The sequence below is a fragment of the Streptomyces sp. NPDC002520 genome (assembly GCF_053595235.1).
The window spans coordinates 170,126-211,961 of record NZ_JBSFXG010000014.1; the positions used below are offsets into that span (position 1 = coordinate 170,126).

37 protein-coding genes, 5 tRNA genes and 1 pseudogene (1 of these 43 only partly in view) are annotated in these 41,836 nt (G+C 70.4%); 16 read left to right on the forward strand and 27 right to left on the reverse strand.

Annotated elements, in window-relative coordinates; translation table 11 throughout:
- Positions 1-7, forward strand: the 3' portion of a protein-coding gene (locus ACWD5D_RS21410; RefSeq protein ID WP_451374310.1) for a DUF3515 domain-containing protein. It extends 512 nt beyond the left edge of the window; the window shows 7 of its 519 coding nt (coding positions 513-519); its start codon lies off the left edge, out of view; its stop codon occupies positions 5-7.
- A 15-nt stretch (positions 8-22) separates the two neighbouring features.
- Here ACWD5D_RS21410 and ACWD5D_RS21415 read toward each other — a convergent pair whose 3' ends face one another.
- From ACWD5D_RS21415 to ACWD5D_RS21425, 3 genes are all read right to left on the reverse strand, one after another.
- Positions 23-1,180: a D-alanine--D-alanine ligase family protein gene (locus ACWD5D_RS21415; protein WP_451374311.1), complete on the reverse strand. Its 1,158-nt coding sequence runs from the start codon at positions 1,178-1,180 to the stop codon at positions 23-25.
- A gap of 70 nt (positions 1,181-1,250) precedes the next feature.
- Positions 1,251-2,261: an NAD(P)H-dependent glycerol-3-phosphate dehydrogenase gene (locus tag ACWD5D_RS21420; RefSeq protein WP_451374312.1), complete on the reverse strand. Its 1,011-nt coding sequence runs from the start codon at positions 2,259-2,261 to the stop codon at positions 1,251-1,253.
- Positions 2,258-3,085 carry a lysophospholipid acyltransferase family protein gene (locus ACWD5D_RS21425; protein WP_451374313.1) on the reverse strand — a complete coding sequence of 276 codons (828 nt, stop codon included), beginning with the start codon at positions 3,083-3,085 and terminating at the stop codon, positions 2,258-2,260. The genes ACWD5D_RS21420 and ACWD5D_RS21425 overlap by 4 nt, the downstream gene beginning before the upstream one ends.
- A gap of 155 nt (positions 3,086-3,240) precedes the next feature.
- Here ACWD5D_RS21425 and cofC point away from each other — a divergent pair, with 155 nt between their 5' ends.
- Together cofC and ACWD5D_RS21435 are read left to right on the forward strand one after the other, a co-directional pair.
- Positions 3,241-3,879 (forward strand): 2-phospho-L-lactate guanylyltransferase, encoded by a 639-nt coding sequence (gene cofC, locus ACWD5D_RS21430; RefSeq protein WP_451374314.1) that lies wholly within the window; start codon positions 3,241-3,243, stop codon positions 3,877-3,879.
- Between the two features lie 86 nt (positions 3,880-3,965).
- Positions 3,966-4,169, forward strand: coding sequence for a hypothetical protein (locus ACWD5D_RS21435; protein ID WP_451374315.1), 204 nt, complete (start codon positions 3,966-3,968; stop codon positions 4,167-4,169).
- 92 nt (positions 4,170-4,261) lie between these two features.
- Here the strand turns inward: ACWD5D_RS21435 and ACWD5D_RS21440 are convergent, their stop codons facing one another.
- From ACWD5D_RS21440 to leuC, 4 genes are all read right to left on the reverse strand, one after another.
- Complete coding sequence (locus ACWD5D_RS21440; protein WP_451374316.1) at positions 4,262-4,903, reverse strand: HU family DNA-binding protein; 642 nt, start codon at positions 4,901-4,903, stop codon at positions 4,262-4,264.
- Between the two features lie 136 nt (positions 4,904-5,039).
- Positions 5,040-5,270: an SCO5555 family protein gene (locus ACWD5D_RS21445; protein ID WP_451374317.1), complete on the reverse strand. Its 231-nt coding sequence runs from the start codon at positions 5,268-5,270 to the stop codon at positions 5,040-5,042.
- A gap of 264 nt (positions 5,271-5,534) precedes the next feature.
- Positions 5,535-6,128, reverse strand: coding sequence for a 3-isopropylmalate dehydratase small subunit (gene leuD, locus ACWD5D_RS21450; protein WP_451374318.1), 594 nt, complete (start codon positions 6,126-6,128; stop codon positions 5,535-5,537).
- Between the two features lie 5 nt (positions 6,129-6,133).
- Complete coding sequence (gene leuC, locus ACWD5D_RS21455; protein WP_451374319.1) at positions 6,134-7,558, reverse strand: 3-isopropylmalate dehydratase large subunit; 1,425 nt, start codon at positions 7,556-7,558, stop codon at positions 6,134-6,136.
- Between the two features lie 200 nt (positions 7,559-7,758).
- Between leuC and ndgR the strand changes: the two genes are divergently transcribed.
- Positions 7,759-8,475 carry an IclR family transcriptional regulator NdgR gene (gene ndgR, locus ACWD5D_RS21460; RefSeq protein ID WP_145883474.1) on the forward strand — a complete coding sequence of 239 codons (717 nt, stop codon included), beginning with the start codon at positions 7,759-7,761 and terminating at the stop codon, positions 8,473-8,475.
- Between the two features lie 115 nt (positions 8,476-8,590).
- Here ndgR and ACWD5D_RS21465 read toward each other — a convergent pair whose 3' ends face one another.
- Complete coding sequence (locus ACWD5D_RS21465; RefSeq protein ID WP_451374320.1) at positions 8,591-9,109, reverse strand: DUF4188 domain-containing protein; 519 nt, start codon at positions 9,107-9,109, stop codon at positions 8,591-8,593.
- 81 nt (positions 9,110-9,190) lie between these two features.
- Here ACWD5D_RS21465 and ACWD5D_RS21470 point away from each other — a divergent pair, with 81 nt between their 5' ends.
- Positions 9,191-9,838: a MerR family transcriptional regulator gene (locus ACWD5D_RS21470; RefSeq protein ID WP_451374321.1), complete on the forward strand. Its 648-nt coding sequence runs from the start codon at positions 9,191-9,193 to the stop codon at positions 9,836-9,838.
- 50 nt (positions 9,839-9,888) lie between these two features.
- On the opposite strand, the gene ACWD5D_RS21475 is transcribed toward ACWD5D_RS21470, so the two are convergent.
- The 10 genes from ACWD5D_RS21475 to ACWD5D_RS21520 form a co-directional block, all read right to left on the reverse strand.
- Positions 9,889-9,964 (reverse strand) — tRNA-Glu (locus ACWD5D_RS21475).
- 28 nt (positions 9,965-9,992) lie between these two features.
- Positions 9,993-10,064 (reverse strand) — tRNA-Gln (locus tag ACWD5D_RS21480).
- 21 nt (positions 10,065-10,085) lie between these two features.
- Positions 10,086-10,158 (reverse strand) — tRNA-Glu (locus ACWD5D_RS21485).
- Between the two features lie 62 nt (positions 10,159-10,220).
- Positions 10,221-10,293 (reverse strand) — tRNA-Glu (locus tag ACWD5D_RS21490).
- Between the two features lie 21 nt (positions 10,294-10,314).
- Positions 10,315-10,386, reverse strand: a tRNA-Gln gene (locus ACWD5D_RS21495).
- Positions 10,387-10,476: 90 nt separating this feature from the next.
- Entirely contained in the window at positions 10,477-11,208 is a 732-nt protein-coding gene (locus ACWD5D_RS21500; protein WP_451374322.1) for an HAD family hydrolase, read from the reverse strand.
- 25 nt (positions 11,209-11,233) lie between these two features.
- Positions 11,234-11,674, reverse strand: coding sequence for a hypothetical protein (locus tag ACWD5D_RS21505; RefSeq protein WP_451374323.1), 441 nt, complete (start codon positions 11,672-11,674; stop codon positions 11,234-11,236).
- A gap of 87 nt (positions 11,675-11,761) precedes the next feature.
- Entirely contained in the window at positions 11,762-13,246 is a 1,485-nt protein-coding gene (gene gltX / locus ACWD5D_RS21510; protein WP_451374324.1) for a glutamate--tRNA ligase, read from the reverse strand.
- Positions 13,239-14,024, reverse strand: coding sequence for a fumarylacetoacetate hydrolase family protein (locus tag ACWD5D_RS21515; RefSeq protein ID WP_451374325.1), 786 nt, complete (start codon positions 14,022-14,024; stop codon positions 13,239-13,241). The genes gltX and ACWD5D_RS21515 overlap by 8 nt, the downstream gene beginning before the upstream one ends.
- 886 nt (positions 14,025-14,910) lie before the next feature.
- Positions 14,911-15,105, reverse strand: coding sequence for a hypothetical protein (locus ACWD5D_RS21520; protein ID WP_451374326.1), 195 nt, complete (start codon positions 15,103-15,105; stop codon positions 14,911-14,913).
- A gap of 564 nt (positions 15,106-15,669) precedes the next feature.
- Between ACWD5D_RS21520 and ACWD5D_RS21525 the strand changes: the two genes are divergently transcribed.
- The 8 genes from ACWD5D_RS21525 (at position 15,670) to ACWD5D_RS21560 (ending at position 26,269) form a co-directional block, all read left to right on the forward strand.
- On the forward strand, positions 15,670-19,449 hold the full coding sequence (locus tag ACWD5D_RS21525) for a nitrate- and nitrite sensing domain-containing protein (protein WP_451374327.1): 3,780 nt from the start codon (positions 15,670-15,672) through the stop codon (positions 19,447-19,449).
- A 9-nt stretch (positions 19,450-19,458) separates the two neighbouring features.
- The gene (locus tag ACWD5D_RS21530) at positions 19,459-19,872 is read left to right on the forward strand and encodes a roadblock/LC7 domain-containing protein (protein ID WP_003973453.1); all 414 of its coding nucleotides are present in this window, start codon (positions 19,459-19,461) and stop codon (positions 19,870-19,872) included.
- A 111-nt stretch (positions 19,873-19,983) separates the two neighbouring features.
- Positions 19,984-20,382 carry a DUF742 domain-containing protein gene (locus tag ACWD5D_RS21535; RefSeq protein ID WP_121890765.1) on the forward strand — a complete coding sequence of 133 codons (399 nt, stop codon included), beginning with the start codon at positions 19,984-19,986 and terminating at the stop codon, positions 20,380-20,382.
- Positions 20,363-20,938 carry a GTP-binding protein gene (locus ACWD5D_RS21540; protein WP_100828422.1) on the forward strand — a complete coding sequence of 192 codons (576 nt, stop codon included), beginning with the start codon at positions 20,363-20,365 and terminating at the stop codon, positions 20,936-20,938. The genes ACWD5D_RS21535 and ACWD5D_RS21540 overlap by 20 nt, the downstream gene beginning before the upstream one ends.
- Before the next feature lie 405 nt (positions 20,939-21,343).
- Positions 21,344-24,619: a nitrate- and nitrite sensing domain-containing protein gene (locus ACWD5D_RS21545; protein ID WP_451374328.1), complete on the forward strand. Its 3,276-nt coding sequence runs from the start codon at positions 21,344-21,346 to the stop codon at positions 24,617-24,619.
- Between the two features lie 10 nt (positions 24,620-24,629).
- Positions 24,630-25,043 carry a roadblock/LC7 domain-containing protein gene (locus tag ACWD5D_RS21550; RefSeq protein WP_451374329.1) on the forward strand — a complete coding sequence of 138 codons (414 nt, stop codon included), beginning with the start codon at positions 24,630-24,632 and terminating at the stop codon, positions 25,041-25,043.
- Positions 25,044-25,137: 94 nt separating this feature from the next.
- Positions 25,138-25,707: a DUF742 domain-containing protein gene (locus ACWD5D_RS21555; RefSeq protein WP_451374330.1), complete on the forward strand. Its 570-nt coding sequence runs from the start codon at positions 25,138-25,140 to the stop codon at positions 25,705-25,707.
- The gene (locus ACWD5D_RS21560; protein ID WP_046729246.1) at positions 25,688-26,269 is read left to right on the forward strand and encodes a GTP-binding protein; all 582 of its coding nucleotides are present in this window, start codon (positions 25,688-25,690) and stop codon (positions 26,267-26,269) included. Before ACWD5D_RS21555 ends, ACWD5D_RS21560 begins: the two co-directional genes overlap by 20 nt.
- A 140-nt stretch (positions 26,270-26,409) precedes the next feature.
- Here the strand turns inward: ACWD5D_RS21560 and ACWD5D_RS21565 are convergent, their stop codons facing one another.
- From ACWD5D_RS21565 to ACWD5D_RS21575, 3 genes are all read right to left on the reverse strand, one after another.
- Complete coding sequence (locus ACWD5D_RS21565; protein ID WP_451374331.1) at positions 26,410-26,598, reverse strand: acyl-CoA carboxylase subunit epsilon; 189 nt, start codon at positions 26,596-26,598, stop codon at positions 26,410-26,412.
- Positions 26,599-26,655: 57 nt separating this feature from the next.
- Entirely contained in the window at positions 26,656-28,251 is a 1,596-nt protein-coding gene (locus tag ACWD5D_RS21570) for an acyl-CoA carboxylase subunit beta (protein ID WP_451374332.1), read from the reverse strand.
- A gap of 373 nt (positions 28,252-28,624) precedes the next feature.
- Positions 28,625-29,122: a hypothetical protein gene (locus tag ACWD5D_RS21575; RefSeq protein ID WP_451374350.1), complete on the reverse strand. Its 498-nt coding sequence runs from the start codon at positions 29,120-29,122 to the stop codon at positions 28,625-28,627.
- A gap of 287 nt (positions 29,123-29,409) precedes the next feature.
- On the opposite strand from ACWD5D_RS21575, the gene ACWD5D_RS21580 reads away from it, so the two are divergent.
- Positions 29,410-30,015, forward strand: a complete 606-nt coding sequence (locus tag ACWD5D_RS21580) for a YceI family protein (protein WP_451374333.1) — start codon at positions 29,410-29,412, stop codon at positions 30,013-30,015.
- A 150-nt stretch (positions 30,016-30,165) separates the two neighbouring features.
- On the opposite strand, the gene ACWD5D_RS21585 is transcribed toward ACWD5D_RS21580, so the two are convergent.
- Entirely contained in the window at positions 30,166-31,530 is a 1,365-nt protein-coding gene (locus ACWD5D_RS21585; RefSeq protein WP_451374334.1) for a hypothetical protein, read from the reverse strand.
- Between the two features lie 33 nt (positions 31,531-31,563).
- Positions 31,564-34,605, reverse strand: a complete 3,042-nt coding sequence (locus ACWD5D_RS21590; RefSeq protein WP_451374335.1) for a glycoside hydrolase family 3 protein — start codon at positions 34,603-34,605, stop codon at positions 31,564-31,566.
- Between the two features lie 300 nt (positions 34,606-34,905).
- On the opposite strand from ACWD5D_RS21590, the gene ACWD5D_RS21595 reads away from it, so the two are divergent.
- On the forward strand, positions 34,906-36,795 hold the full coding sequence (locus ACWD5D_RS21595) for a ricin-type beta-trefoil lectin domain protein (RefSeq protein ID WP_451374336.1): 1,890 nt from the start codon (positions 34,906-34,908) through the stop codon (positions 36,793-36,795).
- A 190-nt stretch (positions 36,796-36,985) separates the two neighbouring features.
- Positions 36,986-37,690, forward strand: a complete 705-nt coding sequence (locus ACWD5D_RS21600; RefSeq protein ID WP_451374337.1) for a GOLPH3/VPS74 family protein — start codon at positions 36,986-36,988, stop codon at positions 37,688-37,690.
- Positions 37,691-37,839: 149 nt separating this feature from the next.
- Here ACWD5D_RS21600 and cimA read toward each other — a convergent pair whose 3' ends face one another.
- The 4 genes and pseudogenes from cimA to ACWD5D_RS21620 form a co-directional block, all read right to left on the reverse strand.
- Entirely contained in the window at positions 37,840-39,444 is a 1,605-nt protein-coding gene (gene cimA, locus ACWD5D_RS21605; RefSeq protein ID WP_451374338.1) for a citramalate synthase, read from the reverse strand.
- A 362-nt stretch (positions 39,445-39,806) separates the two neighbouring features.
- On the reverse strand, positions 39,807-40,418 hold the full coding sequence (locus ACWD5D_RS21610; RefSeq protein ID WP_451374339.1) for a TetR/AcrR family transcriptional regulator: 612 nt from the start codon (positions 40,416-40,418) through the stop codon (positions 39,807-39,809).
- A gap of 18 nt (positions 40,419-40,436) precedes the next feature.
- A complete protein-coding gene (locus ACWD5D_RS21615) occupies positions 40,437-41,477 on the reverse strand; it encodes an agmatine deiminase family protein (protein ID WP_451374340.1) in 1,041 nt (346 codons plus the stop codon).
- 11 nt (positions 41,478-41,488) lie between these two features.
- A pseudogene (locus tag ACWD5D_RS21620) lies at positions 41,489-41,836 on the reverse strand (urease subunit alpha); the annotation flags it as partial.

Here is a 41,836-nt window from a genome sequence, read left to right on the forward strand (position 1 = left end):
GAGATGACGGTGTCGGCGCAGGTCAGCGCAGGCCGGTCGAGCGGCGCAGGGCGGCCTGGACCAGGCGGTCGATGAGCTCCGGGTAGCCGATGCCTGACGCCTCCCACATCTTCGGGTACATCGAGATCGGCGTCATGCCGGGCATCGTGTTGATCTCGTTGATCACGAACTCTCCGTCCTCGGTGAGGAAGAAGTCCGCGCGGACCAGGCCCTCGCAGGAGGCCGCCTCGAAGGCGTCCACGGCGAGCCGCTGGACCTCGGCGGTCTGCTCGTCGGTGAGCGGCGCCGGGACGATGCCGGGCGTGGAGTCGATGTACTTGGCGTCGAAGTCGTAGTACGCGTGCGCCTCGGGCGGCGGGATCTCGGAGGGCACGGACGCCCGGGGGCCGTCCGCGAACTCCAGGACGCCGCACTCGATCTCGCGGCCGCGCAGCGCGGCCTCGACGATGATCTTCGGGTCGTGCCGCTGGGCCTCGGCGATCGCGTCGTTCAGGCCGGAGAGGTTCTCGACCTTGGTGATGCCGATCGAGGAGCCCGCGCGCGCGGGCTTCACGAACACCGGCCAGCCGTGCTCGCCGGCGAGGTCGATGATCTTCTTGCGGGCGGCGGACTCGTCCTGCTCCCACTCGCGGGGCCGGATCACCACGTACGGGCCGACCTTGAGCCCGAAGGAGGTGAACACCCGCTTCATGTACTCCTTGTCCTGGCCGACGGCCGAGGCGAGCACGCCCGAGCCCACGTACGGCACTCCGGACAGCTCCAGCATGCCCTGGAGGGTGCCGTCCTCGCCGTACGGGCCGTGCAGCACCGGGAAGACCACGTCGACCTCGCCGAGGGCCTTGGGCACGGAGCCGGGCTCGCTGTAGACGACCTCGCGGTTGGCGGGGTCGACGGGGAGCACGACACCGCCGTCCACGGACTCCGCCAGGTCCTCGACGGCGGGCACGCGGCGGTCGGTGATGGCCATACGGTCCGGCTCGTCGGCCGTGAGCAACCAGCGGCCTTCCCGGGTGATGCCGATCGGCAGGACGTCGTACTTGGTCCGGTCGATGGCCCGCAGGACGGCGCCGGCGGTGACGGCGGAGATCCCGTGTTCGGAGCTGCGGCCGCCGAACACGACGGCCACGCGCGGCTTGCGGGGCGGCTGCTCGGGGCTCTGGGGGAGGTTCTCGGTGCTCATATCGCGTTGAGCGTACCCGGTGGTAGTGCCCCGAGACAGTGTCGACGGGCCGCCGGAAGAGGGGCGTCGCTCAGCGTCGCTCGGGCTTCGCGCTGCGCGACATCAGTTCCTTGAGGGCGACCACCGGCGGCTTGCCCTCGTGCACGATGTCCACGACCGTCTCGGTGATGGGCATCTCGACGCCGTGTCTGCGGGCCAGATCGGCAACGGACTCGCAGGACTTGACGCCCTCGGCGGTCTGCCTGGTGACCGCGATGGTCTCCTGAAGGGTCATGCCCTTGCCGAGGTTGGTGCCGAAGGTGTGGTTGCGGGACAGCGGCGAGGAGCAGGTGGCCACCAGGTCGCCGAGACCCGCGAGTCCGGAGAAGGTCAGCGGGTCGGCGCCGAGCGCGACGCCGAGACGGGCGGTCTCCGCCAGGCCGCGCGTGATGAGCGAGCCCTTGGCGTTGTCGCCGAGCCCCATGCCGTCCGCGATGCCGACGGCGAGGCCGATGACGTTCTTCACCGCGCCGCCCAGCTCGCAACCGACCACGTCCGTCTCCGTGTACGGCCGGAAGTACGGGGTGTGGCAGGCGGCCTGGAGCCGCTGGGCGACCTGCTCGTCGGTGCAGGCGACGACGGCGGCGGCGGGCATGCGGGCGGCGATCTCGCGGGCCAGGTTGGGTCCGGTGACCACGGCGATGCGGTCGGCGCCGACCTTGGCGACGTCCTCGACGACCTCGCTCATCCGCATGGCGGAGCCGAGTTCGACGCCCTTCATCAGGGAGACGAGCACGGTGTCCGGGGCGAGCAGCGGGGTCCAGCGGGCGAGGTTGTCGCGCAGGGTCTGGGAGGGGACGGCGAGGACGGTGAAGTCCGCGTCGCGCAGGGCCTCGGCGGGGTCCGCGGTGGCGCGCAGGTTCGCCGGGAGTTCGACACCGGGGAGGTAGTCGGGGTTGGTCCGCGTGGAGTTGACCGCCTCGGCCAGCTCCGGGCGGCGGGCCCACAGGGTGACCTCGCAGCCCGCGTCGGCGAGGACCATGCCGAACGCGGTGCCCCACGAGCCGGTGCCCATCACGGCGGCCCGGACAGGCTTGCTCACGTGCCGCTCTCCTCTTCCGTGCCGGCCGGCGCGGCCCCGGCGGCCAGGCGCGGGGCGTCCGTGTCCGTGAGCGCGGCGTCCTGCCCGGTCTGCGTGCGGGTCTTGCGGCGCTGCTCGATCCGCTCGCGGCGCGGGTCGTACGGCGTCGCGGGGGCCTTCTCGCCGCGGATCTCCTCCAGCTGGCGGGTGACGGCCGCCATGATGACCTCGGTGGCCTCCCTCAGGAGGTCGGCGGTCATCTCCTGGTCGTAGAACCGGGAGAGGTCCACGGGCGGGCCCGCGAGGACGTGGTGGGTCTTGCGCGGGAAGAGGTCGGGCTTCTTGGCGTAGGGCGGCAGCAGTTCGTTGCAGCCCCACTGGGCGACCGGGATGACCGGGCACTTGGTCTGCAGCGCCACGCGGGCGGCACCGGTCTTGGCGGTCATCGGCCAGCCGTCGGGGTCGCGGGTGAGGGTGCCCTCGGGGTAGAACGCGACGCACTCGCCGCGCTCCACGGCGTCGATCGCGGCGCGGAAGGCGCTGAGCGCGTCCGTGCTCTCGCGGTAGACGGGGATCTGCCCGGTTCCGCGCATAGCGGCGCCGACGAATCCCTTCTTGAAAAGGCCGCTCTTCGCGAGGAATCGCGGAACCCGTCCGGTGTTGTACTGATAGTGCGCGTATGCGAAGGGGTCCACGTGGGAATTGTGGTTCACCGCGGTGATAAATCCGCCGTCGGCCGGAATGTGCTCCATTCCGCGCCAGTCCCGCTTGAGCAGAACCACCAGCGGCGGTTTGCAGAGGACCGCTGCGAAGCGGTACCAGAACCCGATTCTGCGGCGGGTCACGCGGACACCTTCCTCTAGGACTTGCTCCCGGCCCCGGGGGCCGCACAAGTGTCGCCCCGAGCCGCCGGTCTGTCGAGAACACCGTACGCCCCACCGCCAACTGCGCCGGATCCTCCGGGTGACAATGAGCGCGACAAGAGAGAGACGGTACGCCGGTGCAGTGGACCTTGGTCATCCCCCTGAAGCCCCTGGCGCGGGCCAAGAGCAGGCTCGCGGACACCGCTTCCGACACGGTCCGCCCGGGGCTGGTGCTCGCGTTCGCGCAGGACACGGTGGCCGCCGCGCTGGACTGCCCGGCGGTCGCGGATGTGGTGGTCGTCACGGACGACCCGCTGGCCGGCGCGGAACTGGCGACACTGGGCGCCCGGATCGTCCCGGACACTCCTGGAATCGGGTTGAATGCCGCGCTGGCGCACGGGGAGGCCGCCGTACGGTCCCTGCGCCCCCGCACTCCCGTGGCGGCCCTCAACGCCGATCTGCCGGCTCTGCGCCCGCCGGAATTGCACCGGGTGCTGAACGGGGCCGCCGAATTCCCCCGCGCATTTCTCGCGGATGCGGCCGCACTCGGCACCACATTGCTGACCGCGGCCCCCGGCCACGCTCTGCGTCCGGCTTTCGGCACCGATTCCCGCGCCCGGCACCGCGCCTCGGGCGCGGCGGAACTGGAGATCGCGGGCGTGGATTCGGTACGGCAGGACGTGGACACCGGTGACGACCTGCGGGCGGCGCTGGTGCTCGGCGTGGGCCCGCGCACGGCGGCGGTCTCGGCAGGGCTGCTGATCCCGGAGTCCTGAGGAGCGGCGGCGCCATGCGGCCGACGGCACCGCACCCACCGTCCCCGACGGCGCGCCCCCTCACGGCCGGCATTAGGCTGGCCGTCATGCAGGCGACCGCATACACCTACGACACCGAGACCCGCAGCGGGCAGGTGCTGCTCGACGACGGCACCCCGGTGCCGTTCGAGTCGGCCGCGTTCGACGCGGGCGGGCTCAGACTGCTGCGTCCCGGGCAGCGCGTGCGGATCGAGACCGAGGGCGAGGGAACCGGACTGCGGATCACGCTGGTGACGCTGCAGACGTTCTGAGGACCGCCGTACGCACCCCTTGAACTCCCCCGGACACGCCGCGGGCCGGACTCCCTGGGAGTCCGGCCCTGCGCGTGAGTGCCTTGATGGCCTCAGGAGGCCTTGCGGGCGGTGGCCTTCTTGGCGGTGGTCTTGCGGGCCGTCGACTTCTTCGCCGGGGCCTTCTTGGCGGTGACCTTCTTCGCCGGGGCCTTCTTGGCCGCCGCCTTCTTGGCGGTGGTCTTCGCGGCGGTGGTCTTCGCGGCAGCCGTGGTCTTCTTGGCGGCGGCCTTCTTCACCGTGGCCTTCTTGGCGGCGGCCGTGGTCTTCTTCACCGCCGCCTTCTTCGCGGTGACCTTCTTCGCGGCGGCCTTGGTGGTCTTCTTCGCGGCGGCCTTCTTGACCGTCGCGGCAGCCCCGCCGGTCAGGCTGCCCTTGGGTGCCTTCTTCACGGCGACCTCGCCGCCGCGCGGCAGCTTCTTCGTGCCGCTCACCAGGTCCTTGAAGCCCTGGCCTGCGCGGAAGCGCGGCACGGAGGTCTTCTTGACCCGAACCCGCTCGCCCGTCTGGGGGTTGCGGGCGTAACGGGCCGGGCGGTCCACTTTCTCGAAGGACCCGAAGCCGGTGACCGAAACCCGGTCGCCCCCGACGACGGCGCGGACGATGGCGTCCAGGACCGCGTCGACAGCATCGGCGGCCTGCTGTCGGCCGCCCATCTTGTCGGCAATCGCTTCTACGAGCTGCGCCTTGTTCACGTCTTCCCCTTCGGAGACATCGCCAGAACGAAAGTGTTCAAGCTTTTTCGCACGTTAGGCAGATATATACCGCAAATCAAACACGAAACGGGCTTATCACCCTTGTGCCGCAACGGATTCGGTTGTTCAAGACGGTTCAACGGTCCTCTTCGGGGATCCGACCCTCGTCGAGGTCCGCAGTGAACCGCCCGAGCCGCCTTGCCGCGTCGGCGAGATCGTGCTTGGCCACGGCCGTAATGACCAGCAGCTTCCGGGTCAGCGCCATCCGTACGCCCTCCGGGACTTGCAGTTCGCGCACTCTTGTGTGCGCTTCCTTGAGCTGGTTCGCGACCGCCGTATAGAGCTGGAGTTGGCCGTCGTGTTCCATGCACAGATTGTGCCATCTGGGGCGAGTTGTCGCCTGCCCAGGGTGCAACTGCCGCCTCCCGAAGCCTTCTCGGGGCATCGGCGGGCCGCCGGACCGACAGTCGTCCGACCTGGCAACTCCCGGTGTGGAGCGGCGAGTTGAGCCGATGCGCGACCGCTCGCGAGACCGTTCGGGCGCAGACATGGCTGTACCCCCGATCGTGGCGATCGGGGGTACAGAGGGGGCGTTGGGTGGCCGAAACCCGACGGGTCCGGCCGCCGTGGATCAGGCCTGGAGCGTCCGCGGCTTGTAGGCGGGCCGCTTGGCCTCGTAGGTGGCGATGTCACCCTCGTTCTGGAGGGTGATGGAGATGTCGTCCAGCCCGTTCAGCAGCCGCCAGCGGGAGTTCTCGTCCAGCTCGAAGGAGGCGGTGACGCCCTCGGCGCGCACCTCGCGCTTCTCCAGGTCGACGGTGATCTCGGCCTGCGGGTCCCGCTCGGTCAGCTCCCACAGCGCGTCCACGACCTTCTGGTCGAGAACCACCGTGAGCAGCCCGTTCTTCAGCGAGTTGCCCCGGAAGATGTCCGCGAAGCGGGAGGAGATCACGGTCTTGAAGCCGTAGTTCTGCAGCGCCCAGACGGCGTGCTCACGGGAGGAGCCGGTGCCGAAGTCGGGGCCGGCGACCAGGACCGTGGCGCCCTGCCGCTCGGGCCGGTTGAGGACGAAGGTCTCGTCCTTGCGCCAGGCCTCGAACAGCCCGTCCTCGAAGCCGTCCCGGGTGACCTTCTTGAGCCAGTGAGCAGGGATGATCTGGTCGGTGTCGACGTTGCTGCGGCGCAGCGGGACGGCCCGGCCGGTGTGGGTGGTGAAGGCTTCCATGGTTCTCAGACTCCAGCGGGCGCGGGGACGTCGGACAGGTCGGCGGGCGATGCCAGGTGGCCCAGGACGGCGGTGGCGGCCGCGACCTGCGGCGACACCAGGTGCGTACGACCGCCCTTGCCCTGCCGGCCCTCGAAGTTGCGGTTCGAGGTGGAGGCGGAGCGCTCGCCCGGGGCCAGCTGGTCGGGGTTCATGCCGAGGCACATCGAGCAGCCCGCGTGCCGCCATTCGGCGCCGGCCTCCTTGAAGACCACGTCCAGGCCCTCGGAGACGGCCTGGAGACCGACCCGCACGGAGCCCGGGACGACCAGCATCCGTACGCCGTCGGCGACTTTGCGGCCCCGCAGCAGGTCGGCGGCGGCGCGCAGGTCCTCGATGCGGCCGTTGGTGCACGAGCCTACGAAGACGGTGTCCACGGAGATGGCGCGCAGCGGCTGGCCGGCCTCCAACCCCATGTATTCCAGGGCCTTTTCGGCGGCGAGGCGCTCCGAAGCGTCTTCGTACGAAGCGGGATCGGGGACGGACGCCGAAAGCGGCGCGCCCTGGCCGGGGTTGGTGCCCCAGGTGACGAACGGGGACAGCTCGTCGGCGTTGATGACGACCTCGGCGTCGAAGACCGCGTCCTCGTCCGTGCGCAGGGTCTTCCAGTACTCGACCGCGGCGTCCCAGTCGGCGCCCTCGGGGGCGTGCGGGCGGCCCTCGAGGTACGCGAAGGTGGTCTCGTCGGGGGCGATCATGCCCGCGCGGGCACCGGCCTCGATCGACATGTTGCAGATGGTCATCCGGGCCTCCATCGAGAGCTTCTCGACGGCGGAGCCGCGGTATTCCAGGATGTAGCCCTGGCCGCCGCCCGTACCGATCCGGGCGATGATCGCCAGGATCAGGTCCTTGGCGGTGACACCCTCGGGCAGCTCTCCCTCGACGGTGATGGCCATGGTCTTCGGGCGGGCCAGCGGCAGCGTCTGGGTGGCCAGCACGTGCTCGACCTGCGAGGTGCCGATGCCGAACGCCAGGGCGCCGAAGGCGCCGTGCGTGGAGGTGTGGGAGTCGCCGCAGACGACCGTGGTGCCCGGCTGGGTCAGGCCCAGCTGCGGTCCCACCACGTGGACGACACCCTGCTCGACGTCGCCCAGCGGGTGCAGCCGGACGCCGAACTCGGCGCAGTTCTTGCGCAGCGTCTCCAGCTGGGTCCGGGAGACCGGGTCGGCGATGGGCTTGTCGATGTCCAGCGTCGGGGTGTTGTGGTCCTCGGTCGCGATGGTGAGGTCGAGTCGGCGGACCTTACGGCCGTTCTGCCTGAGGCCGTCGAAGGCCTGCGGGCTGGTCACCTCGTGCAGCAGGTGCAGATCGATGTAGAGGAGGTCGGGCTCGCCCTCGGCGCGCCGGACGACGTGGTCGTCCCAGACCTTCTCCGCGAGTGTCCTACCCATCGCTTTCCCTCCGGCCGGCAACGGTTCATGCCGGCACAACTAGAGATCTTGAGGAAGCGGCGCCCACGCCCCTGATTCGGATGATTTCGGGCACCCACCGCCAGGCTCGTCGGTCTGCGAGCCGCTGTGTGATTCAAGGGTGGCGCGTTCCACGGAAAATTGAACTTGCGTTTCACAGAGTGAGACGTGAATATCGTTGCATGGACAACAGTAGCGGCGTCGGCGTTCTGGACAAGGCGGCCCTCGTCCTGAGCGCTCTGGAGTCCGGTCCGGCCACCCTCGCGGGTCTGGTCGGTGCCACCGGACTGGCACGACCCACGGCCCACCGCCTGGCCGTGGCTCTGGAACACCACCGCATGGTGGCACGCGACATGCAGGGCCGGTTCATTCTCGGGCCCCGTCTCGCGGAACTGGCGGCCGCGGCGGGCGAGGACCGCCTGCTCGCGACGGCCGGCCCGGTGCTCACGCACCTGAGGGACGTCACCGGCGAGAGCGCGCAGCTCTACCGTCGCCAGGGTGACATGCGCATCTGTGTGGCCGCGGCGGAACGGCTGTCCGGTCTGCGGGACACCGTCCCGGTGGGCTCCACGCTCACGATGAAGGCCGGTTCCTCGGCGCAGATCCTCATGGCCTGGGAGGAGCCCGAGCGGCTGCACCGGGGCCTGCAGGGCGCCCGCTTCACGGCGACGGCCCTGTCGGGTGTACGGCGCCGCGGCTGGGCCCAGTCCATCGGTGAGCGCGAGCCGGGTGTCGCGTCCGTGTCCGCGCCCGTACGCGGCCCGTCCAACCGCGTGGTGGCCGCCGTCTCCGTCTCCGGCCCGATCGAGCGTCTGACCCGCCACCCCGGCCGCATGCACGCACAGGCGGTCATCGACGCCGCCGGCCGCCTGTCGGAGGCCCTGCGCCGCTCGGGCTGAGCGCCGCGGGGATCGACGGAACACCTCGGGCACGCATCCGAGGAGGGCCCGCCCCGACGCCGCGGCAGGCCCTCCTCGATCCCCCGTGCCCCCCTGGTCTCTCCGGCCCCTCGGGTCACCCCGCCTCGCGGGCCGCCTTCGCCGAGCGGTACGCGAACCGGTCCTTCGCGTACCGGCCGCGCTGCTCGAGCGGCACCTGACCGTGCGCCTTCGCGAGGCCGAAGGCCGGCATGTCGAAGTAGATCGACTCGTAGGAGCCCTCGGCCGCGATGTACGCCTCGTGCCACCGGCCCACGTGTCCGCGCAGCCTGCCCTGGCGATCCTTGCGGTTGAGGTCCGCCCAGACCCGGTGGTGGGACATGTCCGGCGACGTCGCGTAGGCGTACAGCTTCTCCTTGGACTCCCAGTACTGCACGACGTAGTACGTCCGCGGCGAGGCCGTCAGCATCACGCGCTCCAGCAGCCCCCGGTCACGGTCCCGCGCAAGCTCCCCCAGCATGCGGAACATCGACAACATGACCGGCAGCCACTGGTGCACCGCCCAGAAGTGGTTGATCCGCATGCCGATGAGCAGCACCACCACATCACCCTCGGCCGCCGCGGTCGTATGGCCCGGCACCGGCTTCGCGAACATGACGGTTCCCCTCGTCAGATAGCGCCACTATCCTTCTGGCGATGCTTGGATAGTGGCACTTCCCAAGGAAAGGCGCAAGAGATGCGACTGGCGGAGCTGAGCGAGCGCAGCGGTGTGGCCACGGCGACGATCAAGTACTACCTGCGCGAAGGGCTGTTGCCGCCCGGCCGTCAGATCAACGCCACAACGGCCGACTACGACGAGGAGCATCTGCGCCGGCTGCGGCTGGTGCGGGCGATGATCCAGGTGGGCGGGGTCCCGGTGGCGAAGGTGCGCGAGGTGCTCGGGCACGTGGACGACGACTCCCTGGGCACCTCGATCCGCCTGGGCGCGGCCATGTGGGCGGCGCTGCCGCAGACGCCGGAGCCGGACGAGGACGACGAGTACATCCAGACCGCAGACCAGGAGGCCACCGCACTCCTGGACCGGCTCGGCTGGCAGAACGCCAAGCGGCTCTCGTCCATCTCCCCCGCGTACCGCTCGCTGGTGGTGGGGGTGGCCGCGCTCTGCCGGCTCGGCTACGGCTGGGGGGTCGAACTGCTCGTGCCGTACGCCGAATTGATGCACCGGACAGCCATCCTCGACCTGGACAACCTGGAGATGTACCCGTCGGCGGCGGAACGGATCGAGTTCGCGATCCTGGGGTCGATCCTCAACGAGCCGGTACTGCAGGCGCTGCACCGGCTGGCCCAGGAGGAGGAGACGACGCGGCGCTACGGCTTCGAGTAGCCGGTGCCGGGCACGACGAAGGCCCTCCGCCGAAGCGAAGGGCCTTGCTGTGGTACCCCCGACCGGATTCGAACCGGCGCTACCGCCTTGAGAGGGCGGCGTGCTAGGCCGCTACACAACGGGGGCGTGGACACTGCGTTTCCGCAGGTCCGAGCTGGTCTACCTGGACTCGAACCAAGACTAACTGAACCAGAATCAGTCGTGCTGCCAATTACACCATAGACCAATGATGGTTTAGACCAGTCAGTACCCCCGACCGGATTCGAACCGGCGCTACCGCCTTGAGAGGGCGGCGTGCTAGGCCGCTACACAACGGGGGCCCTAGCGATCCTGCATCGACGACGGTGGGAGCTACCCGGGCCGTCCTCGCGGGAAGGATCAGTACCCCCGACCGGATTCGAACCGGCGCTACTGCCTTGAGAGGGCAGCGTGCTAGGCCGCTACACAACGGGGGCTTTGCAGATGAGCTCTGCGAGCTGGCCTACCTGGACTCGAACCAAGACTAACTGAACCAGAATCAGTCGTGCTGCCAATTACACCATAGGCCACTGGAACTCAAGCCCCTGCGGGGTTCTCGTTCTAGTTTCGCTCCTCGGGGCCCGGCCTCTCGGCCCGCTTCCCTCGGCGCAGGAAGAACATTACCTGAAGGTGGACGGGGCTCCAAAACGGGTATCCGAGCGGACGATCCCGGGGAGTTCGGCGAGGGTCGTGATCCGGTGCGTCGACGGCCCGGCGGCATCCTCGGTGTACCGCCCGCCGCGGTCGATCCACACCGACAGCAGCCCGGCCCCGGCGGCACCGCGCCCGTCGATCTCCGGATGGTCGCCGACGTAGGCCACTTGGTGCGGGGGCAGGCCGAGCGCGTCGCAGGCCGCGAGGAAGGCACCGGCCTCGGGCTTGGAGACGCCCAGCTCGGCGGCGCACAGCACGGCCTCGAAGCGGTCGCGCAGGCCCAGGATGCGCAACTTGTGCTCCTGGACCGTGACGCTGGAGTTGGACAGGACCGCGTGCCGATGGCCGGCGGCGAGGTCGTCCAGGACGGGCAGCACGTCCGGGAAGAGACTCCAGGCGGTCTCGTAGTGGCCGATGTAGCGCTGGAACCAGGCGTCGGCCTCGGCGTCGCTCAGCGGTGTGTCCAGGAACACCCGTACCCGGTCGCGCCGCTGTCCCTCGAAGGTGGCCTCCCCGGCCGCGTACCGCGCCCACTGCCGGTCGGTGATCTCCCGCCACCGCGCGAGGGCCCGCTCCGGGTCTCCGTACTCGCCGAGCAGGCCCTCCGCCGCCAGATGGGCGCGCATCCCCTCACGGTCCGCGGTCGTGTAGTCGAAGAGGGTGTCGTCCACGTCCCATACGACGGCTCGGATCGTCATGCCACCGACCGTACCCCGTGCCCCGTCAGCCGACGGTCGTCGTGCCGGTCAGGGGCAGGTTCCGGCCCTGGCCGTCGCGGGGCTCGGCGGTGAGCTTCCAGGTGAAGGCGGCGCGGGCGGCCGGGGCGCCGCCGTCCGTCGTCCCGTCCCAGGCGGGACGGACGGCCGCGCCCGTGGAGGCGCCGGTCAGGGTGCGCACGGCCCTGCCGGAGGCGGTGGTGCGGGTACGGCTGAGCGCGATCTCGCCGGCCGTATCGCCGCGCGGGAAGTCGGTGATCTTCTGCACGCCGGGCGTACCGCCGTTGCAGAGCACGTAACGGCCGGTGCCACCGGCGATGCGGCCGCGGGAGTCACCCGTCTGCACGCTCGGCAGGGAGGCGGTGTCCAGGCCGGTCCCGATCACGTACTCGTGGCCGAAGGAGTCGGTGAACAGATGGGCGACGCGTCCGTCGCCGAGTGCCTCCATCTGGGGGGCACGAAGGGCGGCGCCCGAACCGGACGCCGCCCTGTCGCGAGAGTCGTGCTCTACGTGGAGACTCTCTACGTGGTGTCGCTACGCGGAGAGCTTGGCCAGCGCCGCGTCGATGCGGGCCAGCGTGTTCTCCTTGCCGAGGACCTCAAGGGACTCGAACAGCGGCAGGCCGACCGTACGGCCGGTGACGGCCACGCGGACCGGGGCCTGGGCCTTGCCGAGCTTCAGGCCGTGGGCCTCGCCGGCGGCCAGGACGGCCTCCTTGAGGGACTCGGCCGACGTCCAGTCCGCGGACTCCAGCTTCTCGCGGGCGGTACGAAGGAGGGCGTCGGAGCCTTCCTTCATCGCCTTCGTCCAGCTCGCCTCGTCGAAGACCGGCTCGGCGAGGAACAGGAAGTCCACGTTGTCGGTGATCTCGGAGAGGACCTTGAGGCGGGTCTGGGCGTGCGGGGCGATCGCCTCCCACTTGGCCTCGTCGAAGTCCTCGGGCGCCCAGGGGGCGAACGGGGCCTTCAGCCAGGTGCGGCAGCGCTCGGTGAACTCCTTCACGTCCAGCATGCGGATGTGGTCACCGTTGATCGCCTCGCACTTCTTCAGGTCGAAGCGCGCCGGGTTGGGGTTGACGTCGGAGATGTCGAAGGCGGCGACCATCTCGTCGATCGTGAAGATGTCCTGGTCGGCCGAGAGCGACCAGCCCAGCAGGGACAGGTAGTTGAGCAGGCCCTCGGGCAGGAAGCCCTTCTCGCGGTAGAGGTTGAGGGACGACTCCGGGTCGCGCTTCGACAGCTTCTTGTTGCCCTCGCCCATCACGTACGGCAGGTGGCCGAAGGCCGGGGTCCGCTTGGCGATGCCCAGCTCCGTCAGCGCCTTGTAGAGCGCGATCTGGCGCGGGGTGGAGGAGAGCAGGTCCTCGCCGCGCAGGACGTGGGTGATCTCCATCAGGGCGTCGTCGACCGGGTTGACCAGCGTGTACAGCGGGGCGCCGTTGGCGCGCACGATGCCGTAGTCCGGGACGTTCTCCGGGGTGAAGGTCAGCTCGCCGCGGACCAGGTCCGTGAAGGTGATCGTCTCGTCGGGCATCCGGAAGCGGACGATCGGGGTGCGGCCCTGGGCCTTGTACTCCTCGATCTGCTCGGCGCTCAGGTCGCGGCAGTGGCCGTCGTAGCCGGAGGGCTTGCCGGCGGCGCGGGCGGCCTCGCGGCGGGTGTCCAGCTCCTCCTGGGAGCAGTAGCAGTGGTAGGCGTGGCCGCCGTCCAGGAGCTTCTGCGCGACATCCTTGTAGATGTCCATGCGCTGCGACTGACGGTACGGCGCGTGCGGGCCGCCGACCTCGGGGCCCTCGTCCCAGTCGAAGCCGAGCCAGCGCATCGCGTCCAGCAGCTGGTTGTACGACTCCTCGGAGTCGCGGGCCGCGTCGGTGTCCTCGATGCGGAAGACCAGAGTGCCCTGGTGGTGCCGGGCGAACGCCCAGTTGAACAGGGCGGTGCGGACCAGGCCCACGTGGGGGTTACCGGTGGGCGAGGGGCAGAAACGGACGCGTACGGGGGAGCCGGATGCGCTAGCCACGCTTGACAACCTTGTTGGTGAGAGTGCCGATGCCTTCGATGGTGACGGCGACCTCGTCGCCGACGTTCAGGGGGCCGACCCCCGCGGGGGTGCCGGTGAGGATGACGTCGCCGGGGAGCAGCGTCATGGCCTCGGTGATGTTGACGATCAGGTCCTCGATGGAATGGATCATCTCGCTGGTGCGGCCGAGCTGGCGCTGCTCCCCGTTGACGGTGAGCTGGACGGTCAGGTCGTTCGCGCGGGCGAGGTCCAGGTCCGTCTCGACCCAGGGGCCGAGCGGGCAGGAGGTGTCGAAGCCCTTGGCGCGGGCCCACTGCTTCTCGCGCCTCTGCACGTCGCGGGCGGTGACGTCGTTGGCGCAGGTGTAGCCGAGGATGACGTCCTTGACGCGGTCGCGCGGCACCTCGCGGCACATCCGGCCGATGACGACGGCCAGCTCGGCCTCGTGCTGGAGGTCCTCGGTGAAGCGCGGGTACTGGATCTCGTCGCCGGGGCCGATCACCGAGGTGGAGGGCTTGAAGAAGGCGAACGGGGCGTCGGGCACCTCGTTGCCCAGCTCCCTGGCGTGCTCGGCGTAGTTGCGGCCGAACGCCACGACCTTGTTCGGGAGCACCGGCGGGAGCAGTCTGACCTTGCTCACCGGCACCTTCGTCCCGGACAGCTCGAAGTCCGCGAACGGGATGCCCTTGATGATGTCGAGGACGAGTTCGTCCTGCTTGTCGCCCTCGACCGCGCCGAAGGCGACGTTCCCGTCGATGGAGAACCTGGCGATGCGCACGGGATCCTTGCGCCTCTCCTTGAGAACCGGCGTACTGACGCCCCAGGTTAACCGGTCGGGCCGCGCCGTGTTCGGCCGGTGCGGCGCGACGGTCCTGGCTTTCCGGTCCCGGGAAACCGGTGTGACGGAATTCCGAATTCCGTGGGATTCGCGCGATCCGTGACCGAAACCGCCCTTGCTCGACCCGGATACGGATCCCGGTATCACCCCCGGAAAACCTGTCGGCTTTTCATCGAGAACGAGGTTCCATGCGGGCATCCGGAGAACCGGCGCCCTCGCCGTCGCGACTCCGGCGGACGTCGTCGCGCTCCCGGGCACGGCGCCGCTCGCGCACGCGGCCGCGGGGCCCTACCGCCTGACCGAGTGAAGAACCGGGGATCCTCTTCCACTGCGACGGACGTCCGGGAATGCCGAAGAAATCCGCTCCGGCGGCCGCCTCGGACCGTCGGTACGCGATATCGGACCAATATCGGACAAGGACGTCGTGGGCCGCTATGAATATCATCCGCCGCCGCATCCGTCCGCCCCGGAGCGGAAACTCGGCGCGGGCCTACGCCGAGTGCTCCACGGAAATCGGGGGCCCGGAAATCCGGCAGGCGGACACGGCCGGACGACGTACCGGGGAAGACGACGCACCGGGGAAGGGGTACGCGTACGCCTCACCGGCGGACCCCTTCCGGAGTCGTGGCTCACCGCCGAGGCGCGGATCCGGCCGGGATGATCCGCGAGCGCATCGGGGTGCCGTGCCGGCCGAGGACGCTTTGAACGCAAAAGGGAGTGCGGCCGGGAAGATCGTCGCGGGTGCGTGATCTCCGGACCGCGCTCCACGGGCGTGCCGGGGCCCGGCGTACCAGGGGTCGGCGTACGGGCCGTGCCGAGCGCTCGGCTACTCTCCGGCCTCGGCACCCACGCCCGCCGGGACCTCCATCAGGACGGTGCGGCGCGGGTTGGCGGTCTGGGCCGGGAGGTCGACGGTGTGCTCCGGCAGCTCGGGCGTCTGCAGCTCGTCGGCGTCCTCGAGGTGCGCCAGCGTCGTACGCCGCGGGTTGGCTATGTTGCGGAACATCATCGTCGTCTTCACCGTGGTCGTCCTGTGGGGTCGGGTCGGCAGATCTGCTCATCCTGTAAAGCGCCAGGCTAAACATCCAATTCCCCGCCACAGCCGCGAACTGCCCTGGATCTTCATGTGAGTTTGCTCACGGACTCGCGGGCATACCGGTCAATTCCGACTCCCAACTTCCCCTAGCGAAACGGACATTGACTCCCTGAAGCCACCATTCCGCTCCTGATCATGGCGACTGGGACACGCCGAACCGATCGGCAACTCGCAGGGAAACGTCCGCTTTGCGACGGAAGGGCTTCCACGGTTCGTGACAGCGGCATCACAACCTGTCACGGAGGTTACAGCTAGGGCCACGGCCCTTGTTTGGAGATCCGGCACTGTGCTGGAATTCCACGGACCGCCGCAGGATCGAGCCGGCGCACGGGGGGCGCAACGCAGCGCCGAGTGACGGCGAGATAGGGGGGAACCAGCGCCGGTCACTCAAGACCACAGGGGGGCGTAATTCAGGGCGCTCTCCACGACGCCGACACCGTGTCTCTCCGCTCGCGCGGAGGGGTGCCTGGTTCAGAGGTTGCGACGCTAGTGCAGGGACGTTTCAAGAGGGATGGCAGCGCTTCGGCGGAGCCGGAGCCGCACGGCGGGACCGACCGTGGTGCCTCGCCCCAGCACGCCCAGAACCCGGCTGCGGCCCCGCCCGGCGACGGCGGTGAGCGCACCGGGCGCCCCGGCGCGTCCGGCCCGGCGGGCGCTCCCGGGTCGGTGAGCCCGGCCGCGACGGTGAAGCCGGCCAAGGGCCCGACCGGTCCCGGCCCCCGCGTGGCCATGCGCAACTGGCGCATCTCCACGCGTCTGGTGTCGCTGCTCGCGCTGCCGGTGGTCGCGGCCACCTCGCTGGGCGCACTGCGCATCAGCGACTCCATGACCGACATCCAGCAGCTCGACAACATGAAGCTGCTGACGGACATGACCAAGCAGGCCACCGAGCTGGCCGCGGCGCTCCAGGAGGAGCGCGACCAGTCCGCGGGTCCGCTGGCGCACGGTCTGACGGCGAGCGACTACTCCGTCCGGGGTCTGCGCGAGAAGACGGACCGGGCGAAGGACAACTTCGTCAACGCGTCCGAGAGCATCGACTCGGCCAGCAAGGACGGCAACCTCGAGGGTGTCCGCGACAATGTCGTCGGCCTGGTCGGCCAGCTGGACGCGCTCGCCAAGATCCGCCGCGACGCCTACGGCTCGAAGGACAACTCGACCCGGACCGTCGAGGCCTACCACCGGCTGATCACCCAGCTGATCGACCTCTCCCAGTCCATGGCCGAGGCGTCCAGCAACCCCGAGATGATCCAGCGCACCCGCGCCCTGGCGGCCTTCTCCACCGCCAAGGAGTACGCGTCCATCCAGCGCGCCGTCATCGCCGCCGCCCTGCCCGCGACGACCACCACCAAGGGCAAGCTGTCCGAGAACGACCGCCTCTACGGCCAGTCGGCGTACGACAGCGAGAACTCCGAGATCAACATCTTCCGCAAGGTCTACTCCAGCCAGGGCGCCGAGGAGCTCCTCAAGCCGATCGACGGCAACAACCCGACGATCCAGGCCGCGGACAAGTACGCCGGGCGTGCCCTCGGCAGCCCGGACGGCATCGCGGGTCTGCCGAACCGCTCGTACCGGGACTGGGTGGACGACAGCTCCTCCAAGATCCAGCAGATGAAGAACATCGAGCACACGCTGCTCGAGGACATGGAGCAGAAGGCCCGCGAGCTGAAGTCGTCCTCCGAGCAGGAGGCGATCATCTCCGGTGCGCTGATCCTGCTCGTGCTGGGCGTCTCGCTGGTCGGCGCCTTCGTCGTGGCCCGCTCCATGATCCGCTCGCTGCGCCGGCTCCAGGACACCGCGACCAAGGTCGCCCAGGACCGCCTGCCCGAGCTGGTCAAGCAGCTCTCCGAGTCCGACCCGCAGGACGTCGACACGTCCGTGGAGTCGGTCGGTGTGCACTCCCGGGACGAGATCGGCCAGGTGGCCGCGGCCTTCGACGACGTGCACCGCGAGGCGGTCCGCCTCGCCGCCGAGCAGGCCCTGCTGCGGGGCAACGTCAACGCGATGTTCACCAACCTCTCGCGCCGCTCCCAGGGCCTGATCCAGCGTCAGCTCTCGCTCATCTCCGAGCTGGAGTCCCGCGAGGCCGACCCGGACCAGCTGTCCTCGCTGTTCAAGCTCGACCACCTCGCGACGCGTATGCGCCGTAACGGTGAGAACCTCCTCGTCCTCGCCGGTGAGGAGCCCGGCCGCCGCTGGACCCGCCCGGTCCCGCTCGTCGACGTGCTCCGCGCCGCCGCGTCCGAGGTGGAGCAGTACGAGCGCATCGAGCTGGCCTCGGTCCCGACCACCGAGGTCGCCGGCCGCGTCGTCAACGACCTCGTGCACCTCCTCGCCGAGCTGCTCGAGAACGCGACCTCCTTCTCCTCGCCGCAGACCAAGGTCAAGGTCACCGGTCACGCGCTGCCCGACGGCCGTGTGCTGATCGAGATCCACGACACCGGTATCGGCCTGTCCCCCGAGGACCTCGCGGCGATCAACGAGCGGCTCGCCTCGCCGCCCACCGTGGACGTCTCCGTCTCCCGCCGCATGGGTCTGTTCGTGGTCGGCCGGCTGTCCCAGCGCCACGGCATCCGCATCCAGCTCCGCCCGTCCGACTCCGGTGGTACGACCGCGCTGGTCATGCTGCCCGTCGACGTCGCCCAGGGCGGCAGGAAGCCCGCTCCGGGCAAGCCCGGCGCCCCCGCGCCGACCGGTGGTCCCGCCGCCGCGCAGGCCGCGGCCGGTGCTGCCGCCGCGCGCCGGGGCAGCGGTGGCGCTCAGGGCGGCGCCCTCGGTGGTGCCCCCTCCGACGGCGGACTCCTCGGCGGCTCCGGTCCGCGCGGCCAGGTCGGCGTCGGCCAGGGTCCCCGGGCCGCGCTGCCCGGCTCCGGCCCCGGCGGACGGCCGGGTGCGCCCGGCGGCCCGCGTGGTCCGCAGGGTCCGGCGGCGCCGCAGCAGGGCCGCACCCCGGCGGGTGCCGGTGCGGGCGGCTTCGACGCCGGTCAGGTGCCGGGTGCCCCGCAGGGCCTGCAGGCCGCGAACCTCGGCGGTCCGCAGCAGGACGCCTTCGGCGGCCGCGGCCAGGCTCCGCAGCGCGGTGGCGCCGGCGCCTCCGACCAGGGCCGGCAGCCCCAGCTCCCGCCGCGCGGCGGCCCGCGGGCCGAGCTGCCCGGCGGCCCGCAGTCGCGCACCGCGGACTGGAGCGACAACGGCCAGGCCCCGCTGTCGCCCGCCTCGCTGGACGCCCCGCGCGGCCACGACGAGCAGGCCCCCGCGCACACCGCCCGGATGCCGCGGATCGACGACTGGCAGGGACCGGGCTCGACCGCGGAGATTCCCCGGATCGACGCGCAGGACCCGTCCTTCCCGGGCGAGTTCCCCCGCCCGGACGTGAACGCCTTCAACGGCCCGCAGACCGCTGGCCAGTTCGCCCGCCCCGGCTTCGAAGCCCCGCAGCAGACCGGCCAGTTCCAGCGGCCGGACGCCCCGCAGGGCTACGGCCAGCAGGACACCGGCGGCGGGTTCGTCCGCTCCGACGTCTTCGGCGCGCCGGCGCCCGCGCGCCAGGAACCGCAGGGCACGGGCCAGTTCGCCGCTCCGCAGGCGTACGACGAGGGCTCCACCGGCCAGCACGCGCTGCCCGGCCGCCCGGCCCAGGGCCCCGCGCCCACCCAGACCGGCCAGTTCGAGCGGCCTCAGCAGGGCGGCCCCGCCGACTTCGGCGCCCCGCGCCCGCCGGCCCCGCAGCGTCCGGCCCCCCGCCGCGAACCCGAGAACGCGGGCCCCGCGCAGCGGCCCGACGACGGGCGTCGGCCGGGCGGCGGCTGGGAGCTGCCGCCGGCCCCCGGCACGGGCGACGGCCGTACCCCGCTGTACGACACGCTCGAGACCAACTGGTTCCACGGCGGCCCGCAGGGCGGTCAGCAGGAACCCGCCCCGGCCCCGCAGCAGCAGCAGGCGCCGGCGCCGGGTCCGCAGCGTTCGACTTCCGCCACCGGCAACTGGCGCACCTCGCCGAACGACGAACTCGTCCGGCAGGCGGAGCGCGTCCGGCAGCCCGCGGCGGGCGGCATCACCACCTCCGGTCTGCCGCGCCGGGTCCCCCGGGCGAACCTGGTCCCGGGTACCGCTCAGCAGCAGCAGAACCAGAACGGTCCGGCGGTCTCGCGTGCGCCCGATGACGTGCGCGGCCGGCTGACCAACCTCCGTCGGGGTATCGCTCAGGGCCGTCAGGCCGGCAGCGGCCAGACCGGCAGCTTCCCGAGCCCCACTCACCAGCAGGAGCGTTAGTTGAGTCCGATGAGCCAGGCGGCACAGAACCTGAACTGGTTGATCACCAATTTCGTGGACAACACCCCCGGGGTGTCGCACACGGTGGTGGTCTCGGCCGACGGCCTTCTGCTGGCGATGTCCGAAGGATTCCCGCGGGACCGCGCCGACCAGCTGGCGGCGGTCGCGTCCGGGCTGACCTCGCTGACGGCCGGGGCGTCCCGGATCTTCGAGGGCGGCAACGTGGCGCAGACCGTCGTCGAGATGGAACGCGGCTTTCTCTTCCTCATGTCCGTCTCGGACGGGTCGTCCCTGGCCGTCCTGGCCCACCCTGAGTGCGACATCGGCCTCGTCGGCTACGAGATGGCCCTGCTCGTCGATCGCGCGGGGGCGGTACTCACCCCGGACCTGCGCGCCGAACTCCAAGGCAGTCTGCTGCACTGATCGGCCCCGGCACCACCCACCTCACGAAACAACCGTCAGGCCGCCACAATCCCCCCACCGGCCCCTTCCGACGGCACGACTGACCAACTTGCTGTCCCGCCCGGAGGATTCATGACCCCGCCCACCGCCTCTCATGATCCGTACGCGGAGCCGTACGGTGACGAGGGCGACCAGCCGCTGGTACGTCCGTACGCGATGACCGGCGGCCGGACCCGGCCGCGCTACCAGCTCGCCATCGAGGCACTGATCAGCACCACGGCCGACCCGGCAGCGCTGATGGGACTGCTCCCGGAGCACCAGCGCATCTGCCACCTGTGCCGCGAGGTCAAGTCGGTCGCCGAGGTGTCGGCGCTGCTGACCATGCCGCTCGGTGTGGCCCGGATCCTGGTGGCCGACCTCGCCGAGGCCGGCCTTGTCGCCATCCACCAGCCGGGGGGCGACGAGAACAACGGTGGCGCTCCGGACGTGACGCTGCTCGAAAGGGTGCTCAGTGGACTTCGCAAGCTCTGACGCGGGCCGGGCCACCACCTCGGCGAAGATCGTGGTGGCGGGCGGCTTCGGCGTGGGCAAAACCACGTTCGTCGGCGCCGTCTCGGAGATCAACCCGCTGCGCACAGAGGCCGTGATGACGTCCGCGTCGGCCGGCATCGACGACCTCACCCACACCGGGGACAAGACCACCACCACGGTGGCCATGGACTTCGGCCGCATCACCCTGGACCAGGACCTGATCCTGTACCTCTTCGGTACACCGGGCCAGGACCGCTTCTGGTTCATGTGGGACGACCTCGTACGCGGCGCCATCGGCGCGGTGGTGCTCGTGGACACCCGGCGCCTGGCCGACTGCTTCCCCGCGGTCGACTACTTCGAGAACTCGGGTCTGCCGTTCGTCATCGCCCTCAACGGATTCGACGGCCAGCAGCCGTACGCCCCGGAGGAGGTGCGCGAGGCACTGCAGATCGGTCCCGACGCGCCGATCATCACGACGGACGCCCGGCACCGCGCGGACGCCAAGAGCGCGCTGATCACGCTGGTGGAGCACGCTCTGATGGCACGTCTGCGCTAGCGCTCAAGTGCGACGCGCCGTACGGCAGTTGTCGTAAACACGCACGGAGCCGACTGTGGCCTTTGACACGGTCGGCTCCGGTGTTCATAACAGTTCGGCAGAGGAATCCCGCACCTTCACCACGCGACGCGGTCGTGTGATGCCACTGCGCTCACAATCACTCAGCCTTTTGCCGGGCCTCGCTCTTTATGACCGTTTTATCTGGGACGTACACCGGCGCCGCCGCAGGGTTTCCACTGTTTGGATGTGCGCTGGTCCACGTGCTGGAATGCCTGAACTGCCCACGAGTCGATGACCTACTGAGTGGTCACTGAGCAGTTGACGTACTGAGTGGTCGATGGCGAACCGGGCTCTGAGAGACTGCGGCACGACGTAGGTGCCGACCGCCGAGAGGTTGTTGGTCGAGTGAGGCGAAGCAAGAACGGTCCCGAGCCGTCGGCACGGGGCAACTTCACCCCGCCGCCGCGCGCTGCGGCGCCCTCCCCCGTGGTGCCCGGTGCGGATCCGGCGGCCACTCCCGCGTCCAGCGGCGGCCGTTTCTCGCCGCGCAACTGGCGGGTGCCCACCCGTCTGAACGCGATCCTGCTCATACCCGTGGCGGTCGGCCTCGTCATGGGCGGCTTCCAGGTGAAGAGCTCGATCGACACCTGGCAGGACGCTCAGGACGCGGAGAACACCGCCCGGCTGGTGCGGGCCGCCCTGTCCTACGGCGACGCCCTCTACAACGAACGTGACAGCACCGCCGCGCCCCTGCTGAAGGGCAAGGCCGCCTCCGCCGAGGACAAGCAGGCCGTCGACGCGGCCCGCGCCACGACCAACAAGGCCGCCGACGCCTTCGACCAGGCCGCGCTGAACATGCCGCACAAGGCCGGCCTGGAGCGCCGGCTGAAGCTGTTCCGTGAGACCGAGCCCTTCCTGCAGACCCTGCGCCAGGCCGCCTTCACCCCCAAGTTCACCGGCGTGCAGACCGAGGAGGGCTACGTCAAGGTCGCCCACCCGCTCATGGAGTTCGCCAACGAGCTGGGCCTGGGCACCGGAAACATCACCTCCTACGGCCGTACCGTCTACGCCATCTCGCTCACCAAGGCCGCGCTGTCGCTGGAGCGCTCGATCGGCATGCACATGCTGGTCAAGCCGGGTCCGGACGCGCCCAACCTGGCGAGCCAGCGCACCGCCCTGACCTCGTACGCGTACCTGGAGGGCATCGCCTCCGAGGAGTACCTCGGTGGTGGCACCCAGGCCGACGCGGACCGGCTGGACGCGGAGAAGAAGGACATCGAGGCCAAGGCCGCGGCGATGGTCCGCGAGGCGAAGGCCAAGGACCCGAAGTTCGTGGCCCCGCCGTCCAACCCCAAGGACATGGTCACGGCGCTCGCCCAGCTGAAGTCGACGGACCCCGCCGACCGGCTGGCGCTCGCCCAGCAGGGCATCACCCCCGAGAACTGGTGGGCGGTCAACACCCTCAAGTTCGACGCCTACCGCTCGATCGAGTCGGACATGGCCGACAAGGCGGTGAACGAGGCCTCCAGCATCGCCGACGACGCCAAGATCTCGGCGATCACCACCGGCGCGGTCGTCGTCATCGCCCTGCTCCTCGCCTTCATCCTGGCCGGCACGGTGGCCCGTCAGATGAGCCGCTCGATGCGTCAGCTGCGCAACGCCGCCTTCGGCATCGCCGAGCAGCGCCTGCCGATGCTGGTCGACCAGCTCTCGCGCACCGATCCGGGCCGGGTCGACACCCGGGTCGCCCCGATCCCGATCCACACCAAGGACGAGATCGGCGAGGTCGCCCGCGCCTTCGACCAGGTCCACCGCGAGGCGGTCCGGCTCGCCTCCGAGCAGGCCCTGCTCCGCGGCAACATCAACGCGATCTTCACCAACCTGTCGCGCCGCAACCAGTCGCTGATCGAGGGCCAGCTGACCCTGATCACCGACCTGGAGAACAACGAGGCCGACCCGGACCAGCTGGAGAACCTCTTCAAGCTGGACCACCTCGCGACCCGTATGCGCCGCAACGGCGAGAACCTCCTGGTCCTCGCCGGCGAGGAGCCCGGCCGCCGCTGGGACCAGCCGGTCCCGCTGATCGACGTGCTGCGCGCCGCCTCCTCCGAGGTGGAGCAGTACGAGCGCGTCGAGCTGTCCGGCGTCCCGGAGGCCGAGATCCACGGCCGCGCGGTCACCGACCTCGTGCACCTGCTCGCCGAGCTGCTGGAGAACGCCACCACGTTCTCCTCCCCGCAGACCAAGGTCCGCGTCACCGCGACCCGTCTCCCCGACGGCCGCGTCATGATCGAGATCCACGACAAGGGCATCGGCCTCACCGCCGAGGACTTCGCGGACATCAACCACAAGCTGGCCAACCCGCCGACCGTGGACGCCGCGATCTCCCAGCGCATGGGCCTGTTCGTGGTCGGCCGGCTGTCCGACCGGCACGGCATCCGGGTCCAGCTGCGCCCCTCGGGCGAGCAGGCCGGCACGACCTCCCTGGTCATGCTGCCGGACGCGATCACGCACGGCGGTGGCGGCGAGACGCCGCTGGACCGCGAGGAGTTCACGGTCTCCCAGATCATCCCGGAGCAGCACTTCCAGGGTGAGAGCTTCGGGCAGCCGCAGCCGCTGCGCACCGCGGCCGAACTCGGCTTCGACGACAGCCAGTACACCGAGGTCCCCGACGACCTCCGTGACCTGGACCCGGTGGGCCGCTCCCTGATGCGCGAGGAGCGCCGCGCCGCCCTGGAGGCCCAGGCCCACGGCCAGCCCGGCCAGCCCCAGGAGACCGGCGAACAGCCCCTCTACGCGGACGGGTTCGACACCGGGCAGCCGGCCTACGACGGCAGCACCACGGGCTACACCGAGCAGCCCGGCTTCGACGGCCCGCAGGGCTACCAGGAGCAGCCGCAGCAGACGTACGAGACGCCGTACGACGACCAGTACTTCGCGCCGAACGGCGCTCTGGGGCAGCACGACGGCGTCTCCGGCAACGGCGGCTACTCCGAACCGGGGTATGCGGAGCCCAGGCAGGAGGAGCACCCGCCCGCGCACGCCTCCGCGTCCGACGGGTTCGGCTCCTACGAGACCCCGTCCTACCAGGACGACTGGCCGCAGCAGAACGGCTACCAGAACGACTACTCCGCCCAGTACGCTCCGGAAGCGGAATCGTCGCAGGCCGGTGACGCGAGTGAGCGGAACCGCGTAGGCTTCGACCGTCCGGGACCGGCTGCTCCCGTCGGCCACCAGCTGACCGACGCCGGGCTTCCCCGCCGCGGCTCCGCCGCGAGCGGACCGAACGGCGCGAGCGGCTCGAACGGCACGGCTCGTCCGTCGCAGGAAGCGCCGGCTCCCGCTCCGGGGAACACGCCGGGAGGCGGTGACAGCGGCTGGCGTTCGGCCAACGACGCGCGCTGGCAGCAGGCCTCGCAGCTCCGCAAGCCCAAGGCAGGCGGGGTCACCGCCTCCGGTCTGCCGCGGCGGGTACCCAAGGCCAACCTGGTCGAGGGAACGGCCGAGAGCACCCCTCAGGGAGGCCCACAGGTCTCCCGCGCCCCGGAGGACATCCGGGGCAGGCTGAGCAACCTGCGTCGAGGCGTCCAGCGCGGACGCAACGCAGGCAGTGAAACGAACGGCCAGGCCACTAGAAATCAGCACAGTGGTCCTGACAGCACCTACAACCAGGAGCGTTAGTGTGAGCCCGATGAGCCAGGCGGCACAGAACCTGAACTGGTTGATCACCAACTTCGTGGACAACACCCCGGGGGTGTCCCACACGGTGGTGGTCTCCGCCGACGGACTCCTTCTGGCGATGTCCGAAGGCTTCCCCCGCGACCGCGCCGATCAGCTCGCGGCCGTCGCCTCCGGTCTGACGTCTCTGACGGCAGGCGCCTCCCGCATCTTCGAGGGCGGCATGGTGAACCAGACAGTTGTGGAGATGGAGCGAGGATTCCTCTTCCTCATGTCCATCTCCGACGGTTCGTCACTCGCGGTCCTGGCCCACCCGGAAGCGGACATCGGCCTCATCGGGTACGAGATGGCCCTTCTGGTGGACCGCGCGGGCACGGTCCTCACCCCGGATCTCCGTGCGGAGCTCCAGGGGAGCCTTCTCAACTAGTAATCGGACGGTGCGTATTCGCGTCCCGGGGTCGTAAGGTTTCGGGACGCGGCTCCACAGGGATGGGTGCCCGGCGCAGTCGGAGGAGGAGAAAGTGGTAACACCCCCAGGCGGTTCGTCTTCGGGCAACTGGTCGTACGGCCCTGCCCAGGGCCAGGACGGCGGTTCGGTGAACCCTTACAACTTCCCCTCCGCCCCGCGCCACCGGCACCCGTACGCGCCGCAGGGCCCCGGCCCGTCGCCCTACGACCAGCCGCCGGCCCCGCGGATCCAGCCGGTACAGCCGCAGCGCCGCCCCGAGCCGGCGCCGGCCGCCGCGGCCAACAACCCCCTGGTGCGTCCGTACGCCATGACCGGCGGCCGGACCCGCCCGCGCTACCAGCTCGCCATCGAGGCACTGGTGCACACCACCGCCGCTCCGCACCAGATGCAGGGCCAACTGCCCGAGCATCAGCGGATCTGCAACCTGTGCCGGGAGATCAAGTCGGTCGCCGAGATCTCGGCCCTCCTGACGATCCCCCTCGGCGTGGCCAGGATCCTCGTCGCCGACTTGGCGGAGGCAGGCCTGGTCGCCATCCATCAGCCCGGCGGCGACGAGAACGCCGGTGGCCAGCCAGACGTGACACTGCTCGAAAGGGTGCTCAGTGGACTTCGCAAGCTCTAGCGGCGGTCCTTCCCGCTCCACCACTTCCGCGAAGATCGTGGTGGCGGGCGGCTTCGGCGTGGGCAAAACCACGTTCGTCGGCGCTGTCTCGGAGATCAACCCGCTGCGCACAGAGGCCGTGATGACGTCCGCGTCGGCCGGCATCGACGACCTCACCCACACCGGGGACAAGACCACCACCACGGTGGCCATGGACTTCGGCCGCATCACCCTGGACCAGGACCTGATCCTGTACCTCTTCGGTACACCGGGCCAGGACCGCTTCTGGTTCATGTGGGACGACCTCGTACGCGGCGCCATCGGCGCCATCGTCCTGGTCGACACCCGGCGTCTCGCCGACTGCTTCCCCGCGGTCGACTACTTCGAGAACTCGGGTCTGCCCTTCGTCATCGCCCTCAACGGATTCGACGGCAACCAGCCGTACAACCCCGAAGAGGTCCGCGAGGCGCTCCAGATCGGCCCCGACACGCCGATCATCACGACGGACGCGAGGCATCGGGCCGATGCGAAGTCGGCGCTGATCACCTTGGTCGAGCACGCTCTCATGGCTCGCCTTCGCTGAGTTCGGCCACTGGGCTGCCCCATTGCGGTTGTATGCCGCCTGCGGGCAGCCTGCGGCTCGTCGCGCGGTTCCCCGCGCCCCTTGGGCATGTTGAAGGGCCCCTCTCTGAGAAGAGAGGGGCCCTTCTTGGTCGTACGGGGTCAGTGCCAGCTGTGCGGGGCGCGGAAGCCGCCCTCGCGCTCCAGGCGGCGCCAGACGGCCTTGGGGCGGGTGCGGTGGATGGGGGTCGCGGGCTGGGCGGCCGCGCGGGCCAGGAGGACCGCCGTGATGGCGGCGACTTCCTCGGGCTCGGCGTGGCCCTTCTCGACGCGGATGTCGGGAGTGCTCATGGGTGTCAGTCTCCGTGAGGAAGGGGTCCGCGGGGTTGCCGCGGTGGGTCCGGCCGATTACTGCGGGGGGTTGCCGTGCTTGCGGGAGGGCAGGTCGGCGTGCTTCGACTGCAGCATGGCCAGGGACTTGATCAGGACCTCGCGGGTGCCGGCGGGGTCGATCACGTCGTCCACCAGGCCGCGCTCCGCCGCGTAGTACGGGTGCATGAGCTCGGCCTTGTACTCCTTGACCATCTTCTGCCGCATCGCCTCGGGGTCCTCCGCCTCGGCGATCTGACGGCGGAAGATGACGTTGGCAGCACCTTCCGCGCCCATCACGGCGATCTCGTTCGTCGGCCAGGCGTAGGTGAGGTCGGCGCCGATCGACTGGGAGTCCATGACGATGTAGGCACCTCCGTACGCCTTGCGCAGGATCAGCGAGATCCTCGGCACGGTCGCGTTGCAGTAGGCGTAGAGGAGCTTCGCGCCGTGACGGATGATTCCGCCGTGCTCCTGGTCGACGCCGGGAAGGAACCCCGGCACGTCCAGGAAGGTGACGATCGGGATATTGAAAGCGTCACACATCTGGACAAAGCGCGCAGCTTTTTCACTCGCCTCGATGTCCAGGACGCCGGCGAGGACCTGCGGCTGGTTGGCGATGATGCCGACGACCTGGCCGTCCAGACGGCCCAGCGCGCAGATGATGTTGCGGGCCCAGCGCTCGTGGACCTCGAGGTAGTCGCCGTCGTCGACGATCTCCTCGATGACCTTGGCCATGTCGTACGGCCGGTTGCCGTCGGCCGGGACCAGGTCGAGCAGGACGTCGCCGCGGCGGTCCACCGGGTCACCGGCGTCCACGCGCGGCGGGTTCTCGCGGTTGTTCTGCGGCAGCAGCGAGAGGAGGTAGCGCACCTCGGCGATGCAGGTCTCCTCGTCGTCGTACGCGAAGTGGCAGACGCCGGAGGTCTCGGCGTGCACGTCCGCGCCGCCCAGGCCGTTCTGGGTGATCTCCTCACCGGTGACCGCCTTGACGACGTCCGGGCCGGTGATGAACATCTGCGAGGTCTCGCGGACCATGAAGACGAAGTCCGTCAGGGCCGGCGAGTAGGCCGCGCCGCCCGCGCACGGGCCCAGCATCACGGAGATCTGCGGGATGACACCCGAGGCCTTCGTGTTGCGCTGGAAGATGCCGCCGTAGCCGGCGAGGGCGGAGACGCCCTCCTGGATACGGGCGCCGGCGCCGTCGTTCAGGGAGACCAGCGGCGCGCCGGCCGCGATGGCCATGTCCATGATCTTGTGGATCTTGGTGGCGTGGGCCTCGCCGAGGGCGCCACCGAAGATCCGGAAGTCATGGGCGTAGACGAAGACCGTGCGGCCCTCCACCGTGCCCCAGCCGGTGACGACACCGTCGGTGTACGGCTTCTTGGCCTCCAGGCCGAAACCGGTCGCCCGGTGCCGGCGCAGCTGCTCGACCTCCTGGAAGGAACCCGGGTCCAGGAGCAGCTCGATGCGCTCACGGGCCGTCAGCTTGCCCTTGGCGTGCTGCGCCTCGGTCGCCTTCTCGCTGGGGCCGGACACCGCCTGCGCACGGATCCCGTGCAGCTCGGCGACCCGCCCGCGGGCGTCCGTCGGCTCGCCGGTCGGCTCACCCGTCTTCTCTTCCACAACGGTCATGTAGCGACCTTACGAAGCGCACCAAGGAAAGCGAGCCGTCGACTCCGTACAGTCTCCGGAGCGTTTTCCTGGTACCACTGAACAGAACCACAGCGGTGTGCAGGCGTTCCGACTGCTCAGAGGGCTTTGTCGTTGTGGGAGTGCCACAAAGCCGTCACTCGAGAGTCACCCGACATTTGCGTGCGGCCCATGCCATCCGTTGAGTGACGCGGGCCCCCGGACGGCGGTCTGCCGACCGGATTTCCACGGTGTCGCCGACCCCCGGGCGAGGCGCTACCGGCACCCACCGTACCGCCCCGCGGGAGGCCGGCGGCGAGCAGGCCCGCACGGGACCGGCCGCCACCGCCCTCCCCCCTGTCCAGGCTGTTCCGGCTCAGCAGCCGCCGCAGTTGTAGTACAGGACGTCCCAGTGGTTGCCCTCGTCGGCGTAGATGTTGCCGGACGCGGACTTCCACTGCGGGGCGCCGTCGCCGCGCAGACCGATGTAGGCGAAGGTGTTCTTGATGTAGTTCCCGACGCACGTGTACTTGCTGAAGTCGAGCTTGTAGCCGTTCCAGTGCGAGTACGTGCCGCTCGCATGACCGGTCTCGGTGCCGCCGGTGATGTTGAGCGCGCAGCCACTGGCCCGCTTGAGGGTCTGTGCACCCTGCGCGGTGGCGAGGTTGAGCTGGTCGAAGGACGTGCACGTGGAGTTGTTGCGGTTGGAGCAGTTGCCCGACGACGACCAGGTGATGCCGACCGAGCGGAACATCGACTCGGCCGTGGCCTGACTGATCTTGGTGACGGCGAAGGCGTCGGTGGCGGTACCGACGACGGCGACACCGGGGGCGACGACGAGGGCGAGCGCGGTCAGGGCGGAGCGGACCGTCATGGCCTTCATGGGGGAACCCTTCCTGCTGATGGCCGTGCTTCCTTGAGGGGCGGCTGTGCAGGTGGTGCACGACAGATGGTGCCCGAGTTCTACGCGCGTCCGATAGAGGACGCACACGGTGACTATGGGTTAGCGTGTAGACACGCTTCCAATGATGTTGAAATCTAAACGGAATGGGTCTACGGTCATAGCCGTCGGGTTCGTTGAACGTTAAACAGACCGCAGGCACCCGTGTACGGCTTCCTCAGGGGAGCCACATCCGTCCCCCACCTCTCAAGGAGCACGTCATGGGCATCTTCAGCCGCAAGGAAAGCGCCCCCCAGGCCGCCACCTCCGCCGCGCCCGGCGCCGACCTGTCCGCGCTGACCGGTGAATACACGATCGACCCGGCGCACACCACGATCGGCTTCGTGGCCCGCCACGCGATGGTCACCAACGTCAAGGGCAGCTTCACGGACCTCAACGGCACGCTGCACCTGGACGGTTCGGACCCCGCCAAGTCCACCGCCACGCTCGACGTGAAGATGGACAGCATCGAAACCGGCAACACCGACCGGGACGGTCACCTGAAGTCGGCCGACTTCTTCAAGATCGACGAGTTCCCGGACATGACCTTCCGCTCCACCAAGGCGGAGGCCCTCGGCGGCGACGACTACCGGATCACCGGCGACCTCTCCATCCTCGGCGTCACCAAGCCCATCACCATCGACCTGGAGTTCAACGGCTCCGCGAAGGACCCCTTCGGCAACGAGCGCGTCGGCTTCGAGGGCAAGACCGAGATCCTGCGCTCCGAGTGGGGCCTGACCTGGAACGCGGCCCTGGAGACCGGTGGCGTCCTCGTCTCCGACAAGATCAAGCTGAACTTCGACATCTCCGCCATCAAGAACGCCTGAGGCCGAGGCGGTCCGGCCGGTCCCGGCCCCCGGCAGTCCGAGCGCACCCGCCCTCCACTCCCCCGAAAAGGGAGGGCGGGCGCTCGCATGTGCGCATGTGGCGCGTGAGGTGCCCCGCGCTCTCGCCGCCCGGCCGGTGGGCGCGGGTGGTCAGAAGCCTCCGCCGAAGTCGCCGCCGCCACTGTCGCCGCCGAAGTCTCCGCCACCCCCGAAGTCGCCGCCGTCGCCGAAGCCGCCGCTGAAGTCGCCGGGGTCGAAGTCGGTGCCGGAGACGTCGCCGCCCTCGTGGAGGCCGCCGAAGTCGCCGTATCCGGTGCCGTAGTCGGCGGCGTAGGACGGGGTGGCCATGACGTTGCCGAGCAGGGTGCCGACGAGCAGGCCGGGAAGGATGCCGCCGCCGAAGTAGCCGCCGGCCCAGGGGCCGTAGGCGGGACCCGCGTCCCAGTAGGGGCGGCGGCCGTACTCGGTGTCGACCTCGCGGACCGCCGGGTCACGGCCGTCGGCGAGACGGGCCGCGTCGGCCGCGCAGACCGGGACCTGACGGGGGCTGCCGCCGGGCGGGGTCCAGGTGGCGTCGGACACGGAGGGCCCGTGGCGGGGGTCGAAGAAGCAGGGGGCGCGGCGCTCGGGCAGCGGGCGGCCCTCGCGGCGGGCGGCCAGCAGGGCGAGGGAGAACCGGCCGTCCTCCAGGGCCTCGGTGACCGCGCGGACGTCCTCGGGTCTCCGGGCCTCGGCCATGCGCTGCTTGGCGTTCTCGTACGCGTCCAGCGCGCGCTCGTAGTCCGCGCGCATGGCGTCGTCGGCTCCCGGCTCGGCCGGATGGAACTCCAGCCGGTCGAGTTCTTCGCCGAAGGCGGTGATGTCCTCGTCCACGACCACCCGCAGCCGGTCCAGCGCGGCCCGCTGCTCCTCGGCGCGGCGCCGGCGGCTTCGGCGGATCAGTGCGTAGGCGCCCGCGCCGCCCGCCACCACGATCACGCCCGCGGTGATCAGGGCGGTGCCAGAGGCTCCCCCGCCGCCGGAGGAGCCCCAGCTCGACGGGGCGTGGCCGCGCATGGTGGGCAGGGCGCGGTCGGTGAAGTCGGTGAGCTGTGCCTTGACGCCCTCGCCCTGGACGCTCGCCACGAGGTTCTGCCGGGCCGTGACCGACATGACCGAGGAGTCGGCACGCGCGTCGAACCGGTCGCCGAGGCGGACGCCGTACAGGCCCGTGACGCCGGTGGCCGCGCGGAGCTGGGAGAAGAGGCTCGCCGTCGGGTAGCCGGCCGGCAGCACCGCGATGAACAGTGGCTTGTCCGCGTCCTTGATCTTCCGGGCGAGCGCGTCGGCGTCGGCGGACGACAACTGGCCGGAGGCGGCGGGGTCGACGTAAACAGGGCTCTTGCGCAGGGCCTGGGCGACGGCGGAGACGCCGGTGACCGCGCTCGCACCGGGTGCGAACACGGTCGCCACGACCAGCGCCAGCGCGGCCAGCAGGAGTGCGGGGAGGCTTCGGGTCCGAAGCACGGCCTTCATGTCTCGACGCTACCCGAAGCCCCCCGAAGGCGTTCAGTCAGCCATGGTGGAGGCCGCCTTGTACGCCTCCGCCAGCTTCTGCACCGCCTTTCCGTACTTCCCCGTCACCAGCAGGTGGTCGGCGTCGGCGAAGGGCTTCGCCATCGCCGCCGTGATCCGCTGCCCGGCCTTCTGCTGGACGATCAGCCGCGCCTTGGTGACCAGTTCGCGGCCGGTGCGGTCGGATCCCGTCCGCTCGGCCGAGGCCGCCGCCGCGCCGAGCGCGCGCAGCGTGGCCGCGTCGCCCTGCGGAGCCTTGGCCAGCGTGGTCAGACCCCAGCCGTAGGGGAACTGCGGGTCGTAGGACGTGTCGCCCACGTTGATCGGCAGCTGTTCCTGCGACCGGGGCCAGGTGACGGGGAGCTGCCCGGTGAAGGGCCGCGCGCCGTACAGGACGTCGGCGACGCCCTCGCCCTCGGTGCCGGGAAGCCAGGAGGCGACGAGCGCGTCGATCCCGTCCAGCCGGTCGCCGATGAGCTGGGGCCGGCCGGAGACGATCAGCACCGCGCACTTCATGGCCGCGCACACCTTGTCCACGGCTGCCTTGTCGGCGGCCGACAGCTGGAGGTCGTGGCCGTTGCCGACGTCACCGACGCCCTCGGCGTACGGCTTCTCGCCGACCACGACCACACCCACGTCGTAGCCGTCGGTCGGCGCGGAGGCGTCCTTGGAGTAGGTGACGTTCCCGCCGGCCTCGCGCATGCCCTGGAGGACGGTCGTGCCCTTGGTGATGTTCCCGGAGGAGCCCTGCCAGGTGATGGTCCAGCCGCCGGTCTGGTTGCCGATGTCGTCGGCGTTGGACCCGGCGACGTACACCTTCTCGCTCTTCTTCAGCGGCAGCAGCCCGCCGCTGTTCTTCAGCAGCACCTGCGACTCGGCGGCGGCCTGGCGGGCCACCTCCCGGTGTGCCGTCGAGCCGATCGCGGCGGCGCCGCTGGTGTCGGCGTAGGGGTGCTCGAACAGGCCCAGCCGGAACTTCTGGGTCAGGATCCGGGAGACGGCGTCGTCGATCCGCCGCTCGCTGATCCGGCCGGCCACCACCTCGGCGATGAGCGTGGCCGTGAAGTCCTTGTAGGAGTACGGCACCATCATCATGTCGACGCCCGCGTCGACGGACGTGCGGACGTGGGCCGCGTAGTCGCCGGGGAGCTGGTCGATGGCGTTCCAGTCGCTGATGACGAAGCCGTCGAAGCCCATGCGGTCCTTGAGGGCACCGTTGATCATGTCCGCGCGGGCGTGCATCTTCACCGGGCCCTGCCCGTCGCCGATGATGTCGAGCGACGAGTACGACGGCATGACGGTGCCGATGCCCCGGTCGACCGCCGTGCGGAACGGCGCCAGGTGGATGGCCTCCAGCTGCTGCCGGGTGACCGTGGTGACGCCCTGGTCGACGGTGTACTTCCCGGTGGTCGAGGAGCCGTACGCGGTGCCGCCGTCGCCGACGAAGTGCTTGGCGGTGGCGAGGACCTTGTCGCCCCGGCTCAGGTCCTTGCCGTTCGCGCGTCCCTGGAGGCCCTGGATGACCGTCTCCATGGACTGGACGAGGGCCGGGTCCTCGCCGAAGGACTCGTAGGAGCGGCCCCAGCGTTCGTCACGGCTCACGCACAGGCAGGGCGCGAAGTCCCAGGGGATACCGGTGGCCCGGACCTCGGCGGCGGTCACCGCGCCCGCCTTCTCGGCGAGCCCGGGATCCCGGGTGGCGCCGATGCCGATGTTGTGCGGCATGACGGTGGCGCCGGCCAGGTTGTTGTGACCGTGGACCGCGTCGACGCCGTAGATCAGCGGGATCTGGAAGCGGGTGGCCTGGGTCCGGAGCTGGAAGCCGTCGATCATCTTGGCCCAGGCTGCGGGGGTGTTGGGCGTGGGCGTGGAGCCGCCGCCGGACAGGAGCGAGCCGAGGTCGTACGCCGTGACGTCGCCTCCGCCGCCGACGCCGCCCCGCTCGGCCTGGGTCATCTGCCCGGCCTTCTCCTTGAGGGACATCCGGGACAGCAGATCGGCGACGCGCTTCTTCACCGGCAGCTTGGCGTTCAGATACGGCAGTCCGTGGGCGTCGATGACGACCTGCGGAGTCTCGGCGGGGGCCTTGGCGCCGCTCACCGTGAGCCTCAACGGAATGGTCTCGGCGGCCTCCGCCGACTTGTCCTTCAGCGTGGGGACCTGAACGGCCTGCGAGGTGCCGGAGGCGGTGCCCGCCGGGAAGGTGAGGGTGCCGGAGACCGGGGTGTAGTCCTTGCCGGGCTCGGCGGTGCCGCCCTCGGTCGCGTAGGTGACGGTCACCGGCTCGTCGACGGGCTTGGCACCGGTGGTGGCGAGGGTGACCTCGACCGTGGCGGTGTCGCCCTCCTTCACCGGGTGGACGGCCGCGTCGGTGGTGACCGAAGCCCGCAGGGACTGGTCCGCCGCGCCGTACAACTCGACGTCGTCCATGGCGAAGTGGCCCTTGACGCCGGTCGGGAGCGTGACGGCGTAACCCCACATCCCGGTGAGGCCGAGGACGTGGTCGATACCGCCGACGGGCTGGTAGTCCGTGCGATAGGTGAAGTCGGTGAACGGGATCTGGATCTGTTTCCAGCCAGTGAAGTCGTCCGTGAACGAGGTGTTCCAGAGCTCGGAGGCCTCGCCGTTCGCGCCGCCGTCCTTGATCTCGAAGGCGATCTTCTTGCCGTTGTTCTGGCCGTCCCACCAGAACTGGATGCCCCGGTGCGCGGACCAGTCGTGCGCGGGCTGACCTGCGGCGAAGTCGTGAGTGAAGCCGCCGTAGCCGCTGATGTCGTAGCTGCCGGTGAGGACCTTGGCGCCCTCGGGGGCGTCGGAGCGGGCGGTGAGTTCGAGGGAGGGCGGGTCGTCGGAGTCGCCGCCCCAGGTGAAGATTCCGTCGGCGGGCTGGGCGGCGAAGGGGACCTCGCCCTCGAAGCGGTCGACGGGAACGGGGGCGGGGGCATCGGCACCGGAGGCCGCGGTCGCGGCGGTCGCGGTCACCGGGAGCAGTGCGGTCAGCAGGGCGGTGGAGGCGAGCAGGGCGGTTCTTCGCATGGACCCTTCCCGTGGCTCAGAGTTCATTCACGAGGTGGTTGTCGGGTTCGTTCATGAGTTCACTCAGGTCAGTCGCTCATGCCATTCACTCACGACTTAGATCACGCCGTGAGTTAACTAGGGCCTCATGACGGCGTCAAGACTTCACGTCAAGCCTGATACGCGCTCAACGGATAGCCGGATCAAGGTCGTTGAGTGTTCGGCTTATGAATGCGCAACCTCTTGACGTGTACGCGAAGCCGTCATTTACTCACGGCTCGCACGCCTCCCATCCCCCACCTCCCCGAAGGGCGGCGCACCATGAGACGACCCCTACGACCCGTGCGACCCCTGCGACGCGGCGCCCGGCTGCTCGTCGCCGGGCTGCTGACGGCCGCCGGGCTCTCCACCCTCGGCGTCCCCTCCGCGCACGCCGCCGGCGAACAGGTCACGGCCTGGCTCACCACCACCGACGACGCGGGCGGCCGGCACGTCGTGCGCGGGCTTCAGGCGCAGACGCCGTTCGCGTTCCAGGCCGGGTCCGGTGGCGGCGGCGAGAACATCACCGTGGACGAGAACACGCGCTACCAGACCTTCACCGGCGGCGGCGCGTCCTTCACGGACACCGCGGCCTGGCTGATGAACAGCAGCGGGGCGCTGTCGCAGACGACCCGGGACGCGACCATGCGCAAGCTGTTCTCGCCGACGGACGGGATCGGGCTGTCGTTCCTGCGCAATCCGATGGGCGCCTCGGATCTCGCGCGCTACGGCTACACGTACGACGACGTGCCGGCGGGACAGAGCGACCCGGGCCTGGGCAGCTTCTCCATCGCCCACGACCTCGCGGACGTCGTCCCGCTGACAAGACAGGCACTCCAGCTGAACCCGTCGCTGACCGTGATGGCCTCGCCGTGGACGGCGCCGGCCTGGATGAAGGACAGCGGCTCGCTGAACGGGGGCTGGCTCAAGGCGGAGGACTACGGGGCGTACGCCTCGTACTTCGTCAAGTACCTCCAGGCGTACCGGGACCAGGGCGTCAACGTCTCGTACGTCACGGCGCAGAACGAGCCGACCTGTTGCTCCGGGTATCCGTCGATGAGCTGGAACGGGAGCGGGCTGGCGTACTTCACCAAGAACGCTCTGCTGCCGCAGCTTCAGGCGGCGGGCCTGTCCACGAAGGTGCTGGCGCACGACTGGAACTGGGACGTCTACGACTCCTACGCGGCCCAGACCGTGGACGACGCGGCCGTCCGCAACCACCCGAACTTCGGCGGGATCGCCTGGCACGGCTACGGCGGTGACATCACCAAGCAGACCACCGTGCACAACCAGTACCCCTCGCTGGACGCGTTCGGCACCGAGCACTCCGGGGGTACGTGGATCGCCGACCAGCAGCACGAGGACATGTCCAACATCATCGACTACACGCGCAACTGGGCGAAGTCGGTGACGAAGTGGTCGCTGGCGGTGGACCAGAACATGGGGCCGCACAACGGGGGTTGCGGCACCTGCACCGGTCTGATCACCGTGCACAACGGGGACGGGGCGAGCGGGACGGTCGACTACACGGTCGAGTACTACGACATGGGCCACCTGACGAAGTTCGTCCGGCCCGGCGCCGAGCGGATCTCGTCCACGGCGTCGACGACCGTGCCGAACGTGGCGTGGCGGAACCCGGACGGCAGCAAGGCGCTGATCGCGTACAACGGCTCGGCCTCGGCACAGACCGTCACCATCAACTGGGGCTCGCAGCACGCCACTTACTCCCTTCCCGGGAAGACCTCGGCGACCTTCACCTGGTCCGGCACGCAGTCCGGAACGGGGAGCTCGTCCGGCTCCTTCGTGGGTCTGGCCGGCAAGTGCCTGGACGTGGCGGGCGGTTCGAGCGCGAACGGAACGGCCGTGCAGCTGTGGGACTGCAACGGGACCGCGGCGCAGAAGTGGACCGTGCAGGCCGACGGGTCGGTCCAGGCGCTCGGCAAGTGTCTGGACGTGACGTCGGGGTCCACGGCGAACGGGGCGAAGGTGCAGTTGTACGACTGCAACGGGACCGGAGCGCAGAAGTGGTCGTACAACGCCGCGACCGGTGATGTCGTGAACACCGCGGCCAACAAGTGTCTGGACGTGACCGACAACTCGTCGGCGAACGGGGCCAGGGCCCAGATCTGGTCATGCACCGGGGCCTCCAACCAGAAGTGGCACCTGCAGTAACCGCCGGAGGCTCGGCTCCCCCCTGCCCCCACCCGCTCGCCCCCCTCCAACCGGCTCGGTCGGCCGGAGGGGGGCGTAGCCGGTCCCGGGTCGGTGTCGGATCACGGGCGCGTGGCGGGTGGGCGGAAGGATCGGGGCGGCCGCATGGTTGTCGTGTGGGCCGTATCGATGCAGCGCACCGGGAGAGCCGATGACCACACCCAAGGATCTGCTGTTCGTCACCCTGGACGTCCCGTCCAGCCGCCCCGTCGAACAGGGAGACCTGTCGCTCGCCCTGGCGGGCGCCGAGTTGGTCGATCTGCTCGCCGCCGAGGCCGTCACCCTGGACGACGACCGGATCGTGCCCGGTCTGGTGCCGGCCACGGGCGACCGGCTGCTGGACCAGGCGGGCGCGGCACTGGTCCGGCAGACACCGTACGAGACCGTCGAGGACTGGCTGTGGCGCCGGGGGCGCGGGCTGGCCTCGGCCTATGCCGCCGAGCTGGAGCCGCGGGGACAGCGCGGAGACTCCCTCCTGCGCTGGCTGCATCCGCGCGCCGAGCGGGACGCACCCGCCGACTCACCGGCCCGGCGCCACGCGACCGAGCGCTGGGCCTCCCGCGAGCCCGTCCTCGTCGGCTTCGCGGCCGCCCTCGGCATCCCGAAGGGCGCCCAGGAGGACAGCTCGGACATGAGCCTGGGGGACGCCCTGGAGCAGACCACCGAGCAGCCGGCCGGGCAGGCGCCCGGGGAGGCTCCCGAGGCTCAGGAAGGCCCCGGAGTGTCCGATCTCGGCGACGACGCGGTCGTCACCGTCCTCGGCACCGTGAACGGCGCCCTGACGGAGCTGGAGGCCGTCCGGCAGCGACGGCGCATCGAGGACGCGGCCTTCGACAACGTCTGGCGCGCCCCCTGAGCGGCGCCCTGCGGACACGGCAGACACGGCAGACACGGCAGACACCACAAGGCTCACACCCGCCCTGGCCCCCGTCACGTCGCGACGTGACGGGGGCCAGGGCCGGTCCGGGGCAGTCGTGCCGTACGCCGCCGGCGCGCCGTGCCCCCCTACTCCGCCGGTTCCACCCCGGCCCGCAGCAGGCCGTACGTGTACGCGTCCTCCAGGGCCTGCCAGGAGGCGGCGATGACGTTCTCGGCGACGCCCACCGTGGACCACTCGCCCGCGCCGTCGCTGGTGGAGATCAGGACGCGGGTGGTGGACTGGGTGCCGTGGACGCCCTCGAGGATGCGGACCTTGTAGTCGACGAGGTCCAGCTTGGCGAGCTGGGGGTAGATCTTCTCCAGGGCGACGCGCAGCGCCCGGTCGAGGGCGTTGACCGGGCCGTTGCCCTCGGCGGTGGCGACGATCCGCTCGCCCAGCGCCCAGATCTTGACCGTGGCCTCGTTGGCGTGGCTGCCGTCGGGACGGTCCTCGACGATGGCCCGCCAGGACTCGACCTCGAAGTACTTCATCGGCCTGCCCTGCACCTCGGCGCGGAGGAGCAGTTCGAAGGAGGCGTCGGCGGCCTCGTACGTGTAGCCCTTGAGCTCGCGCTCCTTCACCCGCTCGACGACCCGGCCGACCAGCTCGCGGTCGCCGCCGAGGTCGACGCCGAGCTCCTTGCCCTTCAGCTCGACCGAGGCGCGGCCGGCCATGTCGGAGACCAGCATGCGCATGGTGTTGCCGACCTGCTCGGGGTCGATGTGCTGGTACAGGTCCGGGTCGACCTTGATCGCGGAGGCGTGCAGGCCGGCCTTGTGCGCGAAGGCCGAGACCCCGACGTACGGCTGGTGCGTGGAGGGGGTGAGGTTCACGACCTCGGCGATGGCGTGGGAGATCCGCGTCATCTCGCGCAGGCGGCCCTCGGGCAGGACCTTCTTGCCGTACTTCAGCTCCAGGGCGGCGACGACCGGGAAGAGGTTGGCGTTGCCGACGCGCTCGCCGTACCCGTTCGCCGTGCACTGCGCGTGGGTCGCGCCGGCGTCGACCGCGGCCAGCGTGTTCGCGACCGCGCAGCCGGTGTCGTCCTGGGCGTGGATGCCGAGCCGGGCGCCGGTGTCGGCGATGACCGTGGCGACGACGGCCTGGATCTGCGCGGGGAGCATGCCGCCGTTGGTGTCGCAGAGGACGACGACGTCGGCGCCGGCCTCCGAGGCCGTACGGACGACCGCCTTGGCGTACTCGGGGTTGGCGCGGTAGCCGTCGAAGAAGTGCTCGCAGTCGACGAAGACCCGGCGGTCCTGCTCGCGCAGGTAGGAGACGGTGTCCCGGATCATCTCCAGGTTCTCGTCCAGCGTGGTGCGCAGCGCCAGCTCCACGTGCCGGTCGTGCGATTTGGCCACGAGGGTGACGACCGGGGCGCCCGAGTCCAGGAGTGCCTTGACCTGCGGGTCGTCGGCCGCCTTGGCGCCGGCGCGGCGGGTGGCGCCGAACGCGACGAGCCGGGCGTGCTTGAAGTCGATCTCCTGCCGGGCGCGGGCGAAGAACTCGGTGTCCCGTGGGTTGGCGCCGGGCCAGCCGCCCTCGATGAAGCCCACGCCGAAGTCGTCCAGGTGCCGTGCGATGGCCAGCTTGTCCGCGACGGTGAGGTTGATGCCCTCGCGCTGCGCGCCGTCGCGCAGGGTGGTGTCGAAGACGTGGAACGAATCGTCGAGCTCGCTGGTTTCGGTCATGGTCTCAAGGCTCCTGATTTTGGATGTCGGTCGTTACCGAATGACCGGCTCCACCGTTCTCAATATCCCTTGCGCTCCGTCCCCGGCTGAAGGTGGGCCGGAAAACAAAAAACCCCTCGCGGGTGCGAGAGGTCTGCGCGCGGGTCTGAGGACGACGGTGCCACCCGCACCTGGTCGTACGAGGTGGTCACTGCGGACCGGCGCGCCTGCTGCCAATAATCATGGCGAACGAGAGCACGGTGGAAGTGTGGCACACAACCGTGCCGCGCTTCCCTCCCATCTCAGGATTCGGTCCCCCGGAGAGTTGCCGCACCGCTCTGACCTGCGCGTCAGCCGCCCGGAAGGCGTCCGTCAGGCGTCCGTCAGGCGTCCGTCGCGAGCAGGGCGTCGGCGATGAACTCCCGTACGTGGGACATGATCTGCTCGCGGTCGGTGCCTCTCAGACCGACCGCGACATGGATGGAGAAGCCGTCGAGGAGGGCGCGCAGCCGGGACCCGAACCGGTCGGGGTCCACCCGGCGGAACTCGCCGCGCGAGATGCCCTCGGCGAGCAGGGCGACCAGGTCGCGGTGCCAGGCGCCCTCGATGGCGGCCTGCCGCTCGCGGGCGTCGTCGTCGGCGTTCTGCGAGCGGTTCCAGACCTCCAGCCACAGGGTCCAGTGCGGGTCCCGGTGACCGCCCGGGACGTAGAGGTCGATGTACGCGTCCAGGCGTTCGCGCGCGCTGCCCGCGCGCATGAGCACCCGGCCGCGCTCGGCGCCCAGCCGCCCCTCGCTCCACTCCAGGGCCTGCAGCAGCAGTTCGTCCTTGGAGTGGAAGTAGTACAGCAGATGACCGCTGCTCATCCCGACCTCGCGGCCGAGCCCCGCCATGGTGAGTTTCTCCAGACCGCGCTCGGCGATCATGTCCATGGCGGTGGCCAGGACCTCCTCGCGGGGCGGCGCGTTCCTGCGCGCACGGGCCGCACCGGCCATCTGCTGCTCCTGTGTGTGTCAGACCTTCGGCTGCTGCTGGGTGATGCAGTGGATGCCACCACCACCGGAGAAGATCGTACGGGCGTCCACCAGGGTCACCGCCCGTTCCGGGAAGAGCCGGCGGAAGATCCCGGCGGCCGTCTCGTCGCGCGGGTCGTCGAAGCCGCACAGGACCACGCCGCCGTTGCAGAGGTAGTGGTTGATGTAGGAGTAGTCGGCCCAGTGGCCGTCGGCCTCCAGGACGGTCGGGGCGGGGACCTCGACGACCTCCAGGGCGCGGCCGCGGGCGTCGGTCGCCGACCTCAGGATGCCGATGACCTCCTTGGTGACCTCGTGGTCGGGGTGGGCCGGGTCCGGCTGGTGGTGGGCGACGACGACGCCGGGGCGGGCGAAGGCCGCGACGATGTCGACGTGGCCGAGGGTGCCGAAACCGTGGGGCGGGTAGTCGCCGGTGAGGCCGCGCGGCAGCCAGATCGCCTTCTCTGTGCCGAGGTGGGCGTGGATCTCCGCCTCGACCTCCGCCTTGGACCAGTGCGGGTTGCGCTCGGGGCCGAGCTGGACCGTCTCGGTCAGCAGGACGGTGCCCTCGCCGTCGACGTGGATCGCGCCGCCCTCGTTGACCAGCTTCGAGGCGTACGTCTTCGCGCCCGCGAGGTCCGAGACGTAGGCGGCGATCTTCGAGTCGTGCTCCCAGCGGGCCCAGTCCTGGGCGCCCCAGCCGTTGAAGGTCCAGTCGACGGCGGCCAGTTCGCCCTTGCCGTCGGTGAGGAAGGTGGGGCCGATGTCACGCATCCAGGCGTCGTCCAGCTCGCGCTCGACGGTGCTGACGGCGGGGCCGAGGAGGGCCTGGGCCTCGGCCGACTGGCCGGGGCCGCACACCACCGTCACGGGTTCGAAGCGGCTGATCGTCCGGGCGACCGTGGCCCAGGCCGCGCGCGAGGCGGCGAGGTCCTCCGGGTCGTCGAAGGTGGGGTTGGGGCCCGGCCACGCCATCCAGGTGCGCTCGTGCGGGGTCCACTCGGCGGGCATGCGGAAGCCGTCGGCGGCGGGGGTGGTCATGTCGCGGGTCCTTAGAGGAAGTAGAGGCGGTTGAGGGAGACGGTGTCGGCGGGCTCGGAGGACAGCGGGTCGCCGTCGAGTGTGACCAGGCCGGTGCGCTGGTCGACGTCGACCGCGCCGATACGGGCGTTCAGCCGCAGGTCGGCGGGGCCGATGCCGCGGGTGCCGCGCACGGCGACCCTCCTGCGCCGGGTGGGCATCGTGTCACCGCCCTGGTCGACGGCGGCCTGGGAGACGAACGCGACGGAGATCTCGGCAGGCGTGGCGCCGTGCGCGCCGAACTGCGGGCCCAGGACGAGGGGTTCGCAGGTGTCGGTGGCCGCGTTGGGGTCTCCGGTCACGCCGTACGCCGGGAAGCC

Coding starts and splice junctions, on each gene's coding strand:
- ACWD5D_RS21415 (WP_451374311.1), bottom strand. CDS start 1,180: ATGAGCACCGAGAACCTCCCCCAGAGCCCCGAGCAGCCGCCCCGCAAG.
- ACWD5D_RS21435 (WP_451374315.1), top strand. CDS start 3,966: ATGCAGGCGACCGCATACACCTACGACACCGAGACCCGCAGCGGGCAG.
- ACWD5D_RS21445 (WP_451374317.1), bottom strand. CDS start 5,270: ATGGAACACGACGGCCAACTCCAGCTCTATACGGCGGTCGCGAACCAG.
- leuD (WP_451374318.1), bottom strand. CDS start 6,128: ATGGAAGCCTTCACCACCCACACCGGCCGGGCCGTCCCGCTGCGCCGC.
- leuC (WP_451374319.1), bottom strand. CDS start 7,558: ATGGGTAGGACACTCGCGGAGAAGGTCTGGGACGACCACGTCGTCCGG.
- ndgR (WP_145883474.1), top strand. CDS start 7,759: ATGGACAACAGTAGCGGCGTCGGCGTTCTGGACAAGGCGGCCCTCGTC.
- ACWD5D_RS21465 (WP_451374320.1), bottom strand. CDS start 9,109: ATGTTCGCGAAGCCGGTGCCGGGCCATACGACCGCGGCGGCCGAGGGT.
- ACWD5D_RS21470 (WP_451374321.1), top strand. CDS start 9,191: ATGCGACTGGCGGAGCTGAGCGAGCGCAGCGGTGTGGCCACGGCGACG.
- ACWD5D_RS21500 (WP_451374322.1), bottom strand. CDS start 11,208: ATGACGATCCGAGCCGTCGTATGGGACGTGGACGACACCCTCTTCGAC.
- ACWD5D_RS21505 (WP_451374323.1), bottom strand. CDS start 11,674: ATGGAGGCACTCGGCGACGGACGCGTCGCCCATCTGTTCACCGACTCC.
- ACWD5D_RS21530 (WP_003973453.1), top strand. CDS start 19,459: ATGAGCCAGGCGGCACAGAACCTGAACTGGTTGATCACCAATTTCGTG.
- ACWD5D_RS21535 (WP_121890765.1), top strand. CDS start 19,984: ATGACCCCGCCCACCGCCTCTCATGATCCGTACGCGGAGCCGTACGGT.
- ACWD5D_RS21550 (WP_451374329.1), top strand. CDS start 24,630: ATGAGCCAGGCGGCACAGAACCTGAACTGGTTGATCACCAACTTCGTG.
- ACWD5D_RS21565 (WP_451374331.1), bottom strand. CDS start 26,598: ATGAGCACTCCCGACATCCGCGTCGAGAAGGGCCACGCCGAGCCCGAG.
- ACWD5D_RS21570 (WP_451374332.1), bottom strand. CDS start 28,251: ATGACCGTTGTGGAAGAGAAGACGGGTGAGCCGACCGGCGAGCCGACG.
- ACWD5D_RS21575 (WP_451374350.1), bottom strand. CDS start 29,122: ATGACGGTCCGCTCCGCCCTGACCGCGCTCGCCCTCGTCGTCGCCCCC.
- ACWD5D_RS21580 (WP_451374333.1), top strand. CDS start 29,410: ATGGGCATCTTCAGCCGCAAGGAAAGCGCCCCCCAGGCCGCCACCTCC.
- ACWD5D_RS21585 (WP_451374334.1), bottom strand. CDS start 31,530: ATGAAGGCCGTGCTTCGGACCCGAAGCCTCCCCGCACTCCTGCTGGCC.
- ACWD5D_RS21590 (WP_451374335.1), bottom strand. CDS start 34,605: ATGCGAAGAACCGCCCTGCTCGCCTCCACCGCCCTGCTGACCGCACTG.
- ACWD5D_RS21595 (WP_451374336.1), top strand. CDS start 34,906: ATGAGACGACCCCTACGACCCGTGCGACCCCTGCGACGCGGCGCCCGG.
- ACWD5D_RS21600 (WP_451374337.1), top strand. CDS start 36,986: ATGACCACACCCAAGGATCTGCTGTTCGTCACCCTGGACGTCCCGTCC.
- cimA (WP_451374338.1), bottom strand. CDS start 39,444: ATGACCGAAACCAGCGAGCTCGACGATTCGTTCCACGTCTTCGACACC.
- ACWD5D_RS21610 (WP_451374339.1), bottom strand. CDS start 40,418: ATGGCCGGTGCGGCCCGTGCGCGCAGGAACGCGCCGCCCCGCGAGGAG.
- ACWD5D_RS21615 (WP_451374340.1), bottom strand. CDS start 41,477: ATGACCACCCCCGCCGCCGACGGCTTCCGCATGCCCGCCGAGTGGACC.